At 46.1% G+C, this 57,671-nt stretch carries 37 protein-coding genes and 1 tRNA gene (1 of these 38 running past the window's edge); 17 read left to right on the top strand and 21 right to left on the bottom strand.

Annotation, left to right across the window (positions count from 1 at the left end; translation table 11 throughout):
- The 12 genes from AC06MN_RS09965 to trpS all read right to left on the bottom strand — a co-directional run.
- A protein-coding gene (locus tag AC06MN_RS09965; protein ID WP_475672223.1) for a class I adenylate-forming enzyme family protein crosses the window boundary here: on the bottom strand, positions 1-363 show its 5' portion. 1,128 nt of this gene lie to the left of the window's left edge; the window shows 363 of its 1,491 coding nt (coding positions 1-363); it begins with the start codon at positions 361-363; its stop codon lies beyond the left edge, outside the window.
- Positions 364-379: 16 nt separating this feature from the next.
- A complete protein-coding gene (locus AC06MN_RS09960) occupies positions 380-1,504 on the bottom strand; it encodes an N-acetyltransferase (protein ID WP_475672222.1) in 1,125 nt (374 codons plus the stop codon).
- Between the two features lie 167 nt (positions 1,505-1,671).
- The gene (locus tag AC06MN_RS09955) at positions 1,672-2,145 is read right to left on the bottom strand and encodes an ExbD/TolR family protein (protein ID WP_475672221.1); all 474 of its coding nucleotides are present in this window, start codon (positions 2,143-2,145) and stop codon (positions 1,672-1,674) included.
- Positions 2,146-2,158: 13 nt separating this feature from the next.
- Positions 2,159-2,728, bottom strand: coding sequence for an ExbD/TolR family protein (locus AC06MN_RS09950; RefSeq protein ID WP_475672220.1), 570 nt, complete (start codon positions 2,726-2,728; stop codon positions 2,159-2,161).
- Positions 2,729-2,740: 12 nt separating this feature from the next.
- Positions 2,741-3,166, bottom strand: coding sequence for a hypothetical protein (locus AC06MN_RS09945; RefSeq protein ID WP_475672219.1), 426 nt, complete (start codon positions 3,164-3,166; stop codon positions 2,741-2,743).
- A gap of 12 nt (positions 3,167-3,178) precedes the next feature.
- Positions 3,179-4,015: a MotA/TolQ/ExbB proton channel family protein gene (locus tag AC06MN_RS09940; protein ID WP_475672218.1), complete on the bottom strand. Its 837-nt coding sequence runs from the start codon at positions 4,013-4,015 to the stop codon at positions 3,179-3,181.
- Positions 4,016-4,086: 71 nt separating this feature from the next.
- A tRNA-Ser gene (locus AC06MN_RS09935) sits at positions 4,087-4,174 on the bottom strand.
- Between the two features lie 180 nt (positions 4,175-4,354).
- On the bottom strand, positions 4,355-5,386 hold the full coding sequence (locus AC06MN_RS09930) for a type I asparaginase (RefSeq protein ID WP_475672278.1): 1,032 nt from the start codon (positions 5,384-5,386) through the stop codon (positions 4,355-4,357).
- A 184-nt stretch (positions 5,387-5,570) separates the two neighbouring features.
- Positions 5,571-6,344 carry a TatD family hydrolase gene (locus AC06MN_RS09925; RefSeq protein ID WP_475672217.1) on the bottom strand — a complete coding sequence of 258 codons (774 nt, stop codon included), beginning with the start codon at positions 6,342-6,344 and terminating at the stop codon, positions 5,571-5,573.
- An 11-nt stretch (positions 6,345-6,355) separates the two neighbouring features.
- A complete protein-coding gene (locus tag AC06MN_RS09920; protein ID WP_475672216.1) occupies positions 6,356-7,933 on the bottom strand; it encodes an AAA family ATPase in 1,578 nt (525 codons plus the stop codon).
- A 26-nt stretch (positions 7,934-7,959) separates the two neighbouring features.
- Entirely contained in the window at positions 7,960-9,153 is a 1,194-nt protein-coding gene (gene hflX, locus AC06MN_RS09915) for a GTPase HflX (protein ID WP_475672215.1), read from the bottom strand.
- Positions 9,154-9,196: 43 nt separating this feature from the next.
- Positions 9,197-10,192, bottom strand: coding sequence for a tryptophan--tRNA ligase (trpS, locus tag AC06MN_RS09910; RefSeq protein WP_475672214.1), 996 nt, complete (start codon positions 10,190-10,192; stop codon positions 9,197-9,199).
- 419 nt (positions 10,193-10,611) lie between these two features.
- On the opposite strand from trpS, the gene AC06MN_RS09905 reads away from it, so the two are divergent.
- From AC06MN_RS09905 to AC06MN_RS09860, 10 genes are all read left to right on the top strand, one after another.
- Positions 10,612-11,604 carry an AAA family ATPase gene (locus AC06MN_RS09905; protein ID WP_475672213.1) on the top strand — a complete coding sequence of 331 codons (993 nt, stop codon included), beginning with the start codon at positions 10,612-10,614 and terminating at the stop codon, positions 11,602-11,604.
- A 158-nt stretch (positions 11,605-11,762) separates the two neighbouring features.
- Positions 11,763-12,167: a four helix bundle protein gene (locus AC06MN_RS09900; RefSeq protein ID WP_475672212.1), complete on the top strand. Its 405-nt coding sequence runs from the start codon at positions 11,763-11,765 to the stop codon at positions 12,165-12,167.
- 115 nt (positions 12,168-12,282) lie between these two features.
- On the top strand, positions 12,283-13,161 hold the full coding sequence (locus AC06MN_RS09895; protein WP_475672211.1) for a DUF58 domain-containing protein: 879 nt from the start codon (positions 12,283-12,285) through the stop codon (positions 13,159-13,161).
- Complete coding sequence (locus tag AC06MN_RS09890; protein ID WP_475672210.1) at positions 13,158-14,180, top strand: hypothetical protein; 1,023 nt, start codon at positions 13,158-13,160, stop codon at positions 14,178-14,180. Before AC06MN_RS09895 ends, AC06MN_RS09890 begins: the two co-directional genes overlap by 4 nt.
- Positions 14,173-15,171, top strand: coding sequence for a vWA domain-containing protein (locus AC06MN_RS09885; RefSeq protein WP_475672209.1), 999 nt, complete (start codon positions 14,173-14,175; stop codon positions 15,169-15,171). The genes AC06MN_RS09890 and AC06MN_RS09885 overlap by 8 nt, the downstream gene beginning before the upstream one ends.
- Before the next feature lie 4 nt (positions 15,172-15,175).
- Positions 15,176-16,237: a VWA domain-containing protein gene (locus AC06MN_RS09880; protein ID WP_475672208.1), complete on the top strand. Its 1,062-nt coding sequence runs from the start codon at positions 15,176-15,178 to the stop codon at positions 16,235-16,237.
- On the top strand, positions 16,221-17,855 hold the full coding sequence (locus AC06MN_RS09875) for an InlB B-repeat-containing protein (RefSeq protein ID WP_475672207.1): 1,635 nt from the start codon (positions 16,221-16,223) through the stop codon (positions 17,853-17,855). Before AC06MN_RS09880 ends, AC06MN_RS09875 begins: the two co-directional genes overlap by 17 nt.
- A gap of 42 nt (positions 17,856-17,897) precedes the next feature.
- Positions 17,898-19,772 (top strand): BatD family protein, encoded by a 1,875-nt coding sequence (locus AC06MN_RS09870; RefSeq protein ID WP_475672206.1) that lies wholly within the window; start codon positions 17,898-17,900, stop codon positions 19,770-19,772.
- A 122-nt stretch (positions 19,773-19,894) separates the two neighbouring features.
- Positions 19,895-20,659: a tetratricopeptide repeat protein gene (locus tag AC06MN_RS09865; RefSeq protein ID WP_475672205.1), complete on the top strand. Its 765-nt coding sequence runs from the start codon at positions 19,895-19,897 to the stop codon at positions 20,657-20,659.
- A 293-nt stretch (positions 20,660-20,952) separates the two neighbouring features.
- Positions 20,953-23,778, top strand: coding sequence for a T9SS type A sorting domain-containing protein (locus AC06MN_RS09860; protein ID WP_475672204.1), 2,826 nt, complete (start codon positions 20,953-20,955; stop codon positions 23,776-23,778).
- Between the two features lie 1,125 nt (positions 23,779-24,903).
- Here the strand turns inward: AC06MN_RS09860 and feoB are convergent.
- The 4 genes from feoB to AC06MN_RS09840 form a co-directional block, all read right to left on the bottom strand.
- Positions 24,904-27,237: a ferrous iron transport protein B gene (gene feoB, locus AC06MN_RS09855; protein WP_475672203.1), complete on the bottom strand. Its 2,334-nt coding sequence runs from the start codon at positions 27,235-27,237 to the stop codon at positions 24,904-24,906.
- A gap of 506 nt (positions 27,238-27,743) precedes the next feature.
- The gene (locus AC06MN_RS09850; RefSeq protein ID WP_475672202.1) at positions 27,744-32,039 is read right to left on the bottom strand and encodes a hypothetical protein; all 4,296 of its coding nucleotides are present in this window, start codon (positions 32,037-32,039) and stop codon (positions 27,744-27,746) included.
- A gap of 300 nt (positions 32,040-32,339) precedes the next feature.
- Positions 32,340-35,612, bottom strand: coding sequence for a UvrD-helicase domain-containing protein (locus tag AC06MN_RS09845; protein WP_475672201.1), 3,273 nt, complete (start codon positions 35,610-35,612; stop codon positions 32,340-32,342).
- A gap of 3 nt (positions 35,613-35,615) precedes the next feature.
- Positions 35,616-40,082: a translocation/assembly module TamB domain-containing protein gene (locus AC06MN_RS09840; protein ID WP_475672200.1), complete on the bottom strand. Its 4,467-nt coding sequence runs from the start codon at positions 40,080-40,082 to the stop codon at positions 35,616-35,618.
- A 64-nt stretch (positions 40,083-40,146) separates the two neighbouring features.
- Here AC06MN_RS09840 and tsaD point away from each other — a divergent pair, with 64 nt between their 5' ends.
- On the top strand, positions 40,147-41,172 hold the full coding sequence (tsaD, locus tag AC06MN_RS09835; RefSeq protein WP_475672199.1) for a tRNA (adenosine(37)-N6)-threonylcarbamoyltransferase complex transferase subunit TsaD: 1,026 nt from the start codon (positions 40,147-40,149) through the stop codon (positions 41,170-41,172).
- A gap of 89 nt (positions 41,173-41,261) precedes the next feature.
- Here the strand turns inward: tsaD and AC06MN_RS09830 are convergent, their stop codons facing one another.
- On the bottom strand, positions 41,262-42,683 hold the full coding sequence (locus tag AC06MN_RS09830; RefSeq protein ID WP_475672198.1) for an AAA family ATPase: 1,422 nt from the start codon (positions 42,681-42,683) through the stop codon (positions 41,262-41,264).
- Positions 42,684-42,839: 156 nt separating this feature from the next.
- On the opposite strand from AC06MN_RS09830, the gene AC06MN_RS09825 reads away from it, so the two are divergent.
- The 4 genes from AC06MN_RS09825 to AC06MN_RS09810 are packed head-to-tail and all read left to right on the top strand — an operon-like array spanning position 42,840 to position 49,176.
- Positions 42,840-43,472, top strand: coding sequence for a hypothetical protein (locus AC06MN_RS09825; RefSeq protein ID WP_475672197.1), 633 nt, complete (start codon positions 42,840-42,842; stop codon positions 43,470-43,472).
- Positions 43,473-43,493: 21 nt separating this feature from the next.
- Positions 43,494-44,807 carry a dGTP triphosphohydrolase gene (gene dgt / locus AC06MN_RS09820; RefSeq protein WP_475672196.1) on the top strand — a complete coding sequence of 438 codons (1,314 nt, stop codon included), beginning with the start codon at positions 43,494-43,496 and terminating at the stop codon, positions 44,805-44,807.
- Positions 44,808-44,822: 15 nt separating this feature from the next.
- Complete coding sequence (locus AC06MN_RS09815; protein WP_475672195.1) at positions 44,823-47,255, top strand: hypothetical protein; 2,433 nt, start codon at positions 44,823-44,825, stop codon at positions 47,253-47,255.
- Positions 47,239-49,176, top strand: coding sequence for an AAA domain-containing protein (locus AC06MN_RS09810; protein ID WP_475672194.1), 1,938 nt, complete (start codon positions 47,239-47,241; stop codon positions 49,174-49,176). The genes AC06MN_RS09815 and AC06MN_RS09810 overlap by 17 nt, the downstream gene beginning before the upstream one ends.
- Here the strand turns inward: AC06MN_RS09810 and AC06MN_RS09805 are convergent.
- From AC06MN_RS09805 to rpe, 4 genes are all read right to left on the bottom strand, one after another.
- Positions 49,136-49,486, bottom strand: coding sequence for a 7(1) septoil knot domain-containing protein (locus AC06MN_RS09805; protein ID WP_475672193.1), 351 nt, complete (start codon positions 49,484-49,486; stop codon positions 49,136-49,138). The two genes, AC06MN_RS09810 and AC06MN_RS09805, sit on opposite strands and share 41 nt — an antisense overlap.
- Positions 49,487-49,582: 96 nt before the next feature.
- Positions 49,583-50,995, bottom strand: coding sequence for a hypothetical protein (locus AC06MN_RS09800; RefSeq protein ID WP_475672192.1), 1,413 nt, complete (start codon positions 50,993-50,995; stop codon positions 49,583-49,585).
- 476 nt (positions 50,996-51,471) lie between these two features.
- A complete protein-coding gene (locus AC06MN_RS09795; protein WP_475672191.1) occupies positions 51,472-52,935 on the bottom strand; it encodes an aminoacyl-histidine dipeptidase in 1,464 nt (487 codons plus the stop codon).
- Positions 52,936-53,119: 184 nt separating this feature from the next.
- The gene (gene rpe, locus AC06MN_RS09790; protein WP_475672190.1) at positions 53,120-53,770 is read right to left on the bottom strand and encodes a ribulose-phosphate 3-epimerase; all 651 of its coding nucleotides are present in this window, start codon (positions 53,768-53,770) and stop codon (positions 53,120-53,122) included.
- 503 nt (positions 53,771-54,273) lie between these two features.
- On the opposite strand from rpe, the gene AC06MN_RS09785 reads away from it, so the two are divergent.
- The gene (locus AC06MN_RS09785; protein ID WP_475672189.1) at positions 54,274-54,600 is read left to right on the top strand and encodes a hypothetical protein; all 327 of its coding nucleotides are present in this window, start codon (positions 54,274-54,276) and stop codon (positions 54,598-54,600) included.
- A partial coding sequence (locus AC06MN_RS09780; RefSeq protein WP_475672188.1) for a fibronectin type III domain-containing protein occupies positions 54,597-57,671 on the top strand: 3,075 nt, incomplete at its 3' end. The genes AC06MN_RS09785 and AC06MN_RS09780, both read left to right, overlap by 4 nt.

The following is a 57,671-nucleotide window of genomic DNA, read 5'->3' as shown; positions in this document are numbered from 1 at the left end:
CACCTTGACACCGAATTTCATGCAGCAGCCTACCACAGCTTGTGCTGGCAATTGTGCCGGCAAATTGATGGCAACATAACCAGCCGATGTCACGGCCAGAAACATTTCAACGGCATCGATAGAGGTGAGTTCCAAAATGGCGACCTTGTCACCTTTTTGCAAGCCCAATCCGTTTAGGAAAGCACGGCGGCGTGCAATCCTTCTGCACATTTCCTTATATGTGTATGTGACAACTGTATCTGAAACGGCAGGCCTGTCCGCCCATTTTTCACCGATCCATTTCACAAATTCCGGCATTGTCGGAATGTAAGTCAGCTGAGCCAATTCGTCAGCCGGAATCATATCATAAAAATAATGTCGCATTTTATAAATATTTTAATTATTCAATTGATTTACAGTAAGATCTACGACGCATAAAAGGTTCCGTCTTATAGTCATTCCAAATCGACTGCACCTTATAATTTGTCTCAAGCTGAGGATTAGTAATCATCTTGGTAATGCCAAACTTTATGCAGTTTTCATGAATATACTTGAAAATCGGAACTATGCCTCCTTTACCCTGATATTCAGGCAGAATGCCAATCATCAAAGCCTCCAAGGTGTCGTTATGCCTGATGGCATGAAGGATGCGCAAAAAACCGAAAGGCAACAGACGGCCATTGCTTCTCTTGACAACTTTCGAAAGCGAAGGAACACAGAAAGCGAACCCCACAGGCTTATCATTCGCATCAATCAGGACGCAGACAAAGTCTTTATTCAGGATTGGAATATAAGTCAGCAAATAACGTTTAATCTGACGGTCGGTAAGAGGCGTAAATTGGAAAAGCGGAGCAAAGGTCTCATTATACATGTGAAAAATAGACATGCCATAGCGTAGACACATCCCTAACATCGTATGGGCTTTAGCTGCACGGAGTCCGAAACGCCTTTCTATCAAATCAGTATATTGAAAAGAGGGGGGAAGAACATCGGGAATATCGACAATTGATTGTGTCCAGTCGACATCCTTGTCAAACCCGATTTGTTTCAAGAGCCTGTCATAATAAGGGAAATTATAAAGACAAGTAAAAGGACTTAAATGCTCATATCCTTCCACAAGAAGACCTTCTCTGTCCATATCGGTAAAGCCAAGCGGCCCTTTTATTAAAGTGCAGCCACGTTCCTTTCCCCATGCTGAAACCGCATCAATCAAAGCCTGCAGCACCTCGACATCTTCAATGAACTCAATCCATCCAAAACGGACAACAGGCTGATGCCAAGTCTCGTTTGCCTTGCGATTGATGATGGCAGCCACACGGCCAACTATCTTGGCATTTTTATAGGCTAAAAAATAATCGGCCTCGCAGTATTCAAAAGCACCATTATGCTTAGGATTGAAAGTGTCAAATTCATCACCTCTTAAAGCGGGAACCCAGTTTTCGCAATCTTTGTATAATTCGTAAGGGAAAAGTATAAACTTCTTTAAATCACTACGATTAGCTATCTTTTTGATTTCAATAGACATAACTCAAGTACCATTTAGGATTGAATGAAAATACAAATTTAGGCAAAAAACAAATCAAAAGAATTAAAAACTTTCAATATTTTCAAAACTTTCAATCAACCATTTCATTACAACAATAAAAAAGGATGGCTTTCGCCATCCTTTTTCAATATCAGACAAATAAATGATTATCTCTGATTTTCAAGAGCGCTACCCTTGAGCGTGGTGTAGTTGATACGGAATGCACCAACCTTACGAAGCTCCTGCTTCACGTCGGTGACGACACCCATACGGGTATCCTTATGCACCTTCAAAGCAGTCGTCATTAACTGACGGTCAGCTTCAGCACGTGATTCACGTTCTTTCATAATCCAGTCGGCGATGTCGTCCGGACGGGCGAAAGCATCATCGAGCTGGATACGTGATTCGGTACCGAGCTTGGTATCACGCGGAGGGCCGATGTAGATGCTGCTCACCAATGCCTTCCTTTCGAGTTTTTGGATTTCGGAAGCCTTAGGCATGGCGGTCTTGACTTTCAGTTCAACGTCACGCATTGAGGTGGTAATCATGAAGAAGAAAATCAACATGTAAACGATATCCGGCAGTGATGAGGTACTCACTTGTGGCACTTCCTTGCTACCTTCTTTTCTGAATTTACCCATAGTTTATCCTCCTTTAATTATTACCGTACACAACAGGTTCAGCTTCACTGACACGTACTGGCACAGCATCATTAATAGCTTTAGTTTGATCTTCGTTGAGTTGGTCGAGATGCTTGTGGAATTTCTGAACTGCCAATTCCTCCTTCATTTCATTGAAGGCGCGTGCCAACTCATTCTGCACACTGATATACATAGCATACGAAGTACCGCGGTCATTCTGCAAGGAAATAACGCCCTTCGACATCAAAACGTCACCAACGAGGTCGAAAGTCTTGGTTTCGACTTCAGGAGCGGTTGGGTCGTTTGGACGTGGAGTCATAAACTCCTTGGCTTGGTCTTTCAGCAAAGAAATGTCGGAAGGACGGCCATTGACCAACAGTCTATCGTTTTTGTTAATCAAAACATTCATCACATTTCTTTCCTTGACCTTCACGTCTTCGTCGTTGACTTCGACAGGAGGAGGCAGACGACGGGTGATACCGTAGTCGACGTCCATTGAAGTGGTCATCAGGAAGAAACACAATAGCAAGAATGCTATGTCAGCCTGCGAACTCGAGTTAATTTCTGGAACTTTCTTGGCCATGATGAAGTGTTTTTATTTACCTGATTTAATAACTGAATAGAGGATGCAAAGAATGCTGACTCCAAGGGTTACATAAAAGAAATCAAGACCGAATTCGACCCAGCCGTGTGTGTTGCCCGAATAGGTGACATCACCAGCCTGATAAGGAATGTCGAAACTGCCTTTTGCCATAATAAATGCTACAACTCCAATAACAACAATTGCACCAATTGCAACTAAGATCTTCTTGCCATTGATACCTTTGACAACGCCGGAAATAATGACAGAGAGCAATGCGATAACGATGCCAAGTATAATCAAGATGTAGCCCCAATTCAGGATAATTGACGTGCGGGAATCACTCGTGAGGTCCATGTAGAAATACACGGCCAAAGCGACAGTGATGAGAGCCAGCACGGCAAGAACCCACTTACCGATGTTTGAAAGCTTACCGTTCATGATTATTACTTATTATTTGTTGTACTTAACGAGGATATCCATAAAGCTGATGGAAGCATCTTCCATGTCGCTTGTAATCTTTTCGATTTTAGTTCCGATGAAGTTGAAGAAAATCTGAAGGATGATAGCTGCGATCAGACCGAACACGGTGGTCAACAGAGCGACCTTCATACCTGATGCAACGATGGTTGGGCTCATATCACCAGCGGCGGCGATATCATCGAAAGCCTGAATCATACCGACAACAGTACCCATGAAACCGAACATAGGAGCCAAGCTGATGCAAAGGCCGACCCAGCTCAAACCGCTTTCAAGCTTACCAGCAGCGACAGCACCGTAAGAAACGAGTGACTTTTCGACTTCTTCAAGTGACTGACCATCCTGCAGACGGATGAGACCCTGAGTGAAAATGCTGGCAACAGGACCGCGTGTGTCCTTGCAGAGTTGCTTAGCACCTTCAACATCACCAGCCTTCATCTTATCTTCGATGCCAGCGAGGAGCTTCTTCGAATTAGCGTCAGCCATCGTCAGATAAATGATTCTTTCAATTGAAACTGCCATACCAATCAAGAGGATGACCAACACGATGCCCATGAAACCAGGACCACCATCGATGAACTGCTTCTTGATTGATTCACGGAAAGTTACAGGAGCTTCTTCAGCTGGCTGAACAGCTTCTACAACTTCTTCTTCTACTGCCTCAACAGCCTCAGCTGGAGTGGCTTCTTCTGGAGCAACGGTCTGTTCTGTTGCTTCTGGTTGTGCTTGCTCTTCTTGAGCAACGACGAGATTGCTGATACCGAATGTCATAAAACCAGCAACCATGAGGAAAGCAATTAATTTTTTCATAGTTAATTTAAATGTTGATTATTACTTTTTTGAATTAATTAATTTCTAACTTACAATTATTCAGTTATTTGCGGAGAGAGCGGGATTCGAACCCGCGATACCCTTTTGGAGTATACACACTTTCCAGGCGTGCTCCTTAAACCACTCGGACATCTCTCCATGGCCTATTTCCAACCCTTCAAACCCTACAAAATCGTTGCGAAAGTACGCATTTTTTTAATTGAAAAATCAAAACTTTCAGAAACATTATTTGTTTTTTTCTCGAAATATTTCCCAAAGCATTGATAATCACTTATTGAACGCAGGATTTTGAGTTTTATTTTATGGAAAGTTTTTTCTTCATTCCGTCATTTCGCCGCGAATTGACATTTCCAAAAGCTTCTTTGTCTTCTCAATCGACAGTCCCTCTCCCATCAGGTACATCAGTTTGGTGATGGCGGCCTCGGTGGTCATGTCGTGGCCACTGATGACCCCGATTTGACCCATGCCGAGACTTGTTTCGTAACGGCCCATTTCAACCGAACCCGATTCGCATTGCGTTATATTCAGGATAATCAAGCCTTTATCGGCAGCCTCCTTTAAGGCGGAAAGGAACCAAGGTGCCGTGGTCGCATTGCCCGAGCCGAAAGTTTCCAGCACAACGGCCTTCAGGTCGGGAGCTGAGAGGAAATGTCGGACAAACGATTCGGAGATGCCTGGGAACAATTTCAGGATGCCCACGTTGCTATCCATGTTCTTGTGAACCTTCAGCTTCTTGAAATTCGGTTTGAAGATTTTCTCCTTGTTATATTTAATATGTATACCCACATCGGCGAGGTTCGGGAAATTGCAGGAAGCAAAAGCATCGAAGCCTTCTGCATTGAACTTCGTCGTGCGGTTGCCACGCAAAAGCTGATTCTGGAAGAAAATGCAAACTTCAGGCACAATCGACACCTCATCTTGCTTGGCAGCAGCAATTTCGATGGCACCAAGGAAATTCGTCCTGCCATCAGTGCGCACCAAACCCATCGGGAGCTGCGAACCTGTCAAAACGACTGGCTTGTTCAGATTTTCGAGCATGAAACTCAGTGCAGAGGCCGTATAAGCCATCGTGTCAGAGCCGTGCAAGACGACAAAACCATCATACAGTTCATAGTTTTCTTCAATCTTATCCACTAAACGAATCCAAAACGCCGGATCCATGTTGGATGAATCAATCAGCGGGTCAAAGGAATAGAAATCGATTTTGTAACCCAAATCGCGCAACATCGGGACATGGGTGTAGATATTACTGAAATCGAAAGGCGCCCAAGCACCCGTTTTCGGGTCTTGCATCATGCCTATGGTGCCGCCTGTGTAAAGCACCAGAATGGATATTTCTTCGCGTTGTATCATTGTTTGGAGTATTTTGACAATTGGACTTTTAGACTTCTTGGATTTTGATTTAAAGATTTAATATTTAACGATTTAAAGATTTGACTTTTGGACTATTGGACATTTTGACTTTTGGACTATTGGACAACTGATAACTGTAAACTGATAACTGATAACCATAAACCGATAACCAACTTTACTTTTAGACCATTAAATTAAACAAACCAAGTGCATTTTCAGTAGTAACCTCAGCTATTTCCTCAAGCGGGCATTGCCTTATTTCGGCTATCCGTCTCGCCGTATCAACCATAAAGGTCGGTTCGTTGCGTTTGCCGCGATGCGGAACGGGCGAAAGATACGGGGCATCGGTCTCAAGGACAATCCGTTCCAAAGGCAGTTCGGAGAGGAAATCCTTTACCGGACAGTTTTTGTAAGTGGTCACGCCACCCAGACCGAGGTGAAAACCGAGGTCGAGATAAGCCTTTGCATCGTCGAGGGTTCCGTTGAAACAATGCATCACGCCACGCAAGCCGCCATCCTGCTTCTTTTCCAAAATGGCACGCATCTTGTCGAAAGCATTGCGGGCATGAATGGAAACGGGCAGTTTCAGTTGCTTTGCCCAATCCAGCTGAAGCTCAAAGACTTCCTGCTGCTGTTTTTCAAAAGACATGTCCCAATAAAAATCCAGGCCGATTTCACCCACACCTATATATATATCCTTCTCCAATTCCTTCTCGATGCAGGCCATCACCTTTTTGTAATCCTCACGCACCTCTTCGGGCTGCAAGCCCATCATCACGCGGCAATGTTCGGGGAACTGGCCGAAAGTATCGAGCATAGGCGCAATCGTGCTGACATCCACATTGGGCAGTAGCAGCATCTGCACACCGTTTTCAACGGCACGCTGCACCACTTCGGCACGGTCGGTGTCAAATTCCTTGTCGTAGATATGTGTATGTGTATCAACGAAAAACATTTCCATGACATTTATGAAAATAGTTCCTCAATTCTGCATTGATGTTCCTTAGTTTTCTCATCGTAATTGATACCCACGAAAAGTAAATTGCCACGGTAGTGTTCCAGCAGGTCATCATATTTCTTCTTCTTGATCTGGTTAATCGCCGATTCCGCCGACTTGTTGTTTTTCAACTCGATAATCAAGGCCGGAATGTTCGGCACGTATGGAATCAGGGCTAGGTCGGCATAGCCCTTGCCCGTCGGCAGTTCCTTGATGACCGTGTATTTCAGGTTGGCGTAGAAATAAGCCAGGCCGATGGCGCTTTGGAAGGAAGCCTCGTTGTTGTAGGTCAAAGGGTTGGTGGTGCGCAGGTGGGCCTCGGTCAAGGCGGCGGCAACGGCTTCCTCGTCTTTGTTGATGGTCGCCTCTAAAAGTGCCTTCGAATCGTTCACCAGCTTGATGACAGGCTGGTAGTCCTGCTCGTTCTCAACAGAGAATATCCATTGTTCCCTGATTTCACTGTTCGGGATATAGCACTGGCGGGTCTCGCGGTCGTAGGCCAGATAGCCCAGATGTATCAGATAGGTGAACACGTCGTCTTTACTGTGGAAATCCGTCATCGTGTTCAGGTACTTGTAAACGTTCACATCGACCTTCCCGCCGCCTATCATCCTGACAACATCGTCCTTCATGCCGTTGAAGTTCATCAGGATATAGAGTTTCAGGGCTTCGTAGGAGCCGGTCTGCGTCCAGTAGCTGCCAAACGAATGTTTCATCATGGCACTCACCACCGACTTCGGACTGAAAATCTCATGTATGTCATTCAGGTCGTAGCCATCGTACCAACGCCTGCACTCCTCGTAGTCCATGCCGTACAGTTCGCATAGTGCTTTCGTTTCTTCGGCTGTGAAACCGACAAATTCGGCAAGTTGCGATGCATCAGTCATGGAATACTCATCAAAGAGGTTCAGCTTCGACTGTATCTTGTCGCGAATGACGGGAAGAATGCCTGTGAGATAAGCAAGTGAGATGGCAGGCGAAAGGTCGGCATTCTTGAACAGGCCGTTGAGAAAAGAAAGATACGATTGGAACAGTTTCGGTGACACCTGCTCACGAACAAGCACGTCGTATTCGTCGATGATGATGGCAAAAGTCTCGCCCGTTGCGGCATAAACTTTCATTATCGCCAAAGCCAACGAGTCGTTGTCTTTGAACTTTACTGTTTGGAATGTCTGCCTAAACTCGTCAAGAACGAGTTCCGTGATAAATCCTACCAGATTTTCCTCATCACCTGCCAAACGGAACATGGCATTCAAGTCAAACTTGACCACATTCAGCTTGTTGAGATAGGTCTCATAGCTCTTGTCCTGGGCAATCTTCAAGTCCTTGAACAATTCTCGCGAATCGCAGCCCTTCGAATAGTAGGCCGAAATCATGTTGCCCATCATGCTCTTGCCGAAACGGCGCGGACGGGATACGCATAAGAAATTGTTCTCTGTATCAACAAGTTTGTTCAGTTCGGCAATCATCATCGACTTGTCGATAAAGATTTCCGATTTTCTGGCTCGCTGCAGCAGCGCATTGCCTGGATTTAAATAAATGCCCATAACATATATTGTTTTCAGTTACTTATTCAATATAAGAAATTATCATACGGATAACGGATAGCGTGCATATCGCGGATTTCCTTATAGAGCAAATCCCTGAATTCCTGATAGTTGTCGCGACTCTTTGCAGAAATGAAAATGCAAGGCTTGTCGGTCTTGGCCATCCAAGTCTGTTTCAGTTCTTTGTAGGAGACATTGCGTTTGGTGGTCGGCATCAGGTCGTCAGGGTCTTTTTCTTCCCATGTGTAAGCATCTATCTTGTTGAAAACCATGATGGTCTTCTTATCCGATGCGCCCAATTCATTCAAAGTTTGGTTGACGACTTCGATCTGCGATTCAAAATCGGGATGGGAAATGTCGACAACGTGCAGCAGAATATCGGACTCGCGCACCTCATCAAGCGTCGATTTGAACGATTCCACCAAGCCATGCGGCAGTTTACGGATAAAACCAACCGTATCGGACAACAGGAAAGGCAGATTTTCGACCACAACCTTGCGCACCGTAGTGTCAAGCGTAGCGAAAAGCTTGTTTTCGGTATACACCTCCGACTTGCTCAGCAGGTTCATAATCGTCGATTTGCCCACGTTGGTATAGCCCACCAGTGCAACACGTACCAGTTTGCCACGCTGCTTACGCTGCACGGTCTTCTGCATGTCGATTTCCTTGAGCTTCTCCTTCAGATTGGCAATACGCTCCAAAATCAATCGGCGGTCAGTCTCAATCTGGGTTTCACCAGGACCGCGCATTCCGATACCGCCCCGCTGGCGTTCCAAGTGTGTCCACATTCGGGTCAGACGCGGCAGAAGATATTGATATTGCGCCAACTCCACTTGTGCTTTTGCGTGAGAGGTGTGCGCATTGGAAGCGAAAATATCCAGAATCAGACTGGTCCTATCCAAAATTCGGCACTCCAAGGCGTTCTCCATATTGCGGAGTTGCGTGGCACTCAGTTCGTCGTCGACCACAGCAAGTTGCAGGTCCTCAGCCTTGATATACTGATGAATCTCCTCCAGTTTGCCAGAACCGAGATAGGTCACGCTGCTCGGACGGTCCATGGCCTGCACGAAACGTGCCACGGGCACACCGCCTGCCGTCTCCAAGAGGAAAGCCAGTTCGTCCAAATATTCTTCCGTGCGCTCACGGCTCTGTTCGCGTGTTGCTGCGGCAATCAGGACGGCACGCTCCGGAATCTTCTCGTATGTTACAAAATCTCCCATTTTTTCAGCCTTTAGCTATTAGCCTTTAGCCATTAGCTAAGGCTTAGAAATGTTTAAAACCAATGATTTTCCTCACTTCATTCAGGGTCTTCGATGCGCTTTCACGCGCCTTTTCGGCACCCATGCGTGCAATACGGTCGAGACGAGCCTCGTCGGACGAGAACTCCACGATGCGTTCACGAATCGGGGCGATGGTCTTCACCATGTCTTCGGCAAGTTGCTTCTTCATGTCACCATAGCGAATCGAGCAGTCGTTCCATTTCTCATCGAAATACTTCACCGTTTCCGGTTCGCTGACGATGCTCATCATCGTGAAAAGGTTCTGGATCACCTCTGGTTTTGGACTATTGGGTTCAGTTGGGCCGCTGTCGGTAACGGCACGCATCACTTTCTTGCGCATGGTCTTTTCGTCTTCGAAAAGATAAATGCAGTTGCCATCGCTCTTGCCCATCTTGCCACTGCCGTCCAAACCCGGGACCTTAATGGCGTCGCCACCGAAATAGTAATTCTGTGGTTCGGCAAAGAACTCCACATTATATATATTGTTGAAACGGCGGGCGCACTTGCGGGCCATCTCCATGTTCTGTTCCTGGTCCTTGCCTACCGGCACCCATTTGGCACGGTGCTGCAGAATGTCAGCAGCCATCAGCGTGGGATAGGTATAGAGTCCGGCATTCACATTGTCAGGCTGTTGACGGGCCTTTTCCTTGAAAGTAGTCACACGGCCCAATTCGCCGATGTAGGCATTCATGTTGAAATAGAGATAGAGTTCCAAAGTCTCCGGCACATCGCTTTGGATATAGATGGTGGCTTTTTCGGGATCGATGCCACAGGCAAGATATTCGGCCAAAATGGTGCGGGCCGACTTCTGTATGTTTTCAGGCGTAGGATGTGTGGTCAGCGAATGCCAGTCGGCAATGAAGAAATAGCAATTATAGTCTTCTTGCATCTTCACGAAGCTGCGCACGGCACCATAGTAGTTGCCAAGATGGAGGTTGCCTGTAGGGCGGATGCCACTCAATACGATTTCGTTTTTCATATTCGTTCAAAGATATTTGGGGGCAAAGGTACGAATTTTCAAATTACGCAATAGTCGTATTGTTTTTTTTTCGGTCATAAATCTGACATGAATCTTTCATAAACCATTGGTTTTTCTCTGCTGAGTATGTTGACTCCCGCAGTGCCTTCTTGGACACAAATCTTTCAAGAATCTTTTCCGTCCATGGTGGCAGTCAGTAAATGCGGAGCGAATTAGGAGTAATTTTTATTACTGATTCCATCCAATCTGTTTACTCTGTTTTTGTCGAAAACTGAGAAAAACCCTACATTTTTTTCTTTTTCCTGTTTCTTTCATCTTCCCACAATAAAATTATTAAATAGGAGTTTAATCTCTGAAAGATAAGCGTATTTTTGCACGCTCAAAAATTGAATGATAAACAACAAAAAATAATACCGAAAATGATTGAAACAGACATCCGTGAACTGAACGAGAAAATCCAAAGGGAGAGCCAGTTCGTTGATTTGATCAACTTGGAAATGAACAAGGTCATCGTGGGACAGAAACAGATGACCGAACGTTTGCTCATCGGCCTTTTGGCTAATGGACATATTTTGCTTGAAGGCGTGCCGGGCTTGGCTAAGACATTGGCTATTAAATCAATGGCAAGTGCCATCGATGCCGACTTCGCCCGCATACAGTTTACTCCTGATTTGCTGCCAGCCGACTTGATAGGTACCTTGATTTACAGTCAGAAGAAGGAAGAGTTTGTGGTGCGTCGTGGCCCTATCTTCGCCAACTTCGTCCTTGCCGATGAAATCAACCGTTCGCCCGCCAAGGTGCAGAGTGCTTTGCTCGAAGCCATGCAGGAACATCAGGTGACCATTGGCGACGAGACCTTCAAACTGCCGGATCCTTTCCTCGTCATGGCTACCCAGAATCCGATTGAACAGGAAGGCACTTATCCGCTGCCTGAAGCTCAAGTCGACCGTTTCATGCTGAAAGTCGTCATCAATTATCCTAAGAAAGAAGAAGAAAAGCAGATCCTCCGTCAGAACATCAGCGGTGCCGCTGCAAAAATCAATGCCGTCATCAAGCCGGAAGACATCATCCGTGCCCGTGAGGTCTGCCGCGAAATCTATCTCGACGAAAAGATTGAAAACTATATCACCGACATTGTTTTCGCTTCACGTTTCCCGTCGGATTACAAACTGAAGAAGTTTGCCAACATGATCAGCTATGGCGGTTCGCCTCGTGCTACCATCAATCTGGCTTTGGCTGCCAAGGCTTACGCCTTCATCAAGCGTCGCGGCTATGTCATCCCTGAAGACATCCGTGCCGTGGCTCCTGACGTATTGCGTCACCGTATCGGCCTGACCTACGAAGCTGAAGCCGAGAACGTCACCACCGAAGAAATCATCAACGAAATTCTGAATACGATTGAGGTTCCGTGATTCTTTTTTGGTTTTCAGTTCACAGTTTTCAGTTTACGGTTTTCAGTTTTTAGTTTACAGTTTATACATATCGAAAACCGAAGACCGATTACTGATAACTGATTACTGATAACTGAAAACCGAAGACCGATTACTGATAACCACAAAAACAACACACAATGCAAGACTATCATCAATTAAAGGTTTGGGAAGTGAGTCATGAATTTGCCGTTGGCATTTTCCGGATTTCCAGAAGTTTTCCGAAAGAAGAGCTATACGGTATTACTTCACAGGTCAGAAGGGCTGCTTTCTCTATACCTATTAACATAGCTGAAGGTTGCGGACACCACACTTCAAAAGATTTTGCACATTTTTTGGATATGGCAATGGGCTCTGCATCAGAGGTTGAGGAAGAATTGCTGATTTTGCGCGATATTGAATTCCTAGATAAGAAGACACACACCATTCAGGAAGAAAACATCAAGAAAATCAAAAAGATGATAGCTAAATTGATTGATGCTGTGAGAGGAAACGGAGGTCCGTCAGATGATGATGTGATACCACCAAGTGATAATAAAAAGTGAAAGTGTTGAAAGTGATAGGTTTACAGATTATGGTTTACGGTTCTCAGTTTACAGTTTACTGATAACTGAAAACTGATAACCGATAACTGAAAACCGAAAACTGATAACATCAAAAATGGAAACAAACGATATATTTAAAAAGGTAAGGAAAATCGAAATCAAGACGCGAGGGCTGTCGAACCACATCTTCTCGGGCCAGTACCATAGTGCCTTCAAGGGCCGTGGTATGACTTTCAGCGAGGTGCGCGAATATGAGTTCGGCGACGACATCCGCAATATCGACTGGAATGTCACGGCTCGTTTCAACCGTCCTTTCGTCAAGATATTTGAGGAAGAGCGTGAGATGACGGTCATGCTGCTCATAGATGTCTCCGGCTCAAACGATTTCGGTTCCCTGTCGCAGTCGAAACGCGACTTGACGGCAGAACTGGCCGCCGTGCTTGCTTTTTCGGCCATTCAGAACAACGATAAGGTGGGCGTGATTTTCTTCAGTAGTAAGATCGAGAAATTCATTCCGCCCAAGAAGGGCAGTTCGCATATCTTGCGCATTATCCGCGAAATTGTTGACTTCCAGCCGACTGAAAGAGGCACCGACATTGGCGAAGGCTTGCGTTTCCTCACCAGTGCCATCAAGCGTCGCACTACGGCTTTCCTCATTTCCGACTTCATGACCACTAAGAGTTTTGAAAAGGAAATGCAGATTGCCGCCAACAAGCACGATCTCGTCGCCTTGCGTATCACCGACCGTCGTGAGATGGACATCCCGAAAGTGGGTCTGGTGAAATTCCGCGATTCGGAAACAGGTGTCGACCGTTGGGTGGATACCTCAAGCAACGCTTGGCGCAAGGCTTACCAGCAGATGATTCAGTATAAATCGTCCGAATTGAGCCGCACTTTCAGCGTGCATGGCATTGATAACACCTTGATTTATACCGATGAAGATTATGTGAAACCATTGATGCAACTTTTCAAGAAAAGGGAATCAAGAAGATGAAGAAATGTATTTTGTTTGTCATGGCCTGCTGCTGCTGGCTCTTCGCTTCGGCACAAAATATCGAAGTGTCGGGCGAGGTGGATGATGCCAACGTGTCGGTCGGCAAGCCATTTGACTTGAATTTGCACCTGAAAGTGCCGTATGGTTACTATGTGGAATGGAACGAGTTTGCCGGTGATGCGCTCTCCGACCAGATCGACATTCTGAAAAGAGGCCAAGTCAACCGCACTGCCGATGCCGATAGCAACATCATCGTCGACCAGACTTTGACCTTGATGACTTTCGACACGGGCCGTGTCCAGTTGCCATCGGTGGCTTTGACCTACGCCAAGTCGTTCGACGACCCGATGCGTATGCAGGCGCTCACCGACCCGATTGATTTGTTCGTGACGACTATCACGGTCGACACCACACAGTCGTATCGTCCTATCGTTGAGCCTATTGCGGAACCAATTAGTATGCGCGATGTGTTCCTGTGGCTGTTGGGTCTGCTCTTGCTCGTGTTGATAGGTCTCGGCATTTGGTTCTATCTGAAGCATCGCAAGCCGAAAGTCGATGAAAACGGCAATGTCGTTTCAGGACCAGTCATCCCGCCTTACACCAAGGCCATCGACGATTTGGAGAACCTGCGTCAGCAGAAACTCTGGCAGTTGGGCAAGACGAAGGAATATTACTCCTCCATGTCCGACATCGCCCGCGAATACATCGAAGGTCAGTTTGGCGTGAATGCCGTTGAGATGACCACTGATGCTATTTTGGAGGAAATCAAGCCATTGCGTTTCAACGAACAGATTTACGGTAAGTTGAAAGACACTATGGAACTTGCTGACTTGGTGAAGTTTGCCAAATATTCCACTACTTCGTTGGAAAACGATGTGGCGATGAACAACATGACGGATTTCGTGAATGAGAGTTATGCACACTATCAGGACATGAAAGCCAAGGAAGTGCAAATCGAGGCCAATAAGAAGGCTGCCGCCAAGGAAGCGGAAAAGAAGGAGGGACAGGAAAATGTTTGAACAACTTGAATTTGCCAATCCCGGTCTTTTGTGGGGACTTTTGATTGTGCCTCTGGCCATTGCATGGTATGTGTTGCGCCACAGGAAACAGGAAGCCTCGGTGCGTTTCTCCGACATGAGCGGTTTCACCAACTTGCCGAAGACATGGAAAGCCTATCTGCGTCACCTGCTTTTTGCTTTGAAAATGGCGGCTTTGGCCTTGTTAATCATTGCCATAGCACGTCCGCAAAGTGCATCGACCAATAAGAAATCCAATATTGAAGGCATCGACATCGTGATGGCTATGGACGTTTCAGGTTCCATGTTGGCCCGCGACTTGAAGCCCGACCGCTTGACGGCTGCCAAGAATGTGGCTTCGGAATTTGTCGAAGGCCGTCCGGGCGACCGCATGGGTCTGGTCATTTTCTCAGGCGAATCGTTCACCCAAGTGCCTTTGACCACTGACCATGGCGTGATGCTCAATATGCTTGCCGAGATGAAGAACGGTCTCATCGACGATGGTACTGCCATTGGCGATGGCTTGGCCACTTCCATCAGCAGACTGAAGGACAGCGATGCCATCTCAAAGGTCATCATTTTGTTGACCGATGGTATGAACAATGCCGGTTCCGTCGACCCGTACACGGCTGCCGAAATGGCAAAACTGTTTGGCATCCGTGTCTATACGATTGCTGTTGGCACCTACGGCACGGCACCTTATCCCGTGCAGACGCCTTTCGGTCAGCAGATTCAGCAGATGAAAGTCGAAATTGATGAGAAACTGCTGCAAAGCATTGCCAACTCTACCGACGGCAAGTATTTCCGTGCGACTTCCAATCAGAAATTGGATGAAATCTATCAGGAAATCGACAAGTTGGAACGTTCCAAGATTGAGGTCACGGAGTTCCGTCGCCTGCACGAAGAGTTTTATCCTTTCGTGGCTTGGGCTTTGGCATTGCTCTTGCTTGAGTTCCTGTTACGCAAGACTGTTTTTAGAACGATAACTGATTAAGGCTATGGAAAACGTATTAAGATTTGAACATCCAGAATATCTTTACGGTCTGATAGTCATTCCGTTATTGATAATCATTTATATTCTGATTTGCATCAGGCAGAACAAGCAGTTCAAGCGTTTCGCCAGCACCGAAATGCGCGAATATCTTGTCCCGTCATACTCTACGCGTCGTCGCAATTTCAAGTTTGTCGTGTTCCTGCTGATGGTGTCCAGCCTCATTTTGGCTTTAGCCAACTTGCAGAGCGGCTCGAAGATGGAAGAGGTGAAGCGCGAAGGCATCGATTTGTATCTTGCCGTCGACGTCTCCAATTCCATGAATGCGGAGGACATTGCGCCGAGCCGTTTGGAACGCTCCAAGCAGGCTATCAACAAGCTGATTAGCGACATGAAGGGCGACCGCATCGGTGTCATTGTCTTTGCTGACAAGGCTTTCGTGCAGCTGCCAATCACCACCGACTATACCGCTGCCAAGATGTTCCTCTCGACGGTGAACACCAGCCTTGTGGCATCGCAAGGTACGGCCATTGCCGAGGCTATCAATCTGGCTATGAAGTCGTTTTCTGAAGAAGACCACAGCAAGGCCATCATCATCATCTCCGATGGTGAAGACCATGAGAATGACGAAGCTGTCAAGGCAGCACAGGAAGCCGCCAAGCAAGGCGTGAAGGTCTATACCATAGGCATGGGTCTGGCTGATGGCGCCCCGATTCCGGAATACAACCAGTATGGTCATCAGATCGGATACCGCAAGGACCGTCAGGGCAATACCATCATCACCCGTCTCGACGAACAGATGTTGCAGAAAATCGCTTCGGCAGGCAATGGCTTGTATGTGCGTGCCAGCAATTCGAATGTGGGTCTGGAAAAGATTTACGACGACATCAACAAGATGGATAAGTCGGAAATCGAGACCAAGGTCTTCACCGATTACGAAGACCAGTTCCAATGGTTCGTTGCAGCGGCCCTCATGCTGCTGCTGATAGAGATTTTCATTTCGTCGGGCAAGAAAGAGTGGGAGAGAAAGTTTAACATTTTTGAGAAGAAAGATGAAAACATTCAGTAAATACATATTGACACTGGCCTTTTTCGTGATGACGGTTTCGCTGTCGGCACAAACCGATGTGAAGCTGATTCGTAAAGGCAACCGCAATTACAAGCGCTCGAATTATGCCGAGGCTGAGGTCAATTACAAGAAGGCTTTGGAAGCGCGTCCCAACAATGCCAATGCACAGTTCAATCTGGGCGATGCCTTGTATGCGCAGGGAAATTATGATGGTGCATACGAGACGTTCCAGAAAGTACTCGACATGACGTCCGATGCCAAACTGAAATCGAATGCCGTCTTCAATATGGGCAACTGCCTTCTGGCCCAGGATAAGTTTTATGATGCCTTTAATATATATAAGGTGCCGCTGAAACTGAACCCTGACAATGCCGATGCGCTTTACAATCTGGAATATTGCCGTGCGCATTTGGTCAAGAGCCACATCTATATATATAAAGGTATGGAGCATGGCTCGGTTGAGGCTTCTGAAGAAGTGGCTTTCAACGGACAGAAGGTCACGCTTTCGGCACAGGCCGAAGAAGGTTATGCCTTGTCGAAATACATTGTGGTGCGTGCCGACAATACCGAGGTCACGGTTGAGGTGAGCGGCAGCAGTTTCATCATGCCGAAATTCGATGTCTTGGTGTCGGCTGAATTCAAGCAGGCACACAAGATTTCGATTGAAGAAAACATTCCTCACGGTACGGTGATGGCCGACAAGCAAAAGGCCGTTGAAGGTCAGCAGGTTGTGCTGAGTGCCCAACCTGAACTGAATTACATGGTCGACAAATACACGGTTTACAAGACGGGCAACCGCAACGACACGATACCGGTCAACGACACGGTTTTCACCATGCCTGACTTTGATGTGACGGTGACGGCAACTTTCAGAACGGCTTTGCACGTTCATGTGGATGCCACTGAAAACGGCACGATTCGCGTCTCCGACAGTTTGGCTGTCCCAGGTCAGAATATTGGCGTGATTGTCACCCCGGATAAAGGTTATCAGCTTGCCGATTTGCGCGTGGTCAGCGATACCGATCCTACCATGTCGGCACTGGTTTCCGACGAAAACGTCTTCCAGATGCTGGAGACCGATGTCACGGTGAAGGCAACTTTTGTCGAAGCTGACCGTTATTATAAGGTGACGCCCGACACTTTGGTGGAAGGCGGTCATGTCCTGCTCGATGTTTCGGAGGCTACGCCTCGCGAGACGGTGGCTTTGCGCAACGCGCCCGAACCAGGCTACAAATTCAAGGAATACCGCATCACGATGGATGGCGACACTTCGATTCACATCCAGCCTTTGGGCAATTTCTTCACCATGCCTGATTTCGATGTCGTGGTCTCGGCTGTCTTCGAAAAGAATGAAGATCAGAACCAGGACCAGCAGCAGCAACAACAGCAACAACAACAGCAACAAGACCAGCAGGACCAGCAGGACCAGCAACAACAAGACCAACAGCAGCAGCAACAACAGAATCAGCAGCAACAGCAGCAGAATCAGGAAATGTCGAAAGAGGACGCTCAGCGCATGTTGGATGCTTTGGAAAACCAGGAAAAGAAGACGATGGAGAAGGTCAACGAACAAAAAATCAGGACCCAACCGAAACGTCAGAGTGAGAAAGACTGGTAAATGGTAAATTTCATTATTTTTGCAGCTTCAAAAGAATTACGTATGAAGAAGATAGTTAGATTGCTTTTGATAATCGGATTTTTGGCACCGGCCATGCTTTGGGCGCAAGATGTCACCTTGAAGGCATCGGCCAAGAAACAGGTCGTGGTGGGAGAGAAGTTTCAGGTTGTCTACGAACTGAATGCGGAAGGCAAGAACTTCAAGGCACCTTCGTTTGACGGTTTCAATGTCGTTGGTGGGCCTTTCACCTCATCGAGTTCAAGTTTCCAGATGATCAACGGCTCCATGTCACATTCCGTCACGAACACTTACACTTTTGCCTTGCAGGCCTATAAGGAAGGTGAATTTCACATTGGTTCTGCATCGGTGACGGTGAAAGGCGATAAGGTGACAAGTAATGCTTTGGACATCAAGGTTTTGCCTGATAACGGCAATGCATACGGTGGCAATTCTCAATATGCCCAAGGTGGCCAAAGCCAACAGCAGCAAAGCTCCAACGACCCTCAGGTCAGCGGCAAGGATTTGTTCCTGAAGGTCACGCCTTCAAAGAAAACCGTTTATTTGGGCGAACAGCTTGTCTTGACTTACAAACTTTACACCAAGGTTGGCGTTTCATCGCTTTCGGTTTCCAAGATGCCGTCCTACGCAGGTGCTTGGATGAAAGACATTAGTGATAACAATGGCGGTGCCTTGCGTCAGGGTTCGGAAGTTGTCAATGGCATTGAATACACAACGGCTGAAATTCAGAAAGTTGTACTTGTGCCGCAGCGTGCCGGCAAATTGGTTATTGACCCAATGTCTATTGAATGTATCGCTCAGGTGCCCACAAGCCGCAGCAACCGTCGCAACAGCATGGATCCATTCGATATGTTCTTCAATGATCCGTTTTTCGGTGGTGGCTACACGAATGTGCAAAAGGAATTGAGTTGCTCGTCGCTTGGCATCGATGTGAAGAGTTTGCCTGAAGATAATAAGCCGGCAAGTTTTGCAGGCGCCGTGGGCAATTACAATTTCAAGTCGGAAATCGACAAGACCGAACTCAAGACCAACGAAGCCTTCACCTTGACTCTGACGGTCTCGGGTCAAGGCAACATAGAACTGCTTCAAATGCCGGAACCTGTTTTCCCGCCTGATTTTGAAGTCTATGACCCAAAGATTGTCGTTGATGCCAATCCTTCTGCAAATGGAATATCGGGAACGAAACGCGCTGAATATCTTGTCATTCCGCGTCGTGTCGGTGATTTCACCATTGCGCCGGTTGAATTTTCGTATTTAAATCCTACCAATGGCACCTATACGGCTTTGAGTTCCGACCAATACGACATCCATGTCGAAAAGGGTGAAGGCGGCGATGCTGACGGCAATACGATTTACGCTTCCAATCAGGAAGGCATCAAGTATTTGGGTAGCGACATCCGCCACATCATGACGGGCAATGCGCATCTCAGAAACTCGAACAGTTTCTTCTTCGCTTCGCCGGCCTATTTCGTGATATTGCTTGTGCTTCTCATTGCTTTCATCGTGCTGCTGATTGTCTCGAAGCAACGTGCAGCTTTGCGTCAGGATGAAGCCAAGACCCGCAACAAGAAAGCCACCAAGGTAGCTCGAGGCCGTTTGAAGAATGCCTTGAAATACCTGAATGTCAAGGATCAGAATAATTTCTACAATGAAATGTCGCAGGCTTTGTGGGGCTATATCTCCGACAAGCTTGGCATTGAACGTGCCAAATTGTCGATGGAGACGGTCAATGAAGCGATGTCGGCCAAGAATGTCCCTGAAGATTTGACCAGACAGTTTGTCGATACCTTGAACAATTGCGAGTTTGCCCGCTTCGCTCCTGGCGATGCCAGCAAGAAGATGGACGACCTTTATCAGCAAGGTATTGATGTGATTTCAAAGGCGGAAAGGGTATTGTAGTTAGGAGTGAGGAATTAGGAGTTAGGAGTAGAGACGCGATTTATCGCGTCTGGCAACAGAATGTGAAATATAGTGAAGCACTGCGTGCGTCCGAAAAACAGCATAATTTAAAGTATAATAGAATGAAACGTATCACCTTATTAATAATAATAGCGATTGCGCTCATGCCAAGGTTTGTAGCAGCGCAGGAATCATACGATGCATGGTTCGAGCAGGCAAATGCAGCCTACAATGAAGGCAATTACCAGAGTGCGTTGGATTTGTATAACAACATTGTCGAGGCCGAACAGGAATCCGTACCTTTGTATTTCAACCTGGGCAACACTTATTATAAAATGGGGACTTACCCTATGGCCATTTATTACTACGAAAAGGCCTTGAAACTCGACCCGAGCAATGCCGACGTGAAGACCAACCTCGAAATCGCCAACCTCGCCATTGCCGACAAGATTGAATCGATTCCGCAGTCATTTATCATTAAAGGCTGGAACAATGTGAAGAACATGTTTTCGAGCAATGCTTGGGCAACGGTTTCCGTCATTTGTTTCACAATCCTTTTGGCGGCTTTGTTTCTGTTTTTGCGTGCCCGTCGCATGGGTTTGCGCAAAGTCGGGTTCTTTGTCGGAATTCTGGCATTGCTGGTTTTCGTTTTCTCTTTCATTTTTTCAATGGAAAAACGTAATGAGGCAAAGGAAAAGAATCACGCCATCATTATGACGCCAGCCGTGACGGTGAAAAGTTCGCCCAACGATGGCAGTGTCGATCTTTTTGTCCTTCACGAAGGCACTAAAGTCACCCTTCTCGATGAAACCGATGGATGGAATAAGGTCAAGATTGCCAATGGCAGCGAAGGCTGGTTGCCGAGTGATGCAAGTCTCGCTTATTGAGTAGTTTAGGCGCACTGAAACAAGATTTTTCATAAAAAAACACATTTTTTTTCTCCCAAAGTGTTTTTCTTTGGGAGAATGTTTTATATTTGCAGACTTATTGTATATAATGGAATAATTAAATTGATGTTTAATAAACAGATAGTTAATCAAAATTTCGTGATATGAAAAAAAGATTTTTACCTCTCAGTTTACTTCTGGTAATCATGATGTTAGGTCAGACGATGGCAATCGCTGACAATGGCGGACACTATGTCCCACGTACACAAGGATCGGCTACGGCAGATTCATTCATGAGTGAACTTCGTGCCAATCAGCACACAGGTCTGATTGATCCGGCTTTGATGCTCAAGGCCGCCGCACAATGCGCAACTGCTAAAGGTGCAGAAAATGATCCGCTCTATTGGCTCAGCATGGGCCCGGATAACTTTGGCGGTCAGACAACTGCTATTATTTATGACAACACTCCAAATGCTTACGGAAATCCAAATGGTGTTGTCTATATCGGATCAAAAGGTGGTGGCGTCTATAAGACCTATAACCACGGTATCACATGGCATCAGGTTGGCAACCAAAATCTGATGGTGAGCTGCATGGTGCAAGATCCTGTTTCTCATACTATTTACGTTGGTACCGGTGATTGTGGTGCAGCTGCTTCTTTCAATGGTCTCTCACAGCAGTCATACGATAACAGCTTCATCGGCAGTGGTATTTATAAGATTGAAAATGACCTGATGACGCAAATTCCAAGCACGGCTCCAGCAAATCAAAACGGTGTGTGTGAATGGAGTTTTGTCACCGATATGGTTATTGCCGATGGTAAATTGATCGCTGCAACCGAAAGCGGTTTGAAGTATTCTTCCGATAATGGTAATACCTGGACACTCGCTAAGGATGCCGATGGTGCTGAACTTTCAGGCAATGCAATGGAAGTGAAAGCTATGGGCAGTGAAATCATGGCAGCAATTGATGGAAAAGTTTACATTGGCAGACTCAACGCTATGGTTTGCCATTCAGCTGCAAGTGTTGAATACGATGAACATAACAATATCGTATCTCTTCCAACTTCCGATGGTTTCCTCGATGTCGCAGTTGCTCCTTCAAATGATAGCATACTTTATGTATCTTGCATCAATGCAAGCGGTGTTCATACTAGCGTTTATGTTTCCGTCAATAAAGGTGCATCATGGGAAGTCGCTCTTCCAGCCACATCGGCAGAGCAGGGCCACAACCTTTATGGAGGTTCGGGCCTGAACAATCATGGTCTTGTCGTTTCTCCAAGTAATCCATATTCTGTTTATGTCCTTGGTTACAATCTTTGGGAACTTACAAGAGAAGAAGGCACTACTGGTTACTTTATCACGCACCAGCATTCTGATGGTTCAGCAATTTCCTATGTCTCACCAGCTTATTTGCATGTCGGTCTTCACGCAATGGTGTTCAATCCATATAATACAAAAGAATGTTATATCGGCACTGATGGTGGCGTTTTCAAAGCTACAAAGGAAGACGGTTTCACCTTCGTGAACTGCAACAGAAACTACGTTACCACTCGTATGTTTGCAGTCGCTTATTCAAATAATGTGAAACGTGTTATGGGTGCAGCTCTTGATCATGGCACTATCATGATTGAAGGTGATGAAAATGTGAACCACGAAACAACTGGTACTTGGGTTTATCCTATTGATGTTTTAGGCGGTTTCAGTGATGGTTATCAACCTGGCACATGCGCTTTTTCGATGATTGATCCTTACAAGATTTTCGTTTCTGCAAAGAATGGTTCTTTCAATCGTTCTGAAACAGGTGGTGCCGACTGGGTTTCAACTAACTTCCTGACCAATATCAATAGCTCTGGTACGCTCAACACTTCTTCTTTCCGTTTCCCATTTGCTTTGGTTGAAAGCTATAGTGATGCTGAAAATCCTGTTGAAGTATGGGCATATAATGAAACCGATAAGCCAATTACTGATAGTGTTCAAGCAATGAGTGTACTCGATTATCCTTTTTATGCTGCTATTTCCACTCCTCTTGCTGCTGGCGATTCTGTCCTGGTTCATGACCCAATTAGTGCCAAGATGTATCTTGCATTTAAGGATTGCTTCTATTTCACAAGAGATGCTTTGGAGTTTTCTTCCTCACCAACTTGGTATCTCCTTTCTAAGAAAAAGGATTATGGCTTCACCGGTGATCCTTTGAGCGTGGCTGTCACCCCTGATGGTGATAAGGTTTTTGTAGGCTTCAAGGATGGTAAGGTTTGCCGTATCGACAATATCAATTCTGTAGTCGATGCTGCCACTGGTTGCCTTGATTCTGTCCAATGCATTGTGACTACTACTTTCTTCGAAGCTTTTGCTAATAATGGTCAATGCGTTACTTCAATCGCTGTCGATCCTCAAAATATAAATAATGTTGTCGTGACATTGGGCAATTATGGTAATGACAACTATGTTTATTATTCAAACAATGCTTTGTCAGATAATCCGACATTTGTTTCAAAGCAAGGCAATCTGCCTAAGATGCCGGTCTATTCTTCAGTAATTGAAATGACAACTGGTAAGGTTATTCTTGGTACTGAACACGGTATCTATATGACTGACAATATTAGTAACCCGAATTGGACAATGCAAAATGCAAATATGGGTGATGTGCCGGTTATGGATCTGAAACAACAAATTGTCAAACATGATGATCAAACAGTTAAAACTCTTCATTATGAAGCTGATACTTCTTATTATGTTGATATTGTATATGAGGGAATCCGTAATCAAGGTATGATTTATGCAGCTACCTACGGCAAAGGTCTTTTCCGCTGCGAAAACTTTAGAAAGGAATCGCATCAATCAGTCCCTGAATCTGTAGTTGTAGATCCTGTTATCAACATGTATCCTAACCCTGTCAGCGATATGGCAAAGGTGAACTTTATGATGAATAGCAAAGGCAATGTCAGCTACGAAGTTTACGACATTTGCGGTCGTCGCGTTATGAGCAAGAATTTAGGTAACTATGCCGATGGTAGCTACGAAGTTAGCGTTGACATGAGTGCGCTTAGCACTGGTGCTTATATTTTCCGCCTCAATCAAGGTGGCAAATCCTCAAGCGTTAAGTTCATTGTTTACTAAATTGGCTAAAATATAGCTTTTATTAAAAGAAGCGGTTGACTTTGGTCAGCCGCTTCTTTAATTTTCTCTAAAATCTAAGGCTTTGTTGAGAAAAATAACCTATAACGATAATAGTTGTTTTTTTCGCTTCGCAAAACGCAAAATCGAAGATTACCTCACTTCGTGTCGGTGAAATCTTTTAGATTCGACGTAGTCAATATTCATTTCAACGTAGTCAATTATCGTAAATGAATCATAAATTATTAAGTAACTATTCAAAAATAAACTACATTATAAAGGACACGGGATTTCGAGACTGCGAGGCTTCGGGATGCCGGAATGCCTCGTAATCTCGCATTCCCTGCGACCTCGATGCCTCGTTTTCAATATGTAAACTAAGGCAATTATATACCTTTTACCCATATTTGTTGGATATGCCAACCGATGCAGTGTCCGAAGGATTCAAACAGCACCCGCCCTATACCCGCTCCGTACTTCGTCCAATACTCGTCCATACTTCGCTCAATGCTCACCCAATCCAGGGGATTGGACAAGCTGTGTGTCAAGTTATTACAAATAACAGTAGAAGTACGGTAAGGGACCTTGGAGGTGACGGGCAGCAGGCAACGGAAACCCACCAAGTGGCAAATAAACTCTCTGTCGCTCTTTCTCCGCTTTTTGATGCTGCAAAGTCAGATAGGGAAAATCATTTTTTTGCCACGAATTATCTTCACTGTTTGGGTCTGAAAGTATATAATTACCTAAACTGATTTTGATTACCTACTTAAAAGTTGTAATTAAATGTATATCAGTTAATTCATGATAATTTATGGAAAATTTGTGGCAATTTGCGTTCAACAGGAAATCAATGGCTAATGTTTAGATGTGTTACAACTTGTTTTTTAGCGTTACTTAATGTGCAGAATTAAGATTCTCCTTTTATTGTCAGCCTAATGTTGGATCATATTGCTTTGAAAGTTTACTTCCTCCATTATCGCTTTAATGGACAATTCGTGTTGTAGCAGCTTTTGCAGTGTGTTTGTGCGTCGTTTTGTGTACAGTTATTATCTTTTCTTTTAAGTAAAAAGAATAAAGCTGTTGCGGCAAAAGCAATAACTATGATTATCACTATGAGTGTAGGAGCGTTCATATAAAGATTCCGGCAATTGAGTAAGCAAGCCAAGCGGCAAGCCAAGCAATAACGCATTGGAAAACAACGACGTAAAAGGCCCATTTGCCGCCTAATTCACGCTTGATGGAGGCAATGGTTGCAACGCAAGGCGTGTAAAGCAGGCAGAAAACGAGCATCGGGATGGCTGTCAAAGTGGTGATGAAGGCTGTCCCGTTCAGAACTTGCATGGTGGAAACGACGCTCTCCTTGGCAATGAAGCCGCTTATCAGGGAAGTGACGATTTGCCATTCGCCTAATCCTAATGGCTTGAAAATCGGAGCGATGAGGCCCGCGATGCTTGCCAAAATGCTTCCTTCGCCGTTTTCAACCGTATGGAAATGGAAGTCGAATGTCTGTAAAAACCAAATAATGATTGATGCAATGAAAATGACGGTGAAGGCATTTCGGATGAAGTCTTTTGTCTTTTCCCATAAAAGGTGCCCAACGTTTTGCGGACTTGGCAGACGGTAATTCGGCATCTCCATGACGAATGGCGCGGCTTCGCTGTTTTTGTTTAACCATTTGGAAATCAAAGCGGAAAGTAAACCTATGGTGATGCCTAACAGGTAGAGGCAAATCAAGACAAGCCCGCCGTGATGTGGGAAAAACATGGAGGTGAAAAACGCATAAATCGGTATTTTCGCCGAGCAGCTCATGAACGGGATGAGCAGAATGGTGCGCCAGCGGTCGTGTGCCGACGACAGGGAGCGTGTGGCCATGACTGCGGGGACGGAACAACCAAAACCGACAAGCAACGGAATGATGCTGCGTCCCGTGAGACCTAATTTGCGCAAAAAACTGTCACTGACAAAAGCTATGCGCGACATGTAACCGCTGTCTTCCAAAATGCTGAGGAAGAAAAACAGGATGATGATAATCGGGACAAAACTCAGCACGCTTCCAACACCGCCAAAAATGCCTTTCACTACCAACGATTGTACGGTTGGATGGACATTCCAATTGGCCAAAGCATCACCGCAAATATTGGCAAGTCCTTGAATGCCATTGCTTAACATGTCTTGTAACGGTGCGCCTATGACATCAATCGAAAGCCAAATCACTGCAAACATAACCAATAGGAAAATTGGAATGGCGGTGAATTTGCCTGTCAGATATTGGTCTATACGGCGGCTTCGCTGGTATTCCTTGCTTTCCTTGGGCTTGACAACGGTTTGCTGGCAAAGCCTGTTGATGAACGAAAAACGCATTTCGGCCATGGCTGCGGCACGGTCCAAACCGCGTTCTTCCTCCATTTGGATAATCAGGTGTTCAAGCGTTTCTTTCTCATTCTGTGAGAGTTGCAATGCATTGAGAATGAATCCATCACCTTCAATCAGTTTTGAGGCGGCAAAACGGATGGGAATGTCGGCGCGTTGGGCGTGGTCTTCGATGAGGTGCATGATGCTGTGAAGGCAGCGGTGAACGGCGCCTTTGTGGTCGTCTTTGTTGCAAAAGTCCTGACGGGCAGGTCTTTCCTGATATTTTGCAATGTGAATGGCGTGGTCGATGAGTTCGGCTACGCCTTCGTTTTTTGCCGCTGAAATCGGGACGACAGGCAACCCTAGGATTTGTTCCATTTGGTTTACGCGAATGGTGCCGCCATTGTTTCGGATTTCATCCATCATGTTGAGTGCCAATACCATAGGAACATCCAATTCCATCAGTTGCATGGTGAGAAAAAGACCATGCTGTATGTTGTTGGCATCAATGATGTTGATGATGGCCTTGGGTTTTTCCTCAAGGATGAATTGTCGGGTGAGGCTTTCTTCGGAAGTAAAGGGAGAAAGTGAGCAAATTCCCGGTAAATCAGTGACTTGGGTGTCGGGATGGTCGATAATGGTGCCGTCAATTCGCTCGACGGTAACGCCTGGGAAATTGCCGGCATGTTGCGATGCTCCCGTGAGTCGGTTGAAAAGGGTAGTCTTGCCGCTGTTCTGCTGCCCGACAAGGGCAAAGGTGAGCAGTGAGCCTTTGGGCAAGGGATTTTCGTGGTCCTTGCTGTGATATTTCCCTTCTTCACCGAAACCAGGGTGTTCGGTTTCGTCAAGGCTTGGCCTGCTTGCCTGTGGCTTTTCCTGCCTTTCTTCGCAAGGTTCGACTTCGATTAGGGCGGCATCGGCTTTGCGCAAGGTGAGCGAATAGCCGTGAATGTGTACTTCCATCGGGTCACCCATCGGGGCGTATTTCACTATTTTTATCACTGCATCGGGAATAATGCCCATGTCGAGGAAATGCTGGCGGTTTGAGCCTTCGCCTCCCACGGCCTTAATCGTAGCGCATTGCCCGATGTTGAGTTTGTCTAAAGTCATGTCTGTCCTAATCCTTCGTTTAGGCTGCAAAAATAAAAAATTCAATCCAAACGGAAATCTCTAAATTTCTGTTGGATTAAATTGTTGGTTTATAATGTGGTAAAAATGTTGTTTGGATTTAGACTAATTTAAAATAATGGTTTGAAAATATGTTGTTAGTTTAGTTGAAAGGATTGTTTTGGCAATAAGTAAGTGAGCAAAATTAGTTTACATATTGAAAACGAGACATCGAGGTCGCGGGAATGCGGTGCTTTGGCTCCGCTCAGCAACCGCCGCTCGAAATCCCGCTGCCTCGCAGTCTCGAAATCCCGTGCCCGTTTATTATGTAGTTTGATTTTGAACAGTTACTTAATATACAATTTGACCTTTTAATAACCAAAACATCCAAAACCTTTGTTTATCCACCTTTGAATCTCGCAACCGCTCGATTCAAACCGGCCTTTCGGCTTTTTTCCCACCGACATCTTTCATTTTGGGGTCTAAAAGTATATTATTGCCTATTTTTTTCATTCCGTTTTCTTGAATGTGACGCTTTCGGGGTTGTAGAGAATGATGGTATTGTCGCCTTTCGTAACCTCCACCGCGGGGCAGTCCTCGCAAGGAACTCCCATCTCGCCGAGGCCAGAATTAAGAATCGCCTTGGCGGAAGCGATTGCAGCGAGGGCCTGCTCCTTGATGATTGTGATTTCACGAACATTGATGGCCTCGTTGATGGCGGCAATGGCATTGTTGGCGATGGCTATAATATCCTCATTGGTGACGCCTTCTATCGCTGCGTTGATGGCATCGATAGCGTCCTGTTTCGCACTTGTCTTATCATCATTCACTACTACATATCGTAATGCTGCGATATAAGGTGCAATATCATTGTCGGAATGTGATATTTCGTTTGTCGGAGGGGTCGTGTTGTCTGCGTAAACGGCGAGTTCAGTTGCCACCTTGATGTTAGAGCCGAAGGCGTGTTGTCCGCCGCCGATAGCAGCAGATTCCCTTCCTGCATTTGCAGTGACCGTGCCGCCATTGATGGTGATGTCAGAACCAGATCTCTCAAATCCGCCACCAATACCAGAAGCCCAATCTCCACCGTTTGCCGTCACCATACCGTTATTGATGATGATGCCCGAACCGGAACCGTATTGTCCGCCGCCGATGCCGGCACCACCTTCTCCACCTGTTGCCGTAACATTACCGCCATTGATGATGATGTTAGAGCCGGAACAGTTTTTTCCTCCACCGATGCCGGCACCAAAGTCTCCACCGTTTGCAATCAGCTGGCCAGACTGGGCGGTCTGACCGTAGATGGTGAGAGACTTGTCGTTGCCTGATACGGTGATGCCGGCTTGATCATTTTCTCCCGTTGCGGTGAGTTTGGCACCGTCGGCAAGGATGAGGTGGACGGCGCCGTTGCAGGTGAGGCATCCTGTTTGCACGTCATTGCCGGAAACCACATACCAGCCGGCATTCAAAGTGGTTGTCCCGTTGGTGATTTCGGTAGTTTTAACGCTTTGTTCCTGACCATCTGCATCAATATAAGGTGTTGGGATAAATTCTTCATATTTGGCATATACCGAGATGTCGTCGTCGAACACCATGACGGTGTAGGTTCGACCGTTTACACCTTGAGTGATTTTATTCTCAAAGGTGCTCTCCTTGTAGAAGCCGAGGAACTCATAATTTTCAGCAAAACGGTCAGCCGCGGTGAAAGTGACTTCTGTGTCGGAAGCGACCCTGTCGCCACTGGCAAATTCGGGACTGACGGTGATAAAGTCGCCGTATGTGACTATTCCACCCTGTGGAATCCTGATGGTTGCATAGCGTCTGCCATTCAAATCGCCTGCGATGTCGGTTTCGGCCGTGCGGTTGGCTGCAACTACCGTTACAGGAGGATTGCTGTTATCTGCTCTTATGATGAATCCAACAGCCACGAAGATGTCAGAACAGGAGTTTCCGCCCCATACATAACCTCTACCGATACAGGAAGCCCCAGCTCCACCATTTGCAGTGACCGAGCCGCCATTGATGGTGATGTTTGAGCCGGAACCTCCAAATCCGCCGCCGATACCGGCAGCATCGGTTTTCCCTTCTGCCGTAACCACACCACCATTGATAGTGATGTTTGAGCCGGAAGCGTGACTTCCGCCGCCGATGCCGGCACCTTGACTTCCACCGGTTGCAGTGACCATGCCACCATTGATGGTGATATGAGAGCCGGAACCTTCATCTCCGCCGCCGATGCCGGCACCGGCACCAAGGTACACACCTTTCGCAGTGACCGTACCGCCATTGATGGTGATGTTTGAGCCGGAACCTTTATTTCCGCCACCGATGCCGGCGGCCCATTGTCCACCAGTTGCCGAGACCACACCGCCGTTGATGGTGATGTTAGTGCCGGGAGCATTTTCTCCGCCACCGATGCCGGCACCCTTATAACCGCCGTTTGCAATCAGCTGACCAGACTGGGCGGTTTGGCCGTAGATGGTGAGCGAGTTGCCCTCGCCTGATACGGTGATGCCAGCTTGATCCTCTCCTCCTTGTGCTGTCAGTTTTGCGCCGTCGGCAAGGATGAGGTGAACGGCACCGTTGCAGGTGAGCGGTCCTGTTTGAACATCATTGAAAACCGCATACCAACCGGCATCCAAAGTGGAAGTCTCGTTAGTGATTTCGCTTGTTTTAACGTTTTGTTCCTGACCATTCGCATCAATATAAGGTGTCGGGGTAAATTGTTCATACTTGGCATATACCGAGATAGCGGCTTCGTTTACCGTAAGGGTGTAGGTCTGACCGCTCACGCCTTCGGTGATAGGGGTGTCGAAAGTGCTTTCCTTGTAGAAGCCAAGGAACTCATAGTTGTCAGCCCAACGGTCTGCCGCAGTGAAAGTATATGTGCCGTATGCCACATTAGTTCCACTTTCAAATTCGGGGCTGACGGTGATGTATTCGCCGTATGTGATGATTATAGGCTCGGTGGTTACATATTGTTTGCCATTCAGAGTGCTGGCGAGGTCGGCACCGGTGTTGGGAATTACGGTCATAGGAGGATTGAAAGCATCGGCTTTCACAAGGAGGGTGGCAGCTATTATGATGTTAGAGCTGGAACTTTCCAATCCGCTGCCACCGATGCCGGAAGCACCTGATCCGCCGTTTGCCGTAACTTTACCGCCGGTGATGGTGATGTTGGAACATAAACATGGACCATCCGGCATGCCCGATCCGCCGCCGATGCCAGCACCACTGTTTCCACCGTTTGCGGTTACATTACCACCGGTGACGGTGATATAAGAACCTAAACCACCCGACGTGCCACCCATTCCGCCACCGATGCCGGCAGCATTTTGCCCACCGGTTGCGGTTACATTACCGCCATTGATGGTGATATGGGTACCATTACCACCCTGTCCGCCACCGACACCGGCACCACTTTGCCCACCGGTTGCGGTAACTATACCGCCGTTGATGGTGATGTTAGAGCCGTTGCCGAAGAGGTTGGCGTGCCATCCGCCACCGATGCCGGCAGCCCAGTTCCCACCAACTGCTTCAAGCTGGCCCGATTGAGCGGCTTGCCCATAGACGGCGAGGGAGTTGCCGTCGCCCGAAACCTGAATGCCGGGAGTTTTATTGTCATCATTTCCTGTCGCGGTGAGTTTCGCGCCGTCGGCGAGGATGAGGTGTACTTCGCCCGAGCAGACCGCACCTTTTGCGAGGGTAATGTCAGCACCTTGCACTACATACCAGCCGGCAGACCATGTGACCTGCTCGGAGGCATTCATGATTATAAAAACATTGTCGGCCGTTTGCGGTTCTCCGTTGGCGTCGATATACGCCACATTGTCGATTGACGGCGGGGTTAGCGGCGAGTTTGAATAAGTCAGCACATCGCCGTCGTAGCCGTAGTAAACAGTTCCGTGGCTGTTGTCCAGCACAGGGATATTGTCGGTGCCGCCCAACGTCTGATACCATTTCTGAGTACCGTCCGTCACGCCATTATTGAGCAACCAGCACACTTCGCCGGAAGCGAAGGCTGCGGCGTCTTTCGCGTCTGAGTTTGTTATTACAGGATTATCACGCAGGTCATTGCATATCACACCGCAAGCAGTATTCAATGTAAAGCAGTCCTTGACGGAAGCATCGACATTACTGTTCTTTGCTAATACGCCGCTGATGCCGCCATAACTGCTGCCCGTGCACGAAATCTTGCCTGTGTTGTAGCAGCCGGCAATTGAAGCGCCTGTCCAGCAAGAACCGGCAATACCACCTGCACAGGAGTTATTACCCTTGCTCATCACTGTCGCGCCGTTCCAGCAGTTCTCAATGCGTCCCCCGCCAAAGTCGCCGCAGATGCCGCCGACCCAGCTGCTGCCACAGAAGTAGCTGTCGCTGACGCCGAGGTCGTGGATGTAGGCGTTGCCGACAGCCTTGCCGAAAAGACCGATGTTGTTCACACTTTCGTCATTGAAATAAAGTCCGCTGATGGTGTGGCCGTTGCCGTTGAACTCGCCAGAGTAGTCCCTGCCGTTTTGTCCGCCTATCGGGGTCCATGTATTTGACGGAGTGCCGTTAAGGTTGCCGTTGCTGTCTAAAACGCCGGCGTTCACCGTGATGTCCGCCGTGAGCATGGCACAGGCAGATGTGTTTCCAGAGTTAACATGTCCGGCGAACCAGACGAGGTTGTCAGATGTGGCGATCTGATAAGGATTGGCTTGTGAGCCGTCGCCTGCCGAAGGCTGGGTGCCCGCCGCGATTGCAGCAAAGCAGCACAACAGAAGTGCCGCAGAAAACAATAGGCTTTTAATGTTTCTTTTCATGAATATTTTGTTTATGAGTTTTTTACAAATGATGATAGGTTGCAATATTTGGGCGGCAAAGGTAGGGAAAATATGGGTTTCTTTTGTTTTTTTGGGGGCAAAAATATACAATTTGACCATTTTATGACCCAAACCTACAAAACCCACAAAACCTTTCTCTATCCACCTTTGAATCTCGCAACCGCTCGATTCAAACTTTTTTCCAACCGACATCTTTCATTTTGGGTCTAAAAGTATATTATTGCCCTAATTTTTGCTTATGTGTATGCAAAATCATGTAATGATATTAAAATCAGTGTCTCAAAACAGCGTATCCATTACCACTTCTTCCACTTCAATATCTGCTCCTAAATAAATAAGGTATGCGGAAATTTCCTTTGAAACCATGCCTTGCAAGGCTGAAATGTAGTTCTTCAGTTGCAGGTGGTGCTTGGGGTCTTTTTTGCCGGTCTTGTAATCGAGCAGGAGGATGCGGTCGGGCAGTTCGGCAAAGCGGTCAGGACGCAGGATTTCGCCGTTGGAAAGGATTTCACATTCGTTTCTCACTATGGCTTTTGGGGCAAATGCTTCCTTAACAATTGAATTTTCTGTAACCTGTACAAATTTGTCTTTCAGTAAATTAGCGGTTTCCTCATCAATGGAGCCATCGGAAAGATAGGGGAGGAAAGCCTTGTCGATGTCGGCGCTTGTCTCAATGTTGGAAAGAATTTCGTGAACCAGTTCGCCCCATTCGTTGGGCTGCATTTTGTCGTTTTCCGAAATCCAAAACATGCTTGGTGTCGGGTCAATCTGAATCTTTGAAAACCAATCACTTGTGTTTGATTCACAAATCTGTTTCTTCTCGGATTTGTCTTCGTTTTTCGCTTTGTGAATGAAATCAGGGTCGCCAAATTGGTAGATTGTGTACACGCCATCAATTGTAAGGTCGCGGTTAATCTTATCCTCATGGCTTTTCAGATAATCTTCAATGACATTGATTTTATCTTTTTTGGCACCGGATTTTGCCAAGACATAAAGCCTTTCAACGGGACGGGTGAAGGCGACATAAAGCAAATTGCAATTGTCCAATCGGTTGCTTTCTTCCTCTTTTTCATAGATTTGCGCTGCAACTTCGCCTTCAAGTTTTGCGTCGTTTGTCATTTTGAACAGCACTTTGTCGAGGTTCGGGATGGCTTCGAATCCCAATTCTTCCGGCGTGACCCAAGTCTCGGCAACGGCATTGCTGCCTCCAATTTTGCTGTCCAAATCGGTGATGGCTTCGGGATAGATTACTACGTTGAATTCCAAACCTTTAGACTTGTGAATGGTCATGATTCTGACCGCATTGCCGCTAATGGATTTCACGGCAAGCTTGTTTTTCTTTTTGTTCCAGAAATCAAGGAAATCCATGATGCCTTCTTTTCCGGCGGTTTGCCAGCTGAACATTTCGTCCAAAAGGTAATTCAGGAAGGAATCGCTGGTTGAATCGAAACCGTAAATGCGCATCAATGAGGAACATAGGTCATAAAGGCAAGTGGAACGCGAGAGCGTTTTCTGAAGCAATCCAGGTTCCCCAATGCCGAGAATGGTTTCAATGTCGGCGTTTCCATCGGCAATGTCGGCAACGGCGTCAAAACAGCCGTTGATGGATTTGTCTTCTGTGGCGTTGCTTGTAATGCGTTGATAATAAAGTATTTCTGAAATTACCGCTTTGTTGTTTTTCTCAATCAGGTGATGCAAGGTGCTGATGATAAGTTGCACTTTGTCCGATGATTTCAGCAGAATCGATTCGTTGGATAATACTGGTATTCCGTTATCATTCAAATAGTTGGCGATGATTGAACCTGTGTCCGTTTTTCGGGTCAGGATGGCGATATCGGCGTATGCGTAGCCTTTGTTTTGTGTCAGTTCATCGATGATTTCCTTGATTCGGCTGAGGTAATAGTCTTTTTCGCTGTCCTTGCTGAAAAGGTCGATTTCAACGAGTCCTTGGCCGCTTTTCTTGGCTTCTTGCTCAATTTTCACTTCCTTTCCATGCGTTTCATCCACGTTGACATAGACTTTTTGCGATTCTGTTCCTAAATGGCTGATGGTTGCGGAAAAAAAGTCGTTGTTGAAGTTCACTATATCGCTGAACGAACGGTAATTACATTCAAGATTTTTGAAAGAAAAATTGCTTGTCAACGTTTCTTGGTAATGCTCGAAAGCATCATTTCGCTCGTCTTGGGGAAGTGCGTGAATTTCAGGAAGTTTGACAATCTGCTCGACTTCACCGCTGCGGAAACGGTAGATGGATTGCTTGCCATCGCCGACAATCATGCTCATATTGCCGCTGGCTAATCCATTGTCAATCATTGGAATAAGGTTTTGCCATTGCAAAATCGAGGTGTCCTGAAATTCATCAATGAAAATGTGCTTGTATTTTTCGCCAATTCTTTCGTAAATGAATGGAACTGAGAAATCACCTAAAACGCTTGAAATGAGTTTATTGAACTCCGAAATATGGACAATGTCTTCGTCTTCGGCCAGTTTTTCCATTTCGCTGCGGATTTGGGTGCGCAAGGCATATAAATATAGGAGTTCGCGCTGCGAATTGTAGAAAAGATATTCGGCCAGCCCTTTTTTGTAGTCTTGGGCAAATTGTGGCAGGAAAGTCATAAGTTCATCTCCAATTGCGTTGAGGCCTTCTTTCCCAAATCTTTTTTTAGCTTTTGCGGAATACCATTCTTCGCCATTTATTACTTTCTGAACATAGCTGTTTGGAGCCTTAAAATCTTTGTTTTTCAGGTTGTTGACGAATGAAGGAAGTCCTTTGCTTCCATAATAAAAATCTTCAGTTTGCAATCCATGTCGGCTGACAAAAGCATCAAATGTCTTGATGAAATCGTCAACTAATTTTGGGAATGAATCCATTTTCGCTTTCAAAAAACTGTCGGCCTGCTGATAACTGTTTTCTGAGTCTATCGTGTTGGTTTCGTAGCGGTTATATGCCTTTTCCGATAACAGTTTCTTGGCAAATCCAGCGAGTTTTGAGGACAAATCGAATTTCTCTTCCTTGTCAAACTGATTGTTGATGAAGTTTTTCAGAATGGCGACCAGAAACTTGTTGTCATCGTTGATTTGCATTCCGAGATTGGCAACAACCGTGTCGACGACCTCGTCTTCATCGATGCTGACGGAATATTGCGATGGCAGTCCCAAATCGCGGGCAAACGAGCGCGAAATTTTTTGCACAAAGGCATCAATTGTGCTGACGCAAAAACTGCTGTAATCGTGAATGATTTGAGTGAGAAGCAGTTGTGCATTGTGCTTCAATTCTACGTCCGAAATGCCTAACTCATCAATAAGGTCGGCTTCCATGGTGTTTTCCTTCACTTCGCTGCTGCTGCTGATAGCCTTTAAATCCTTGATTATCTTGGCTTTCATGTCGTTGGCCGAAGCGTTGGTGAAGGTGATGGCCAGAATGTTCTGAAAATTCCTGACCTGTTTTTCACTTTTCAGGCAGAGTTTTAGGTATTCCTTGATAATAGTATAGGTTTTTCCGGAACCTGCTGAGGCTTGGAAAACCTTGAAATTCTTTGCGTTATAGTTCATAATCTATTGTTCTTTCGTGTTGGTCTTTTCCGTAAATGGCCTTTCTGGGACAAGTGTCCGCTTTTTCTTGAAAATATCGCGTAACTTGTTGAAACTGTGGCTGTAGGAAATACCTAAACCTTGTGTGTAGGGTGACAATCGGTCAAATGTATAATCATAAAGGTAGTTGTTGCTGTTAGAATGATTGTAGGCATGTAACTGTAGTTTCCCTTCCTTGCTGATTTTCCAGTAAATGTCGAATTCGCCAACGATGTTGGAAGCGTTTGATGCTGCGGTGTTGGTTGAGTTGACCATACCGAAATTGGTTTCAATGGTCAGACGATTGTCGAAAAGCTGTGTTTTCATAGCAATTTGCAGCTGTTCGCTTGAAAGTCGGTCGCCAGGTTTGTAATGTATACCTACGTCGAAGTTCTGGCTGATTTGCGATATCCAGTTTGTAAGTTGGTTGGTGACGACATCAAAATAAGCTGTTCCTCCGGTGAAATAGGTTGAGGCTTGAACATTGCTGAATGAATTGAGGATAAGCAGCGAGATGGCTTGTTGGGTCATTGCCGCCTGATTGGTGGTGTCGAGAATGGTGAAAATTGCGTTTCTGGTGTCTTCGGTTGTGTTCGGGAATCTGATGCCGAATGAAATGTTTGGATTTGTCAGCGAATTGGAGAGATGGATGAGGCATTCCACGTTGACATTGTTGAATTGTGATGAGGTGCTGTCGATGACGATGCCCAAAGAACTCAGAGGTGCTGTCGTCGAATAAACGCCAGTGACATTGATTGAACCTTGTGCGGGGTCGCCGACCCAAGAAATGGTGCCTCCCTTTTGAAGTTTCAGGTTTTTGCTTATGATGTTGCCGTAGTTGATTTGCAGTCTACCGTCATCTATCTGGTATTCACCAAAAAGGGTGAGATTTTCTGATGGATTGCTGCCGATTTTAATGTTGCCGGAACCAGTCGCTTCCAAAGTTCCGAAATCGCTTGGAAGCAGGATTTTTACTTTTGCCTCGTTGGTCAGGTCGATGTCGAGATTGAGGCCTAAATTGCTTTTCGCTTTCTTTTTTGGAATGTCGAGTTCGGTGCTTTCGGCTTCTGTTTCTGGTGCTGGAACAAATGTGATAAAGTCGTTTTCCTTGACGGTTGAGGAATTGTTTAAAGGAATTGTAATTTTAGTGCCTTGTCTTGTCAATGCTTTGATTTTCAGTTTGATGTCGTTGGTTGGGCCTTTTATTTCGACAATGCCGTTGGTGATTGCCGTGCCGTAATAATTCGGGTCATCTTTGAAAGTCGTTGCCAAGACCAGGAAATTCTCAGGTAGCAAGGTGATGTTTAAGTCGAAGTCCTTAAGGTTTTTATGCTTGATGTTGCCGACAACTCGAGCTGAATGTCCCAAAGTGTCGGTTAAAATCATGTTGCTGAGTTCTATTTCGTTTTCAGAAAGTCTTATTGTCGGACTGAAGGTGTAGAAGGTCTTCAGATATTCGATTTGGCAGCCTCCGTCTTCGATGGAAAGTTCGCCTTCGATGACAGGTTTTTGAATGGAACCTTTTATTGTGAAGCCTCCATTGCCAAGTCCTCGTATTCTCGACACGATGCCTTGAGTGAAATTTGAGAGGCTGCCTAATTCCAGACTGTCAAGTTTAAGATTGAAGTTGAGGTTGTCTTCTTTCTTCTCGGTATCGTAAAATCCGCTTAGTGTAAATGTCGGTTTCCCAAAATTGACAATGGAAGTTTCAAGGAAAATGGAATTGTTCAGATAATCCCAGTAACTGTTGACGCGCAAGTCGCCCATTTTGTTGCCGTTCAACTTGAAATCGTTGATGCCGAGATTGGCAAGGATTGACGGATTTCCTTTCAGGTCGCTGACTTGTGCGTTACCATCAATGATTCCGTCGAGATCAAATCCCATTCCTTTGAAAATCAAGTTGAAAGTAGATAGATTAAAACCGTCGAAATAAGCATTGATGGTGTCGTTTTTATAATAAGGAACATGTCCGTCAATTGCGAATCGTTGTTCGTTATGCGAAATTTCTAAGTTTTGAATGGAAATCCTGTCGTCGTCGAAGACGATACTGTTCAATGGATTGATGCTCCAGACAGAATCGTTGATGAGCAATTCGGCCGACTTGATGTTGAACCGTCCGCCGGTTTCTGTAGGGTTGAAAATGGTTTTGATGTCGGCGCGGCTGTTGTTCTGGCTCTCTTGATCATTCCATCTCAAATTGGCGAAGATGGTGTCGCTTTTGAGCGTGTTTTCAAAGACAAAGTTTTCGAGGCAAAGTCTTGCAGAATCGTGTTCGGTGCTGTCACGCAAAATGATTTCATCGATGTTGAATCTTGCGATAGTGCTCCTTGGATAGGTAAGTTGCTTATATTCAAAGTCGTTGATGACGATGTTGTTGAATTTTGCTCCTTTTGAACGCAAAGTCATGTTGAGCGTATTCGTCCTTGAGGTGAAAGTTCCGTTTAAGGTAGTGTTGTTTGCCAATTGCAGTTGAGGTAGCAACAATCTTGTGATAGTGCTTGGGTCGTTGATGTTCAGGTCTATAATGAAATCTTGTTCTTTTTTGTCCTTGATTTTCAGGTATTTCTGAATGTCGTTATCCCATTTTGGGATATTGGTGTAAGAGTCAAGGTAGATTTTGACGGCGTTTGGCAAACTGGCAAAATTCATCAGCCCTGCCATTTGGAACGTGAAGAAGTCGCAATTGATGTTGATGCACCGTTTCAACAGTTTGTCGTTCACTATGTTAGCATCAAAATGTTCCATGTTGTAATTGCCACGGCTGTCGGTGTAGTGGGTGTTGTCTAAACTCAACGAGCCTTCTATCTCGTCGGGGTCGAATCCAACGAAATCGGCGGTGATTTCTGTGTTCAGAATTGAAAGCGAATCGTTTTTGATGATGTTCAGACTGCGAAGGTCTGCTTTGTTGACGATGGCGGAAAAGTCGCCATGTGGTTTTTTTGTGTTGAAATCGGCGAGACCATTAAAATCAAGGTCCAATTCATCGTCCTTGATGCTGATTTTGCCGTTGAAACGTTTGTCGGTGAGTCGTCCGTTGAGTTTGATTTTATCAATTGTATTGTCTAAGACGTAAGCGTTGGAAGCCTCGCCGTTGATGTCGAATTCCATATTTCCTTTGGGCTTTTTCCGTCCTGCGATTTCGGCATTCAAATCGATGCTGCCAACGAAATCCGAAGCATTTGCAATTGTGCCAATGTCAATGCGTTTAGCTTTGACTTTGCCGGAAAAGGCATTTCCGTTGCTGCCTTGCTGGTCCATGTTGAAAGAAGCGATGATGTTACCGATGCCCGAAGTGATGTTGGCGTTGGCCAAGAAATCGTTGTATGAGCCTTCAAAATTGAGTGAGATATTACCGCTACCCATGCCTTTGAGCGATTCGGGCAAAGGTATGGTGATGCTTTCGCTTGGAATATAGAAGTTTGCCAAGTCGTCGTAGGTGTAATGCATTTTGCTGATATTCAGCGTGTGCATTCCATTGTCGAAATCCTCTGGATGCATGGTCAAAGTGCCTTCGATGGTGGTTTGTTCGCCGATGCCGATTTTCATGTCGTCGGCCTTGAAATGCTCGATAGGGCCGGTAAAATAAGTCTCAAAATGCACTAAATCAGGCATTTTGTACATGACGGTTGCGAAAGCGCCGATGTCGGAAAGCATGATGTCGCTGGGGAAGATTTTCGTGTCGAAATAGACGGAATCGGTGAATGTGTCCAAATCGCTGAAATCGCTGAAAAGCATTTTCAAATCCATGTAGATCTGGCTGTTGTTGGTCTGAAGGTGCAGGCCGTCGACAATGATTCCCGAAGGCGAAACGTCAGCCAAACCTTGCATGTCTTTCAGCTCAAAACCGCATAAATCTTTGGCTGTCAGTTTGTTGATGTTGGCATGAATGGAGTCGCCTATAATGGCAATGTCGTTTGCATTGAGGTTGACATTGTCCAGGACAAGGTGGGAATAATCCATCTTGTTGGCTAAGGTTTTCTGCAAATCGGCCTGATCCTGTTTCCACAATTGGAAACTGACGTTGCTTAATGCAACCTGGTCAATGTAAATTTCGGTCGGTTCCGTTGGCTTTTTCTGGACCGTATCCGATGATTGGAAAGCGTTGGCAATCGGTGCAAAATTGAACTCGTCTTCGCCTTCATATTTGATGAGATTGGCCGTCACGTCTTTTAACTCGGCTTTCGCGATGTGGATTTTCCCGTTTAGCAAGTCCTGCACGACAAATTTTGTCCTTAAATTTCCAATAGTTGCTAAATCGTTGTCTTTTAAATCCTTAATGTAAAAATCGCCAATATAAATGCTGAGATTCGGAGCTATGTAAAGTTTTCCGATTTTTATTTTCGCACCTGTTTTCTCAGAGAGGTATCCACCTGCAATTCTTGCCGCAAACTTCTGAGTGATAGTGTCTTGAACGGCAATGAAAAGACTGGTGACTGCCGATAAAATCACCATGATGAGAATTAGTATGCTATGGATAATCTTTTTTTTGATAATTTTGACCCTCCAAATTTTAGCTATGAACGAATATATTTTAGGCATCGAATCATCGTGCGACGACACCTCTGCCGCAGTTCTTCAAGGCACCTGTGTCTTATCAAATGTCATTGCTAGTCAGAAAGTTCACGAGAAATACGGAGGCGTTGTCCCCGAACTCGCTTCGCGTGCTCACCAGCAGAATATCATACCCGTCATCGACACGGCTTTGAAAGAGGCAAAAATAAACAAAAATCAGTTAAGTGCGATAGCTTTTACACGCGGTCCCGGACTTTTAGGTTCTTTGCTCGTAGGAACCTCATTTTCAAAGGCTTTTGCGCAGACACTGAACATCCCAATGGTGGAAATCGACCACATGAATGCCCATATTTTGGTGCATTTTGCCACCGATGCCACCCATACCGAGGTGCCAGAGTTCCCATTTTTGTGTCTGACTGTGTCGGGAGGCCACACCCAAATCGTTGTCGTGAAGGATTATTTCGACATGGAAGTCATCGGAAAAACCATCGATGATGCCGCCGGCGAAGCCTTCGACAAGACGGCGAAAATCCTTGGTCTGCCTTATCCTGGCGGTCCGATCATCGACAAGTTGGCCAAAATAGGAAATCCGAATGCCTTCACTTTTGCAAAACCTCAAATCCCTGACCTTGATTATAGTTTCAGTGGATTGAAGACCAGCATTTTATACACAGTTCGCGATAATCTGAAACTCAATCCGAATTTCATTGAAGAAAACAAGGAAGACCTTTGCGCTTCGGTGCAGCACACGATTATTGATATTTTGATGAGCAAGTTGGTGAAGGCAAGCAAGATGACTGGAATCAAAACGGTTGCTATTGCAGGCGGTGTTTCGGCCAATTCGGGCTTGCACGATGCCATGCTGGCGATGGGCGAGAAGTACCATTGGAAAGTGTTCATTCCTCGCCTCAGCTACAGCACCGATAACGCTGCAATGGTCGCAGTAGCAGGCTATTACAAGTTCCTGAAAGGCGAATTTGCAACTCAGGATTTGACGCCATACGCCCGTCAAAGCCTGAATGTGGAGTGATTCCATTTCCTTTTATGCGGTACTATAACTTGCGCAATGTGGCTTAAAAAGTGAGATTGCGCAAGTTTTAATATGGCATTATGCTTTTTTTAATGGAATAAATCGGACAAAGTCAGTTCGTTTTGTACGATTGACGAATGGGTGTTCTGGGCAAGTCCTTTTGATGTTATCATCGTCAATCTCACTGATTTAGATGTCTTTGATTCTTCCCTGAAGACTTCGATTTTATTGGTGAGTTCCTTCTCGTATTTTGCAGTTATTGTAAAATCCCTTTTTGTGTATTTCATCTCGCAAAGGTTGATTGCATCGTCTTTTCTGTCGATAAGCAAATCGATTTGGGCACCTTTTTTTATTTTGTCACTTTTCCATGATGCGATTTTTGTTTCCACTCCGGCAATGCCCAAAGCCGCTTTGATTTGCTTGATGTGATTCAGGCAAAGAATTTCAAAGGCATAGCCGCACCAACTGTCGTGTTGCGCCGTTGTCATTGAGTCGACCCAAAAATGTTCGTTTTGGTATTTGTTCGTTTTTACAAAGCGGAAATAGAATAGCATATATGGGTCAATCAATTGATACAGAGAACTTTTCTTTTGCTTGTCAATGGGCAGGTACTCCCTGATGAAACCGCAGCTTTGCAACTCATTGAGCATGGTTGTCAATCCTCCGTTGTTGGGCAGGTCGGTTTGTTCCAAAATGTCGAGCCTCGTTAAGCCGATGCCTTTGCTCGAAATTGCCTCAAGTATTTTCATGTAATTCGTTGAATGGCTGAATAATGAATGTATCAAATTTTGGTATTCGTCAGATAGTTGGCCACCAATTTCAAAAAACAGGGCATCGATGTTTTGTGCGACGCTAAGTCCTTTTCTCATTTGATTCATGTAGAAAGGAACACCGCCCATAACCATATAACATTCAGCAATTTCGCGCTCGGCATAGCCGAAATGGTTCAGGTCGAAGAAATCCTTACATTCTTTCAAGGTAAATGGTTCAAGCAAAATTTTGTGTGTGAGACGGTTGTGCAGCCCTCCACGATTGTTAATCAGTTCGTTAAGCATCCATGAAGTTGCCGACCCGCAGGTGATGAGTTTGATGTCGTTGCGCAAAGATGCCCAACTGTTCCAAAAATGTTCCAATGCACTGAGGAAGCGTGATTTAGGCGTGTCCAACCAGGGCAGTTCGTCAATGAAAATCACCTTTTTTCCTTCGGGCAATGTCTCTAAATATTTTGATAAGGCATCAAAAGCATAAAGCCAGTTTTTGGGGACTTTAATTTCTGTTTGGGCATATTTTTCAAGTGCAAAAGCGAAATTCGTCAGTTGATCTTGCATGGAAACATTGTCCATTCCTGTCAGGAAAAATGCAAAATTATCATTGAAAAACCGCCTTACCAAATATGTTTTTCCAACGCGCCGACGACCGTAAATTGCCACAAATTCAGACTCTTCCGAATCTAAACAGCGTTGAAGAATCTGTTGCTCTTTTTCTCTTCCGATGATAGTCCTGTTATCCATATATGCGGTATTAAAATCAGCGCAAAGTTACAAAAAAAATAAGATTGCGCAAGTTTTAATATGGCATTGATTAAAATTTGATCTGTTTCAGTGATTATTTTGGAAATGGCAAATTTCTTTTCCTTATCTTTGCGCAAGCAATAGGATTCGTTTCAATTGGAAAACATCGCGCCGAAATATGACACTTGTTTCTTTGAACGGTATGCCAAAATATCGTTGGAGACTTTGCTTGGTGAGCATTATGCCAATCTTGTCAATCTCGACAGGCCTGATTTACAGGATAATGAGCGTGGCATTGGCATTGAAGTCACGCGTGCCATTCGTGAAGATGTCAACGTGGCCCATGCCTTGATCAACGAAATGGCAGGCGATGAAATCATGGAGGTGAACGATGTTGACCGCGATAACATTGCACGGACTGGCTATGCCTACGGTCTGGGCGATGGCAACATGATGGGCTTGAAGGAATATGAATATTGGTCGTTGGCCATGCCGATGAAACGCATTCTTGAAAACAAAATCCGTAAGGTAAACAACAGGTTTTATGGTGATTACAACGAATTTGGACTTTTCGTTTTCACAAAGGAAGACCTCACAGAGGAAGACATTCGCCGCGTGATGGATTTCGCCATGCAAGCCCAAGAAGGCTTGGATGTTACCTACGATAAATTGTATGTTTCTCAAATTCAGATGCTTTACGTCTGCGACTTGAATGTTAATTCGTTTGAATCGTTCAAGGTCAGCAAGAAATTGAGACAATTGTTTTACGATAAGGCAATTGAATTGTAAATAATTGATAAGCAAAAGAGTATGGACTGGAATTCCCTTCTCTCACTGAAGCGTTGCGCTTCGTCGCACAAAAGTCTTGATGTCCGCACCAATTTTCAGCGCGATTACGACCGCATCATTTTTTCAAGTGCTTTCCGCCGTCTGCAAAACAAGACGCAGGTCTTCCCGTTACCGGGCAGCCAAATGGTTCATAACCGATTGACACACAGTTTGGAAGTGGCAAGTGTTGGTCGTTCCATTGCACGCATGACTTCGCAGAAACTTGTTGAGTTGCATCCCGAACTGGATAAGGTTTTGAATGACATCGACACAGTGGTGGCAACGGCTTGTCTGGCTCACGATTTGGGCAATCCGCCTTTCGGTCATTCGGGCGAGGACGCCATCAGCAGTTTTTTTAAAGACGGGAAGGGTAGGGAACTGAAAGATAAGGTTTTGCCATCACAATGGTCCGATCTGATTTCATTTGAAGGCAACGCCAACGCATTTCGTCTGCTGACGCATCGGTTTGCGGGGCGTCGCGCTGGCGGTTTCTCGCTGACGGCGGCAACTTTGGCTACGCTGATCAAATATCCATATCCGTCGTATGATAAAGGTAACCGAAAGAAATACAATGTCTTCTATTCAGAAATAGCGGATTTCAAACAGGTGATGGACGATTGCAACATTCCGTGCATCGACAGCGGGCGTTGCGTTTATGCGCGGCATCCGCTTTCCTATATGATGGAGGCTTCCGATGACATCTGCTATTTGATTTTGGATATGGAAGATGCGCACAAGCATGGCATTATCGCCACAGCCGACATCGAAAATTGTTTTCTCTCGTTTTTCAATCCTGAAACGGAAAAGGATTTCTTCGCCTATAAAAACAATGTGTATGAGACAGTTACCGATGTGAATGAAAGGATGGCTTTCCTTCGTGCCATGCTGATTAACAAGTTGGTGAATTGCGTGAGTGGTATTTTTGTTCAAAACTACGAAACCATTATGGAGGGCGGTTTTCAAGGCAGCTTAATTTCGCTTTTGCCTGAATACGAGGAAAATGCCCTGAAAAAATGTCGCAATGCTTCGGTGAAAAACATTTACCGCCACCCGTCTGTGGTGAAAATCGAACTGACGGGTTTCAAGGTCATTGGCAGTCTTTTGGAGGATTTTACCGATGCGGTTTTGCATCCTGAAACGGCTTATAATCAGAAACTTCTGTCGCTGATGCCTGAACAGTTTAAGACTGATTCTGATGACATATATACTAAGGTGCAGTCGGTCGTGGATTTCATCTCGAACATGACGGATTTGTACGCCGTGCAAATGTATAAGGATTTAAGAGGAATTGATTGATTTAAACAATTGAAAATGAAAAGAATAGCACTGGTTATACTTCTTGCTTTAATGTTTTGCAAGACATACGCTCAAAACACTTTTTTCCGAACCGATGGCTTGCAGATTGCTGTTGATGAAGAAGGTTTTTTCACTTCCATTCAGGTCTGTGAAAACGAAATCCTGATGGGTTACAATTATCCGCTTGTCATGGCGTGCAAGGAAGGCCGTTTGGCAAGACCGAACCATTTTGTGCCAGCATACGGCACTTTGTATGAAGTAGGCTTTGAGGATGGTGGCTCGGTTTTAGTTAATGTTCAGGAAATGGATAATTATTTGAAAATTACTCTTGAGCAGCAGGAAAATGTGAGTTATGATGCCGTCTTGTTTTGTCCCGTGAAGGTTGCGCTTTGTGAGACGATAGGTGATATTATCGGTGTGGTTCAGGGCAAGAATCTGGCTTTTGGCATTCAGGCTTTGAACATTAAGACCAATGCTGGCATTCCGCAGGAATATGTCGGGAAAGTGCATGAACATTTCAATTATATGGGTGAAGATGCGGCGGTGTCAACTTCCAAAATTTCCTCTGAACGATTGGCTGCAACAAGTGTTGAAAATGGCGTGATGATGCAATTCTCGGCGCGTTACCGTGGCCGTCAGGAGTATCGGAAGGTGCAAGGCGTTGAGCAATGCCTTGTTGAGCCAGTGCAAGACGATGACAGGTTGCTGGAAGGTGCTTCGGTGGCTTTGTTCGGCTGCCGAAAGTCGGAGGCTTTATCACGCATTGGCGATATTGAAGTTGCTGAAAATCTGCCACATCCGATGTTTGATGGCGAATGGGGAAAGACTTCGCGTGCCGCTATGAAACCTTATATCATTTCCGATTTTTCGGAGAATGACTTGGATTTCGTTTTGGAAAAATGTCATCGTGCAGGCATGGAGTATCTTTATCATATTGAGCCGTTTGCGCATTGGGGGCATTTCGATTGGTCGCCTGAATTTGTAAAAGGTGACGACAAGGCGGTTGCGCGACTTGTGGCGCGTGCCGAAAAAGAGGGCGTGAAAATAGGCGTTCATACGCTGTCGAATTTCACAACGACTGATGATTCGTATGTTACGCCGCTGCCTTCCAAGCATTTGCTGAAACAAGGTGTGGTGAAATTGCAAACCGACATTACCGCTGACCAAACTGATTTTGCAGTTTATAATTCATCGCTGTTTTCCCGTCCGATGACTATCAATGTCTTGCAAATCGGTGACGAACTGATTTCGTTCCGTACGGCGGAACGCACGGGCGACATTCAGGTTTTACATAGTTGTACCAGAGGTGTTTACGGGACGAAAAAGTCGGCTCATTCGAAAAATGAAACGGTCTACAAACTTTGGGATCATCCTTACAAAACCTTGTTCCCCGACTTGGAATTGCAGGATGCTTTCGCCGACCGAATCGTTGAGATTTTCAACAATACGGGTCTTTCACAAATTTCGTTTGACGGTTTGGAAGGCTGCTCCTATACGGGACAAGATGATTATGCCGTATCGCGCTTTGTGTCACGCTGCTATGAAGGCTGGGACCACAATGTGCTGAATGATGCCAGTCAGTTGAATCATTACAATTGGCACATCCATTCGCGCATGAACTGGGGTGAACCTTGGGGCGAAGCCATGCGCACAGGACAAGTCGAGGCACGCATCAAGAATCAGGATTTCTTCCGTAGGAATCTGTTTCCGAGGATGTTGGGCTGGTTTAAAATCAGTCTCGCCGACCGCAAATATGAATGTACGACTTTGGAAGATGTGGAGTGGGCCATGTCGGAAGCCGCTGGCTTCGATGCTGGTTATGGCATGACGATTTACATGAACGCCATGCGCAATCACGGTCAACTTGACGATTTGCTTGATGCCATGAAAAACTGGGATGCGCTGCGTCTTGCCGATGCTTTCAGCGAGGCGCAAAAACAAAGACTGAAAGACCCTTACACGGAATGGCATTTGGAGAAATCGGATGATTTCACGTTTTTGTTGTACGAAATGCACATTTCGCGCCGTTTCCGTTGCGATTTCAACGATATGCAGCCTGGACAACCGCATGGCGCTGACTGGCAGTGGAATACACCTTTTGAAGGCGGTTTCGCTTTGCGTATTCACGTGGAAGGAAAGGGTAGTATGACGAATCCGTGTCTTAGGACTGCTGATGACGTTCTGATGTTTCCATGTACTTTAAAATCGGGGCAATATCTGTTGTTTGATTTTAATGGAAAGGCAATCGTTACGGACAAAAACTATAATTTCATCGCTTCGGTTGAACCACAAGGTGCTGTAACATTGCCGCAAGGTGATTCGGCGGTTTCATTCAGTTGCGAATCGGTGAAAGGTGAAGACGATGAATTGCCGGAAATTTCGGTGCGTTTCATGACGCGCGATTTGCCTGAAAAAATAGTTTTGACTTCTTATGGGAAGGCTTTTTGAATCGCTGCAAAGTCAGATTGAGCTGCTGAAAAAGGAATACGAGTACGAAAAGGATTCGTATCTCGAGCGCCTGAAAACAGCACCCATGTCGGGACGTGCCGCCGATGGCGATTGCTGGTTCCCGATTCGTTTGGGCAATTCGTTTTACAATGCCACTAACCAGCTGGTCGTGGAAATTACATTCGATGGCGACCCTCAGGAAGAAGAGCAGAACAACGATTTCGAACCTGGCAAAGCGGTGAATTTCTTCTGTTGTGATGCCAATGGCAAAATCGTTCCATACAATTACACTTGTTTTGTGAGTCTTGTGAAAGGCTATCGGATGCAGGTCGTGGTCGGCAATTTCCAGGTGCTGCAGTCGCTTCTGTCATTGGCTGAGCGTTCTGTGCTTGGCATTCATCTTGGCATTGATGATTTCTCTTATCAGGTGATGCAGAACGCTTTAAGTCAGGTCGTTGATGCTACTGATGAGAGATTCGTGCGGTTGCGGAGCGTGCTTGTCGGCGAGCGGCAGCCTGAATTCAGGGATTTGCAGTATGCTTCCATTCCTTGGCTCAATGCGAGCCAGAATGTGGCTGTGGCCAAGGTGCTGAATGCCCGCGAGACCGCTGTCGTACACGGTCCGCCCGGAACGGGAAAGACGACCACACTGGTGGAAGCCATTTATGAGACCTTGAAGCGCGAGACCCAGGTGTTGGTGTGCGCTCCGAGCAATGCCGCCGTCGATTGGATCAGCGAACAGCTGTATCGTCGTGGCATTTCGGTGTTGCGCATCGGCAATCCTTTGCGTATCAATGATGTGATGATGGAGTGCTCCTACGAGTACCGCTATGCTAATCATCCTGATTATCTGGAACTTTTCGGTGTCCGCCGTTCCATTCGTGATTTGAATGTGAACCCGAAAAAAGGGGAGAAGGAGCAAAACCAGCTACGGAAACTGCAACACCGCGAGATGGAATTGGAGGTGAAAATCCGCGAGGAGCTGTTCAATACTTCGTCGGTGATAGCGTGCACTTTGATTGGCAGTGCCAACCGCTTGATGGAGCGTCGCCATTTCGGAACGCTTTTCATTGACGAGGCGGCGCAGGCTCTCGAAGCGGCATGTTGGGCGGCCATCCTGAAAGCCGACCGCGTTGTCTTTGCCGGTGACCATCAGCAACTGCCGCCGACCATCAAATGCATGGAGGCGGCAAAGGGCGGATTGAGCCGTACCTTGATGCAGAAAGTGGTGAAAGCGAAGCCATCGTGCGTGACGCTGCTTGAAGTACAGTATCGTATGAACCGCGCGATAATGGAGTTCTCGTCAAGGCAGTTCTATCATGGAAGGCTGAAAGCCGACCCCTCGGTGGCCGATAGTCTGATTTCGCCAATCGACAAGCCTTTGCTGTGGATTGACACCTCGAAATGTGATTTCAATGAACAGCTCAACCGCAGCCAAAGCCGTATGAATCAGGAAGAAGCAAAGCTGCTGATGAAAACGCTGATGGATTATGTGAAGCTGATAGGCATGGAACGCATGTTGCACGATGAGGTTGATTTCGGCATTATCTCGCCTTACAAGGCGCAGGTCAGGCTGTTGCGTAGGTATGTGCGCAACAACCGTATGCTGAAACCTTTGCGGAAAAACATTGCTGTCAATACGGTGGATGGCTTTCAGGGACAGGAACGCGATGTCATCTTGATGAGTTTGGTGCGCGACAACGCAAGAGGCGACATCGGTTTCCTCAACGACTTGCGAAGAATGAATGTGGCCATCACCCGTGCGCGTAAGAAACTGATTGTCTTAGGAAATGCCGATACCTTGGGCCAAAACAGATTCTACGAAAAACTGATTGCCTATTTTCAGGCTGAAGGCGACTTTGTGACATTAGATCCAAATCTTATTTCAACCCCGGAAACGATTCCACCAGTTTTACCTTGATGTCGGGGAATGATTCCACAATCTTGACCTTGACATCGGGAAATGATTCCACAATCTTGATTTTTCCGCAGTCATCGGGAAAGGATTCGACAAGTTTGACATCCAAATTTTCAAACGAACTGACAATCTGAACCTTGATGTCGGGAAACGATTCCACGATTTTCACTTTCCCATACAGAGGGTAGGTTTTGCCTTTTACGGTTATGGTACATTCGTTCTTGTCGATGCCGTCGGGTTTCTTGTCCTTGTTTTGTGAAAAGGCTGGGCAAGCAAATAGCAAAAATGAGGCGATAATGAATAATTGTTTCATAATGTGAGTTTTAACAGTTTTCTTACAGCAAAAACCGCACCAAAAAAAACGGAGAGGCATCTCGTCTCTCCGTTTCTACATTGATGTGGTGTTGCCTTATCTGACAACAACCTTAATGGCGGCATCGCCAGCCTTGACGATGTAAAGTCCAGCCTTGAGGCTGATTTCACATTCGCTGACTTGGCTGCGTGTGGCCACATTGCGGCCTGCCATGTCGTAAATGCTCACTTCGACAGGTTCGTCGCATCTGACGAAAACCTTGCCATCAAGACCTGCGGCTTGAATACGGATTTCTTCACCGTCTTCGTTTACGCCTGTCGTGGCTGAATAAAAAACATCGATGGTTGTGCTGCTGCTGTCGTAATACTCGAATCTGTTGAATTGTGTCCATTTGTTAGCCATCTGGATGCCTGTGATCGGGTCGGCGGCATTGGTGAAATAACCAGAAAGCACTCCGTTCCAAACGTCTTGGCAGCCCATGATTTCATCGCTGTTTGCCGTGAGGTCGTAGATGCATTCGTTGAAGCTGCTTTGCAGTAATTCCCCTTCTTCGTAATAGAAATTATTAACAACAGAACGGTTCCCGGCTTCATCATATCCGTATTCATCGTGCAAATAAGGTGTCAATTCGCCGGTCTGGTAAATGTCGGAAGTGGTTGTTGAAACTAATTTTCCGTTTTCGTATTCTACAACAGTCTGGCTTGTCACCACCCATTCACCTTCTTCCCAATTGCTGTAAGTGATGGTTATGACATGACCTTCGGCATCGTAGCCGTGGACGTTTTTGGCTTCATTCTTCCAATCTTGGGTTGCTTCGTCCCAACTCATTTGCAGGTCTTCGCTGCAATCACCGTCTTCGTTGTAGGTGCTGATGTCACGGGCTGTGGGCTGCCATTCCTCGGTCTCCGAGTAATAACCGTAAACGTCGATGGTAACGACATTGCCTTCGTAACTGTATTCTTCGCGGCTTCCAGGAAGGAGCTGTGGCACTTCGCCCCAAAAGTCGAACCACCAAGTTTGTGTGGTTGTCAGACGGCCTTGCTCGTCATAGGTGTATTCGTAGCGGTCGGTGATGCCCCATTCGCCGAAATTGAGGGCGTTGTATTCAAAAGTGATCAGATAGCCGTTTTCGTCATAGGTGTAGATTTCGGTGGCTGTGTGATCCCATTCGGTTGCGTTGACATCTTTTGAATGGTGTTCAATCGTTGCGATGAGGTCGTTTTCGTATGCGCTGACGAGACGGTCGTGGCCCCATTCGGAATAGGTCGTCTTCACCAGGTTGTTGCCTTTCCAGTCGTATTTGTACGACTCGGAATAGTTGTTCCATTCGTTTGTGTAAACGAGTGAATCGAGCGAAGCTGTGAAATCGTTTTCCGAGCGGTTTTGCTGGTTGATTTTCTGTGCTTTTTCGAATGCTTTTTCTGCTGTGAGGCTGCACTTTTGCGGGCCTTGCGCCATCAGGGCGGAACCCATGCCGAGCAATGCGGCGATAAGTAAAACTTTCTTCATGTGATTGTGTTTCTGTTGGTGATTATGTTGAAAAATGTTACTGTAAACATGATGGCGCAGAAAAATGCTGGTTGTTATTAACTGAATCCATAAACCCATTCAAAATCAGTAAGGATTTTTTGTGGGATTTTTAGTAAGGATTTTGAGCAAAGCGACCTTAAATTGAGAGAGGCTTCTCTGATTTTTGGTAAGATTTTCAGTGTGGATTTTTGGAAGGATTTAGAAAAAATCTCCACGAAAAATCCTAACAGATAATCTTTCTGAAAATATTCAACCTTTATTTATCAATGGTCGGGCTTTGCCCTCAAAATCCAAACTGAAAATCCGTTTGAAAATCTTGACTAAAAATCAGGAGTGGTGGTAATTTACACTGACTGCATTTTGCATTTATATGTTTTGTCTTGCGCCATGAAGTGTTTGATTTCCTGTAAAAGAGTAGTGCCAATTGGCACTACTCTAACTTATTGAATTTCTGATTATTTCTTAGGAGCATTCTTGAGGATGTCGCACATGAAATCCCAGAACATCTGTACGGTCTTGATTTCGCAACGCTCGTCAGGTGAGTGAACGCCACGGAGTGTAGGGCCGAATGAAATCATGTCCATGCCTGGAATCTTGTCGCCGATGAGACCACATTCCAGACCGGCGTGAATGGCCTTCACTTTCGGATCCTTGTTGAAACGTTCCTTGTAGCATTTCACGGCGATGTCGCAAATCACTGAATTTGGATTTGGCGTCCAGCCCGGATAGCCGTCGGTGTGCTCGACATCAGCATCGGCAAGGTTGAAGACTGAAGCCACCATGTTGGCGACATCTTCCTTCGACGATTCGATGGAACTGCGTTGTGAAGTCTGGATGAAGAAGAAGCCTTCCTTGCGCTTTACGGAAGCGAGGTTGGTCGATGTCTCAACGAAGTTCGGGATGGTTTGCGACATGGCGATGACGCCGTGAGGGCTGGCATACAATGCGTTGAGCAATTCGTATTGCGACATTTCGTCGATGACAACATCCGGCTGGATTTCAGCGACTTCTGCCGTAACTTTCAGGTTAGGTTCGGTCACTTGATATTCCTGACGGAAATCGGCTTCAGCCTTCTTGACGTATGCCAAGAAACCTTCGATGCAGTCGTTAGGGATGTAAGCAACGGCTGTGGCTTCGCGTGCAATGGCGTTGCGGAGGTTGCCGCCTTGGAAATCGTAAAGGGCAAGGTCGTACCAAGTCGTGGCTTGGAAGAGGATGCGGTTCAAAAGCTTGTTGGCGTTGGCGAGGTTCTTGTTGATGTCGTCGCCCGAGTGACCGCCCTTCAAGCCGCTGACCGTAATGCGGTAAGCGGTGGCGTTTTCCGGTTTCGGTTCCAGTTCGTACCACATCTTGATGATGGTGTCCATGCCGCCGGCGCAGCCGATGAAGATTTCGCCTTCGTCTTCTGAGTCGAGGTTGAGGAGGATGCGGCCTTTAAAGTCTTTAGGGTCAAGTTTTTCGGCACCTGTCAGACCGGTTTCTTCGTCGATGGTGAAGATGCACTCCAATGGACCGTGTTCGACTGTCGGGTCAGCGATGACGGCCAAAGCGCCGGCAACGCCCATGCCGTCGTCAGCACCAAGGGTGGTGCCGTTGGCGTGAACCCATTCGCCTTTGATGACGGCCTCAATCGGGTCGTTTTCAAAATCGTGGACTTTGTCGTTGTTCTTTTCGCAGACCATGTCCATGTGTGCTTGCAGGATGATGGTCTGACGGTCTTCCATGCCAGGGGTGGCGGGTACATTCATGATGATGTTGCCACATTCTTCCTTGATGTAATCCACTTTGTGGTCTTTAGCCCATTTTTCCAAGTAAGCCACCATTTTGGCTTCTCTTTTCGATGGACGCGGCACGCCTAAAATGCCGTGAAATTCTTCCCAAATACCTTTTGGGGCAAGGTTTAAGATACATTCGTTCATGATGCGATATTTTTTTGATTTAAAGATTTAATGTTTGACTATTTGACTATTTGACATTTAGATATTTAGACTTTTTACGGCCTTTTTTGAGGCCGTCATTCCCGCGTAGGCGGGAATCTTATTATTAATACTGAATAATTAATTTTTTTGGTTTTGCTATTTAATTCTCATAACCGAAAACCATTTAATTCATTTTCAACAGTTTAATCGTTTCAACCGGATTCTCCGACTTGAACACGGCATTGCCGGCCACAAGCACATCGGCGCCAGCCTCAAACAGCGCGGAAGCGTTTTTCGTGTTGACACCGCCATCTACTTCGATGAGTGTCGTTGCACCTTGCTCAATAATCATCTTGCGCAGTTTCTTGATTTTTTCGTAGGTGCGCTCGATGAATTGCTGTCCGCCAAAACCAGGGTTGACCGACATGAGCAGTACCACATCCAAATCGGCAAGGATGTCTTCCAAAACGGAAACGGGTGTGTGGGGGTTAAGCACAACGCCGGCTTTAACGCCCAGACTTTTAATCTGTTGCACAGCGCGGTGAATGTGCGTGCAAGCCTCATAATGGAAAGTGATGATGTCGGCACCGGCTTTTGCAAATGCTTCAAAGTAATGCTCTGGGTTGACAATCATCAGGTGAACATCCAAAGGCTTTGTGGCTTGTTTCTTAATTGCTTGAATTACAGGGATTCCAAAAGAGATGTTCGGCACGAAAACGCCGTCCATCACATCGCAATGAAACCAGTCAGCTTCGCTGCTGTTGACCATTTCGACATCTTTTCCCAGATTCAGGAAATCGGCCGAAAGAAGGGAAGGGGCAATCATTTTTTGCATGACAAAATAATTTGCTACAAAGGTAGAAAAAAAGAATGAAATGAAACTTTGTAAGTAACGCTAAAAAAATATGTTGTAACACATCTAGACATTAGCCGTTGTTTTCTTGAAGAACGCAAATAGCCACAAATTATCAATAAATCCATTGGAATTTGAATGATATACAACTAATTATGATTTTTAGTGATTTATGATTCATTTACGAAAATTTGCGTTTTGCGAAGCGAAAAAAACAACTATTAGCATTATAGGTTATTTTTTAATTATCACTAAAATTCGATTTGCAGATGATGAGAATTGTGATGCTTGATTTGTCCGAATGATTCATGCAGCCCAAAGCGTTATCATCCAATGTGCTCAATAATTTGAACGTCTCTACAGCGGATGGTTAATGCCCTAATGATAAATCTATTATAGATTGTGGAAATAACGTCCACAAATGAAAAAAATCACGAAATCGACTAAGGGTAGAGCCAAAGTTATTAGTCTAAATGGTGTATTGCATGCATACACATATTTTAATTATGACGTCAAATCATACACAATCGAAGCAATTTTCATTTACGGCATTTTGCCGTATGGGCGATTCTCCCCGTTTCGCTGTGCTTCCGCAATACACAGAATCTACAGAATCATTTTCCAACGGTTTATCCAAATCTCTTGTTTCCCAGCCCCTTGCACAACATGAAGTTTGCATGACAAGGCCAAAGCGTTATTTAAGATTGATTCTTGCAGCCAAGGCAGGCGGCTTGCCGCAGGCCGGAAGTTGCAGTTTCAATAGTAAGTACTTATTATTAACCTTTTTATTAATTAAACTTTCACAATCATGAAAAAGAGTTTTTTCACTCTGATTCTGACCTTGTTAGTGGCATTTTTAAGCCCTAACTTGGCGAGTGCCTTCGAAATCAACATCGGAGGCCATGAAGGTGCTGATTACAGTTACTACGCTCCGTTCTGTAATTACTACCGTTACTCGTATGCCCAGACCATTTATCCGGGCGACCAAATCATCAGTACCGATTGCGACATCACCAGCATCGCTTGGGAGATTCATGCTACAGCAAATCTCACCTGCTCCTCGGTGAAGATCTATCTCGGTTACGCTAGTGACGAGCGTTTCAGCTCAGCCACTTGGATTCCTGCTTCACAGCTGACTTGCGTCTATAGCCACACAAATGTGACTATTGGCGGCACAGCCAACACATGGCAGACTTTCCAACTCGACTCACCTTTCCATTACCAAGGTGGCCGTAATCTCGTTGTCGCCGTTGCCAAGGAAGCATCTTCCTACAACAGCAGCTTGACTTTCTACGAGTACAATGCTACCAACACCAGCTTGTACCGTCAGAGCGACAGCTACACCTATTATGCAGATTACACCGACAACACAGCCGGTTCGCTGCGTAACTACCGTCCGAAAATCAACCTGAACGTTGAAGTTTCCGGCGGTTCAAGCCTGACCATCGTTCCTGACCCAATGGACCTCGGTCCTCGCGCCAACGGCGTTTGGAACCGTCCGTTCATGGCTGCCTTGAACAACATGGGCGCTCCTACCACCATCAATGGTATCGACACCGAAAACCCATTCTTCATGGTTCAGGACATGAGCTATCCATTTACCATCGGCATGCAGACCGAACAGGAATTCCTCATCGAAACCGGTGAAGCCACTGGCGACCAGACCGGCAGACTCGTAGTGAGTTATTCCGACGACCGCACCGTCATCATGGCCGACATGACCGCTTTCGCTTACGATCCTGTTTGCCCTGACGTTTGGGAATTGGCCCGCAACGTGTCTTCGTTCCCTTACAGCGAAACCATTACGCCTGCTTCACAGAGCATCTACGACAACTACCTCCTCCCTGGCAACAAGGAAGATGGTCCTGATGCCGTGTTCAAACTGACCTTCAACGAAGACGTGCTGCTCAATGCTGATGTTGAAGGCGACAATGGTAAGATTGCCTTCTATCAGCCAGGCTTTGGCGGACAAGGCGGTCCTGGTGCCGACAACTACTATGGCGGCACATCAGTCGACAACTTAAGGGAATATGTCTATTTCATCGGTAATGATGAAAATGGAACTGTGAATACAGTTGGCCGTTTCGACACTTCTGATCCGCTGAACACCGTTGAATATTTGGGTGTTGTTCCTTCTTCTATCACGAACAAGAATCTTTATGGTGGTGTCAAGCAAGGCGATGACCTCTATTTGATTTCTTATAGTGGTAATTTGTACTGCCACTTCGACATCAACAACCTGAGCACACCGCTCTATTCAACTTCCATGTCAGTTTACTACACTATGGCAACCAACCCTGTCAATGGTAAGACTTACATGCCAACTTCATCTGCTTTCTATGAAATTGACCTTGAAACAGGTGCCCAGACTTATGCTTTTGCACACGATGGTGGCGATAATTTCGCATGCGGTATCTGCTTCACTGAAGAAGGCCGTTGCTATGGCATCAAGTCAACTGGTCACGACAGCTGGTTCGGTGAAATCGATATGAACACCGGTCACTGGACAGTGCTCCAGACCCTGCCTGACTTCGAAACTTCCGGCACTATCCGTGGTTTGGGTTACTCAAAGAAATACCATACTTTCTATGCTACTTCAGCTGGTAGTTCAATGAGCAGCCGCCGTTTCATGATGATTGACCCAGATCTGGGTGTCACTCAGACTTACTACGTGCCAGACAGATGGTTCGAAATCCTGAGCATTGAACTCGAAGATGTCAGCCGCGACCGCGAAGATGATTACATCAGCGTCGGCGGTGACTTCCCGATCAGCAACATCACTGTTCCTGCCGGTACTTACTACCTCGCAGCTTCATCAACCGCTGATTCATTCACAGTCAACATCAACCCTGAAACGCTTCCATGCCCAGAACAGGCCATCAATCCTTCACCAGCCGACGATGCTGACGGCATTGCTCCAGCTTCAGTCGTCCTGAATTGGGAATTTGCCAACTACACCACTGAATATCGTCTGGTCTTTGGCAGCACCTATTACTGCGAAGAAACCCTCGTTGACTGGACAACCGACCTCGCTACCAGCTACACCGTTACCGACCTCTTCAACAACACCAACTACTTCTGGAGAGTCGACACCCGTAACAGCGAGTGCGAAACCTTGGGTCAGGTCTGGGGCTTCACAACCACATTCAACGCTCCTACCAACCTGCACGCTACCAACACCAACGGTGCCAACATCTACGAAGGCGAAGCCCTCAACCTGGCTTGGACAGCCATCCAGGACCGCACCTTCCGTCAGTACAACATCTACCAAAACGGTGAACTCATCGGCAGCACGCCTCTCAACAGCTCAGCTACCACCTACACCGTCAACGGTTTGGACTACAACATGGACGGTTATGTGTTCTACGTCACAGCTGTTTACGATGAAGGCGAATCAGGTCCTAGCAACGAACTTTACGTCCACGTTTCAGGCAACGGCAGAGTTGCAGGTCACGTCTACGAACAGGACGGCGTCACCGGCATCGCTGGCGCTACCGTCACCTTCAACGGCACTGACGAATTCGGCCGCACCCGTTCATACGACTTCATCACCGATGCTACCGGTGCTTACGGCGGCGACATCCTGTCTGGCGAATATAGCGGCAAGGCAGAATGCAACGGCTACCAGCCCGTTAATGCTCCTGTCTGCGGCAACCCTGTCGATTTCACCTACGCACAGACGACAGAACCTGTCGATTTCGTGATGAACGAAGTCTATACCCCAGTCGGTGAAGTCATCGCAGAATACTATCCGGATCCAGAAGATCCAGAAAGCCCATACGTTAAGGTTTACTGGGGCTGGAACATCATGAGCGCCATGATCGAAGACTTCGAGACCGGCGACTTCTCACAGTACGACTGGAACATTCCTGCACAGTATCCA

This window comes from Candidatus Limimorpha sp. (assembly GCF_056203535.1).
The sequence above is the reverse complement of the archived record's forward strand: the minus strand, read 5'-3'. Positions and strand labels throughout refer to the sequence as shown.

Excerpts from the sequence above, each read along its gene's own strand:
- AC06MN_RS09955 (WP_475672221.1), bottom strand. The coding sequence starts at position 2,145 with ATGGGTAAATTCAGAAAAGAAGGTAGCAAGGAAGTGCCACAAGTGAGT.
- AC06MN_RS09940 (WP_475672218.1), bottom strand. The coding sequence starts at position 4,015 with ATGAAAAAATTAATTGCTTTCCTCATGGTTGCTGGTTTTATGACATTC.
- AC06MN_RS09805 (WP_475672193.1), bottom strand. The coding sequence starts at position 49,486 with ATGAAACAATTATTCATTATCGCCTCATTTTTGCTATTTGCTTGCCCA.
- AC06MN_RS09800 (WP_475672192.1), bottom strand. The coding sequence starts at position 50,995 with ATGAAGAAAGTTTTACTTATCGCCGCATTGCTCGGCATGGGTTCCGCC.
- AC06MN_RS09860 (WP_475672204.1), top strand. The coding sequence starts at position 20,953 with ATGAGTGAACTTCGTGCCAATCAGCACACAGGTCTGATTGATCCGGCT.
- AC06MN_RS09810 (WP_475672194.1), top strand. The coding sequence starts at position 47,239 with ATGGGAAGGCTTTTTGAATCGCTGCAAAGTCAGATTGAGCTGCTGAAA.
- feoB (WP_475672203.1), bottom strand. The coding sequence starts at position 27,237 with ATGACTTTAGACAAACTCAACATCGGGCAATGCGCTACGATTAAGGCC.
- AC06MN_RS09905 (WP_475672213.1), top strand. The coding sequence starts at position 10,612 with ATGATTGAAACAGACATCCGTGAACTGAACGAGAAAATCCAAAGGGAG.
- AC06MN_RS09925 (WP_475672217.1), bottom strand. The coding sequence starts at position 6,344 with ATGTTTTTCGTTGATACACATACACATATCTACGACAAGGAATTTGAC.
- AC06MN_RS09840 (WP_475672200.1), bottom strand. The coding sequence starts at position 40,082 with ATGGTGATTTTATCGGCAGTCACCAGTCTTTTCATTGCCGTTCAAGAC.
- trpS (WP_475672214.1), bottom strand. The coding sequence starts at position 10,192 with ATGAAAAACGAAATCGTATTGAGTGGCATCCGCCCTACAGGCAACCTC.
- tsaD (WP_475672199.1), top strand. The coding sequence starts at position 40,147 with ATGAACGAATATATTTTAGGCATCGAATCATCGTGCGACGACACCTCT.
- AC06MN_RS09920 (WP_475672216.1), bottom strand. The coding sequence starts at position 7,933 with ATGGGCATTTATTTAAATCCAGGCAATGCGCTGCTGCAGCGAGCCAGA.
- AC06MN_RS09900 (WP_475672212.1), top strand. The coding sequence starts at position 11,763 with ATGCAAGACTATCATCAATTAAAGGTTTGGGAAGTGAGTCATGAATTT.
- AC06MN_RS09830 (WP_475672198.1), bottom strand. The coding sequence starts at position 42,683 with ATGGATAACAGGACTATCATCGGAAGAGAAAAAGAGCAACAGATTCTT.
- AC06MN_RS09950 (WP_475672220.1), bottom strand. The coding sequence starts at position 2,728 with ATGGCCAAGAAAGTTCCAGAAATTAACTCGAGTTCGCAGGCTGACATA.
- AC06MN_RS09795 (WP_475672191.1), bottom strand. The coding sequence starts at position 52,935 with ATGAACGAATGTATCTTAAACCTTGCCCCAAAAGGTATTTGGGAAGAA.
- AC06MN_RS09960 (WP_475672222.1), bottom strand. The coding sequence starts at position 1,504 with ATGTCTATTGAAATCAAAAAGATAGCTAATCGTAGTGATTTAAAGAAG.
- AC06MN_RS09875 (WP_475672207.1), top strand. The coding sequence starts at position 16,221 with ATGAAAACATTCAGTAAATACATATTGACACTGGCCTTTTTCGTGATG.
- AC06MN_RS09845 (WP_475672201.1), bottom strand. The coding sequence starts at position 35,612 with ATGAACTATAACGCAAAGAATTTCAAGGTTTTCCAAGCCTCAGCAGGT.
- AC06MN_RS09890 (WP_475672210.1), top strand. The coding sequence starts at position 13,158 with ATGAAGAAATGTATTTTGTTTGTCATGGCCTGCTGCTGCTGGCTCTTC.
- hflX (WP_475672215.1), bottom strand. The coding sequence starts at position 9,153 with ATGGGAGATTTTGTAACATACGAGAAGATTCCGGAGCGTGCCGTCCTG.
- AC06MN_RS09785 (WP_475672189.1), top strand. The coding sequence starts at position 54,274 with ATGCATACACATATTTTAATTATGACGTCAAATCATACACAATCGAAG.
- AC06MN_RS09815 (WP_475672195.1), top strand. The coding sequence starts at position 44,823 with ATGAAAAGAATAGCACTGGTTATACTTCTTGCTTTAATGTTTTGCAAG.
- AC06MN_RS09885 (WP_475672209.1), top strand. The coding sequence starts at position 14,173 with ATGTTTGAACAACTTGAATTTGCCAATCCCGGTCTTTTGTGGGGACTT.
- AC06MN_RS09850 (WP_475672202.1), bottom strand. The coding sequence starts at position 32,039 with ATGAAAAGAAACATTAAAAGCCTATTGTTTTCTGCGGCACTTCTGTTG.
- dgt (WP_475672196.1), top strand. The coding sequence starts at position 43,494 with ATGGACTGGAATTCCCTTCTCTCACTGAAGCGTTGCGCTTCGTCGCAC.
- AC06MN_RS09895 (WP_475672211.1), top strand. The coding sequence starts at position 12,283 with ATGGAAACAAACGATATATTTAAAAAGGTAAGGAAAATCGAAATCAAG.
- AC06MN_RS09945 (WP_475672219.1), bottom strand. The coding sequence starts at position 3,166 with ATGAACGGTAAGCTTTCAAACATCGGTAAGTGGGTTCTTGCCGTGCTG.
- AC06MN_RS09870 (WP_475672206.1), top strand. The coding sequence starts at position 17,898 with ATGAAGAAGATAGTTAGATTGCTTTTGATAATCGGATTTTTGGCACCG.
- AC06MN_RS09865 (WP_475672205.1), top strand. The coding sequence starts at position 19,895 with ATGAAACGTATCACCTTATTAATAATAATAGCGATTGCGCTCATGCCA.
- rpe (WP_475672190.1), bottom strand. The coding sequence starts at position 53,770 with ATGCAAAAAATGATTGCCCCTTCCCTTCTTTCGGCCGATTTCCTGAAT.
- AC06MN_RS09880 (WP_475672208.1), top strand. The coding sequence starts at position 15,176 with ATGGAAAACGTATTAAGATTTGAACATCCAGAATATCTTTACGGTCTG.